This is a genomic window from Kitasatospora sp. NPDC001095 (assembly GCF_053598615.1).
In genome coordinates, this window is the sequence record NZ_JBSFKQ010000008.1 from 1 (window position 1) to 55,547 (window position 55,547).

Here is a 55,547-nt window from a genome sequence, read left to right on the forward strand (position 1 = left end):
CGCCCCCCGCCGCCGGCGCGCCCGCGGCGGCCGGGGCCGGGGGGGCGGGGCGTGCGCCGCGCAACGCCGTTGGGGAACGGCCGCCGCCCCCCCCCCCCACTCCGGTGTGCGGGGGCGTGGGTAGGATGCGGGGCTGCTTCTTGATCCACAGTTCACGGGGGAACACATGGCGCAGGGCTACCCGCCGCCGCAGTACGACCAGAATCCCTACGCACAGCAGCCGCAGCAGCCGTACCCGCCGGCGCCGTCGTACCAGCAGCCGCAGCCGTACCAGCAGCCCTACCAGCAGCCCTACCCGCAGCCTCACCAGCCGCAGCCCCACCAGCAGCCGTACCCGCCGCAGGCCTACGCGCAGCCGCAGGGCCGGGCCCTGCCGCCCTGCCCCAAGGAGGCGGGCGGCGGTCGGCGGTTCCTGGCGATCGTGCTGGACTGGCTGTTCGCGATCGGCCTCGGTTTCGTCGCCGCCAACGCCGCGAGCCGCCCGAGGACCGAGTACGTGGCCGGCCACGCCGTGCAGAGCGGCGGACCGGCGGTGCCGTACTTCGTGGCGCTGCTGGCGGTCGGCCTCGGCGCGTCCTTCCTCAACCAGGTGGTGCTCGCCCGGCTGACCGGCTTCAGCGTGGGCAAGGGGATCGCGGCGATGCGGGTGGTGCGCCGCAAGGGCGTGATGCGGCCCGACACCTGGCGGCTCACCAGGCGCTGGCTGCTCGGCTTCGTCATCCTCGCCGTCAACCTTCTCACCGAGGACTACGACAGCGACGAGGGCGACCTGGTCGGCGTGCGCTCGGTGCGCTGGAAGCACCTCCAGGAGTACCAGCAGGCCGTCGCCCGGCTCGGCTAGGCTGCGCCCGTACGGCCCCACCACACCCGACGTACCGATCCCGAGGAGAGCGCCATGGCCGGCGAGCCGCAGCCCGACTGCCTGTTCTGCAAGATCGTCGCGGGCGAGATCCCGACGACCGTGGTGCGCAAGACCGAGCGCACCCTCGCCTTCCGCGACATCGCCCCCAAGGCGCCCGTGCACGTGCTGGTGATCCCGCACGTGCACTACCCGAACGCGGCCGCGCTGGCCGCCGCCGAGCCGGAGATCGCCGGCGAACTGCTCGCCGAGGCGGGTGCGGTGGCCCGGGACGAGGGCATCGAGGACTACCGGCTGATCTTCAACACCGGTGCGGGCGCCGGACAGACCGTCTTCCACGCGCACGTCCACGTCCTCGGCGGGATGTCGATGACCGAGCGCATGGTCTGACCCACGTGTCCCAGCGCGAACTCGTCGTCCTCGGCACCGCCAGCCAGGTGCCCACCCGGCACCGCAACCACAACGGCTACCTGCTGCGCTGGGACGGCGAGGGCCTGCTGTTCGACCCCGGCGAGGGCACCCAGCGCCAGATGCTGCACGCCGGGGTCACGGCCACCCAGATCACCAGGATCGCGGTCACCCACTTCCACGGGGACCACTGCCTGGGCCTCGCCGGGGTGATCCAGCGGATCAACCTCGACCGGGTCCCGCACCCGGTCGACGTCTACTTCCCGGCCTCCGGCGAGGTCTACTTCGAGCGGCTGCGGCACTCCACCGCCTACCACGAGACGGCCGTGCTGCGGCCCCGGCCGATCGACGAGCCCGGACCGCTGCCCGCGCCCGGCGCCCGCTTCGCGCTGGACGCCGTCCGGCTGGACCACCCGGTGGAGTCCTTCGGCTACCGGCTGTCCGAGCCGGACGGCCGCCGACTGGTGCCGGAGCGGCTCGCCGCGCTCGGCCTGCGCGGCCCGGCGGTGGGCCGGCTCCAGCACGAGGGCGCGATCGAGGTGGACGGCCGCACCGTCACCCTGGCCGAGGTCAGCGAGCCGCGGCCGGGCCAGCGGTTCGCCTTCGTGATGGACACCCGGCTGTGCGAGGGCGTGCACACCCTCGCCGAGGGCGCCGACCTGCTGGTCGTCGAGGCGACCTTCACCGACGCCGACGCCCGCCTCGCCGAGGAGCACGGCCACCTCACCGCCGGGCAGGCCGCCAAGGTCGCCGCCGAGGCCGGCGTGCGCACCCTGGTGCTGACCCACTTCTCCCAGCGCTACCCGGACCTCGGCCAGCACCTCGCCGACGCCCGCAAGCACTTCGACGGGGAACTGGTCCTGGCCGCCGACCTCGACCGGGTGCCCGTTCCGGCCCGCCGCCCGTCGTGAACGGGACGGAACCGCGCGAACCCCGGAAAAGGGCTCGCGTCGGCCTGCGATCTGCCGCAGCATCGTCGGGTGCGGCCCCGCCGCCCGCCACGGCGATCATGTTCGCGGCGTACCCTGGTGCCCCGGAGACACCGAGCGGCACCCGACACCACGGATGGGATGAGGCAGGCCCCAGCGCCGACCTATGAGTGACACATCGCAGACCCGTACGAACGGACAGTCGCGCCCCGAACCCGCCGATGACGGCCGTGTCAGCGCCCGGATCGTCATCCCCGAGAAGCACCCGATGGTCACCCTGCTGGGCACCGCGGACTCGCTGCTGCGCGTGATCGAGCGGGGCTTCCCCGCCGCCGACATCCACGTCCGCGGCAACGAGGTGACGGCCACCGGGGTGCGGGCCGAGGTCGCCCTCGTACAGCGGCTCTTCAACGAGATGATGCTGGTGCTGCGCACCGGCCAGCCCCTGACGGAGGACTCCGTGGAGCGCTCCATCGCCATGCTCCGCAGCCAGGAGCAGGACCCGGACAGCCCGGCGCCCTCCCAGGTGTTCACCGCGAACATCCTGTCCAACCGGGGCCGCACGATCCGCCCGAAGACCCTCAACCAGCAGCGCTACGTCGAGGCGATCGACAAGCACACGATCGTCTTCGGCCTCGGCCCGGCCGGTACCGGCAAGACCTACCTGGCGATGGCCAAGGCCGTCCAGGCCCTCCAGGCCAAGGAGGTCAACCGGATCATCCTGACCCGCCCTGCGGTCGAGGCGGGGGAGCGGCTGGGCTTCCTGCCCGGCACGCTCTACGAGAAGATCGACCCGTACCTGCGCCCGCTGTACGACGCGCTGCACGACATGATGGACCCGGACTCCATCCCGCGCCTGATGGCGGCCGGCACCATCGAGGTCGCGCCGCTCGCGTACATGCGCGGCCGCACCCTCAACGACGCCTTCATCATCCTCGACGAGGCCCAGAACACCTCGCCCGAGCAGATGAAGATGTTCCTCACCCGCCTCGGGTTCAACTCCCGGGTGGTGGTCACGGGCGACACCAGCCAGATCGACCTCCCGGGCGGCACCCGCAGCGGGCTCAAGGTCGTCCAGGAGATCCTGGCCGACGTGCCCGACATCCACTTCTCCGTCCTCACCAGCACCGACGTGGTCCGCCACAAGCTGGTCGGCCGGATCGTGGACGCCTACGAGCGCTGGGACGCCCGCCAGGAGGTCGAGGACGCCGCCCCGGCGGCCCGCAAGCCGGCCCAGCGGCGGCCCGGCAAGGCCACCGCACCCCGCGCACCCCGCGCACCCCGACAGTCCCATCGCACCGAAAGCTGAGCACAGAGCCCGTCATGTCGATCGACATCGCCAACGAGTCCGGTTGGGAGGCCGACGAGGAAGCCATCCTCGACGTCGCCCGCTTCGCACTGGACAAGATGCGGATCCACCCGCAGTCCGAACTGTCCGTGATCCTGGTGGACGGAGCGGCGATGGAGGAGCTGCACATCCAGTGGATGGACCTGCCAGGGCCCACCGACGTGATGTCCTTCCCGATGGACGAGCTGCGTCCCGGCAAGGAGGGCGAGGAGCTGCCGCAGGGCCTGCTCGGCGACATCGTGCTCTGCCCCGAGGTCGCCGAGCAGCAGGGCAAGGCGGCTCCCTCCAAGCACTCGATGGACGAGGAGCTGCAGCTGCTCACCGTGCACGGCGTGCTGCACGTCCTCGGCTACGACCACGAGGAGCCGGAGGAAGAGGAGGAGATGTTCGCCCTCCAGAAGCGCATCCTGGACGACTGGCGGGCGGGCCGCGGCCTCGGCGGCATCTCCCCGGCTCCCACCACCCACTGAGCGCGGAGCCCGAACCCCTGTGAGTGGTGAGAGTACGAGCTTCATCCTCGGTGCCGTGCTGCTCGTCGTGCTCGGCTGGCTGGCCGCGTGCGCCGAGGCGGGCATCTCCCGGGTCTCCCGGTTCCGGGCGGAGGAGGCGGTGCGCAGCGGTCGGCGCGGTTCCGCGCGGCTGCTGACCGTCGCCTCCGACCCGATCCGCTACCTCAACCTGGCCACCCTGATCCGGGTGGCCAGCGAGATGGCGGCCGCGGTGCTGGTCACCGTGGTGTGCGTGCGCAACGTGACGCCCACCTGGCAGGCCGTGCTGCTGGCGTTCGGCGTGATGGTGCTGGTGTCGTTCGTCGCGGTGGGGGTCTCGCCGCGCACGATCGGGCGCCAGCACCCGGTCACCACCGCGGCCGCGGCCTCCTTCGTGCTGCTGCCGCTGGCCGCGGTGCTGGGGCCGATCCCGCGGTTGCTGATCCTGCTCGGCAACGCGCTGACCCCGGGCAAGGGCTACCGGGAGGGTCCGTTCGCCTCCGAGGCGGAGCTGCGGGCCCTGGTGGACCTCGCCGAGAAGGACGACCTGATCGAGGACGAGGAGCGCCGGATGGTGCACTCGGTCTTCGAGCTGGGCGACACCATCGTGCGCGAGGTGATGGTGCCGCGCACCGACCTGGTGATGATCGAGCGGCACAAGACCGTCCGGCAGGCGCTCACCCTGGCGCTGCGCTCGGGCTTCTCGCGCATCCCGGTGGTCGGCGACAGCGAGGACGACGTGGTCGGCATCGTCTACCTCAAGGACCTGGTGCGGCGCACCCACATCAACCGGGAGGCGGAGTCCGAGGAGGTCGGCGCGGTGATGCGCCCGGCCGTCTTCGTCCCGGACTCCAAGGCGGCCGGTGACCTGCTGCGCGAGATGCAGCAGCGCCGCTCGCACGTGGCGATCGTGATCGACGAGTACGGCGGCACGGCCGGGCTGGTCACCATCGAGGACATCCTGGAGGAGATCGTCGGCGAGATCACCGACGAGTACGACCGGGAGATCGCCCCGGTGGAGGACCTCGGCGACGGCTCGTACCGGATCACCGCCCGGTTGCTGGTCGAGGACCTGGGCGAGCTGTTCGGCATCGAGTTGGAGGACGAGGACGTCGAGACCGTCGGCGGCCTGCTGGCCAAGCACCTGGGCCGGGTGCCGATCCCCGGTTCCTCCTGCGAGATCCCGCTGCCCGAGCCGGTCGACGGCGGCCTGACCGGCATCCTGCTGACCGCCGAGTCCTCGGCGGGCCGCCGCAACCGGATCGGCTCCATGGTCGCCGCCCCCGTCCGCCACACCGAGGACCCGGAGGAGCCCTCGGGCGAGTAGCGGCCGGGCGGGCGCCGAGCGACCATGGAGGGCATGACGCACAAACTTCGCGCGGAGTACGGCCCGCAGGGGGCGGCCGGCGGAGTCAAGTCCTGGCACGTGGTGCGGGACGAGGACCTGTCGGTGGCGCTCTGCGGCCGGACCATGCCGGACGACGCCGAGACGCGGCCCGAGGAGGAGTGGGGCACCGGGCTGCGCTGCTGCCAGCAGTGCGGCTCGCTCTACATGCACGAGACGCCGCACATGGAGAAGCTCCATCCCTACAGCTAGACCATGGCCGAGCTCTGGAGGTCGCCATGAAGCTGCAAGACACGCTGAAGCCCGTCGACCGGCGGCTCGCCATGGTGTGGCGGATCGGGGCGGGGGGCGGGGGGATCTTCCTGATCGTGTTCGGGAGCCTGGGGCTGGCCGACCATCCCGGCTTCCTGGCCACCCACGGCGACCGGATCGCCGGGCTGTCGACCAACGGGGCGCTGAGCATCCTGTCCGTCGTGGCGGGCGCGGTCCTGATGGTGGGGGCGGTGATCGGCGGGAACTTCGCGTCCAATCTCAACATGGCGGTGGGCGTGCTGTTCGTCCTGTCCGGCTTCTACGGTCTGACGGTGCTGGAGCGGCCGGAAGCGAACATCCTCAACTTCCGGTTGTCGAACGTGCTGTTCGCGTTCGTCTTCGGGATCGTCCTGACGACCTTCGGGATGTACGGCCGGGTGAGCAGCCACCTGCCGCACGACAACCCGTACTGGCGCAAGCGCACCGAGCGCGAGGAGGACCTGCCGTCCGGTGCGGCGAAGACCTTCGTCAAGGTCATCCATCCGAACCGGGGGCGGACCCACCCGGTCGGCCACTGACCGGCGCCGGGTGCCTATGCTCGGCGGCATGAGTGACATCGTCGAGCTCGACCCCGAAGACAAGAAGATCATCACCCTGGCCCGCTCGGCCCGCGCCCGCAACGGCGTCGCCGAGGGGGCCGCGGTGCGTGACGAGACCGGGCGCACCTACGTGGCCGGGACGGTCGCGCTGGAGTCGCTGCGGCTGAGCGCCCTCCAGACGGCGGTGGCGATGGCGGTGGCCAGCGGCGCCAGGTCGCTGGAGGCGGCGGCCGTGGTGAGCGAGGCGGAGCAGCCGGCCGAGGCGGACCTGGCGGCCGTGCGGGACCTGGGCGGGGCCGGGACGCCGGTGCTGCTGGCCGGGCCGGACGGGGCGCTGCGGGTGGCCGCCGAGGCCCGCTGAGGAGCCGTACGGGCTTGTGTGCCGGGCCTGCGTGCGGGCCCGTGCCGGGTCTCTTCCGGGCCGTCGGGGGGCCTTGGGTTCGGGCCTTCGGCGGCCTCGCCGGAGGGCATGGTCTCGGCCCAGGCCCGGCAGATAATCTCACCGGGGGAGTGGACTCGGTGAGGGGGACTGGGGCATGGGGGCGGTGGCGTTCTTCGCCGGGCTGCTGCTGTTCGTGATGGGGCTCGGCAAGTGGCAGGAGACCGGCTCGGACCTCTGGCTGTTCGGCTCGCTCGGTTTCCTGCTGGTGCTGGTGGTGGTCTCGCTTGTCCCCACCGACGGCCAGGGCGGCAAGAGCGGCAACAAGAGCGCCAAGAAGGGCTGAACGCGCCCCCGGGACACCCCCGGACGCCCCCGGAGGCGGGCCCGGACCGCGGGGCTCCGGTGATCAGGGAGAATGGAGCCCATGAATGCCCCTTCCTCCTCGTACCGCTCCGGGTTCGCGTGCTTCGTCGGCCGGCCCAACGCGGGCAAGTCGACCCTGACCAACGCCCTGGTGGGGACGAAGGTCGCGATCACCTCCGACCGCCCGCAGACCACCCGGCACACCGTGCGCGGCATCGTGCACCGCCCCGACGCCCAGCTCGTGCTGGTCGACACCCCCGGTCTGCACAAGCCGCGCACCCTGCTCGGCGAACGCCTCAACGACCTGGTCCGCACCACCTGGGCCGAGGTCGACGTGATCGGCTTCTGCCTGCCCGCCGACCAGAAGATCGGCCCCGGCGACAAGTTCATCGCCAAGGAGATCGCCGGGATCAAGAAGACCCCGAAGGTCGCCATCGTCACCAAGACCGACCTGGTCGACTCCAAGCGCCTGGCCGAGCAGCTGATCGCCATCCAGCAGCTCGGCGTCGAGCTGGGCTTCGAGTGGGCCGAGATCATCCCGGTCTCGGCGGTGGGCGACAAGCAGGTGGAGCTGGTCGCCGACCTGCTCACCAAGCTGCTGCCGGAGGGCGACCAGCTCTACCCGGACGGCGACCTCACCGACGAGCCCGAGCAGATCATGGTCGCCGAGCTGATCCGCGAGGCCGCGCTGGAGGGCGTGCGCGACGAGCTGCCGCACTCGCTGGCCGTGGTGGTCGAGGAGATGCTCCCGCGCGAGGGCCGCCCGGCGGACCGCCCGCTGCTGGACATCCACGCCAACGTCTACATCGAGCGGCAGAGCCAGAAGGCCATCGTGATCGGCGCCAAGGGCTCGCGGCTCAAGCACGTCGGCACCACCGCCCGCAAGCACATCGAGGCGCTGCTCGGCACGCCGGTCTACCTGGACCTGCACGTCAAGGTCGCCAAGGACTGGCAGCGCGACCCCAAGCAGCTGCGCAAGCTGGGGTTCTGAACCGGCGCTCCCGACAGGGGAGTTCGATCCGCCGGAAGGCCCGGGCCCGTTCGGACGCGAAGGCGTCCGGGCGGGCCCTCGTCGACTCCGGGGCCCGGCCCAGGTGCTACGCGCCCTCGCGCAGCACCAAGGAGACCAGTTCGCGCTGGGAGTCGGTGAGCTTCGGGTCGGCGCAGTACACCGACCGGCCGTCGACGGTGATCTCGTAGTGGAAACCGTCCGGCACCCCGTACGAGGGCGCGCGCAGCCCGCCCGCGACGGCCTCGCGGGCGAGTGCGTGCACGTGCGGGGCGTCCGTGCGGTCGGCGGTGTCGATCTCCGCCTGGCGGACGATCCCGGCGAAGCCGCCGGTCCGGGTCACCTGGATGCGCATGGTGTCCATGGTGCTACCCGGGGAGGGGGTTTGCCGGGTTTTTCCCGGACCGTGACCTCAAGCCCGCCTCAACCCGGCCTCAACCCGGCCTCAACCCGGCCTCAACCGTCCTCCGGGCGCGCTCCGGTGGCCCCGGCCGGCGCTCACCCCGGGCTGATCCCGACCTGCGCCCAGGAGGCCGTGACGGTGTCCACGACCGACCGGTCGTCGGGGTAGCGGGCCTTGGCGGCGGCCACGGTGGCCCGGGCGAAGGCGGTGAAGTCGGCGTCGGCGGGCAGCGTGCGCCCGGTCAGCGCGTCGTACCAGATCCGCCCCGCGCGCTCCCAGGCCGAGCCGCCGAGCGCGGTGGCCAGCAGGTAGAACGCGTGGTTGGGGATGCCGGAGTTGACGTGCACCCCGCCGTAGTCCTGGGAGGTGTGCACGTAGTCCCGCATGTGCGCGGGCTGCGGGTCCTTGCCGAGCTGCGGGTCGTCGTAGGCGGTGCCGGGCGCCTTCATCGAGCGCAGCGCCACGCCCTGGACGCCCGGGGCGAGCAGCCCGGCGCCGATCAGCCAGTCCGCGTCGGCGGCGTCCTGGTGCAGCGCGTACTGCTTGACCAGCGAGCCGAAGACGTCGGAGACCGACTCGTTGAGCGCGCCGGGCTGGTCCTGGTAGTCCAGCCCGGCGGTGAACTGGGTGACGCCGTGGGTGAGTTCGTGGCCGATGACGTCGATGCAGGCGGTGAAGTCGCCGAACACCACGTTGTCGCCGTCGCCGAACACCATCTGGTGGCCGTTCCAGAAGGCGTTGTCGTAGTTGCGGCCGTAGTGGACGGTGGCGTCCAGCCGCAGGTTCCGGTCGTCGATCGAGTGCCGGCCGAAGACGTCGGCGTAGAGCGCGAAGGTGGCGCCGAGGCCGTCGTAGGCGTGGTTGACGGAGCTGTCGGAGGACGCGGCCCGGCCCTCGGTGCGCACGCTGCGCCCGGGCAGCCGCTGGCCGTGGTCGGCGTCGTACACCACCCGGTTCAGGCCGGGGACGGAGGCGGCGACGGACGGGGGCGGGTCGAGGCGGGCCGCGCGGTGCGCCGCGTCGAGGGCCAGGGAGTGGACGGCGGGCTCGTGACCGGCCTCGGCGAGGCGGTCCAGGACGTACGGCGGGACGATCGTGCAGATCGGTACTGCTGCAGTCATGTGACCCAGGGTGGCGCCTTCATGACCGGTTGTCACCACCTCCGGCGTGATCAGCCGCGTCTCAAGGAGTGGAACGGAAGCCCGGATCACTTCGGGGGCGCGCGGCGCTGGGTTACGCTGGGGCCATCATGCGCAACGGGCTGCTTCTTCTTAGCTGCCGCGTCGAGGGCCTGTAGTCCACCGGGCCGGCACCCTCGCCGCGGGGAACGAGCTGTGCGCGCAATCGGCGATCCGACGGTGTATCGCGAGCGACAGCCGAGGCCGGCCAGTCGGTACCGACCACGTGTCGACCACCCCGACCCGCCCGCACCACGCATCACAGGAAGCCGAGTCACCTCCATGACCGAGCAGAACTCCGCCGCGTCCGTTCCCGCCGGCCGTCCCTTCGTCGACCGCCCCACCCCGATCACCGCCGCCTCGGTGCGCCAGCGGCCCTCGGGCATGCGGCACGGGCGCTACCTGCCGTTCGGCACCGTCGACCTGCCGGACCGCGCCTGGCCGAACGCGGTGATCACCAAGGCCCCGCGCTGGCTGTCCACCGACCTGCGGGACGGCAACCAGGCGCTGATCGACCCGATGTCGCCGGCCCGCAAGCGGATGATGTTCGACCTGCTGGTGAAGATGGGCTACAAGGAGATCGAGGTCGGCTTCCCCTCCTCCGGTGCCACCGACCACGCCTTCGTACGGTCGCTGATCGAGGAGGGGGCGATCCCCGAGGACGTCACCATCTCGGTGCTGACGCAGGCCCGCGAGGAGCTGATCGAGAAGACCGTGGAGTCGCTGGTCGGCGCCCCGCGCGCGACCGTCCACCTGTACAACGCGACCGCGCCGCTGTTCCGCCGGGTGGTGTTCCGCAACGACAGGGCGGCCACCAAGGCGATCGCCACCGACGGCACCCGGCTGGTGATGGAGTACGCGGAGAAGCTGCTGGGCGACGACACCGTCTTCGGCTACCAGTACTCGCCGGAGATCTTCGTCGACACCGAGCTGGACTTCGCGCTGGAGGTCTGCGAGGCGGTCATGGACGTCTGGCAGCCGGGCGAGGGCCGCGAGATCATCCTGAACCTGCCCGCCACCGTCGAGCGGGCCACCCCGAACGTCCAGGCCGACCAGTTCGAGTGGATGTCGCGGCACCTGTCGCGCCGCGAGCACGTCTGCCTGTCGGTGCACCCGCACAACGACCGCGGCACCGCCGTCGCCTCCGCCGAGCTGTCCTACATGGCGGGCGCCGACCGCATCGAGGGCTGCCTGTTCGGGCAGGGCGAGCGGACCGGCAACGTCGACCTGGTGACGCTGGGGATGAACCTGTTCTCGCAGGGCATCGACCCGCAGATCGACTTCTCCGACATCGACGAGGTGCGCCGCACCGCCGAGTACTGCAACCAGATGGAGGTGCACCCGCGCCACCCGTACGCCGGCGACCTGGTGTACACCTCCTTCTCCGGCTCGCACCAGGACGCCATCAAGAAGGGCTTCGACGTCCTGGAGGCGGACGCCGCGGCCGCGGGCGTGCCGGTGGAGGAGCACACCTGGGGCGTGCCGTACCTGCCGATCGACCCGAAGGACGTCGGCCGCACCTACGAGGCGGTCATCCGGGTCAACAGCCAGTCCGGCAAGGGCGGCGTGGCGTACGTGCTGAAGAACGACCACAAGCTGGACCTGCCGCGCCGGATGCAGATCGAGTTCTCCCGGATCATCCAGGCCAAGACCGACGCCGAGGGCGGCGAGGTCAGCCCGGCCGAGATCTGGCGGGTCTTCGAGGACGAGTACCTGCCGACCACCGACAACCCGTGGGGCCGGATCTCGCTGTGCGGCTCGCGCACCCTGACCACCGAGGACGGCCGGGACGCGCTGACCGCCGAGGCCCTGGTGGACGGTGCCCCGGTGACCCTGACCGGGACCGGAAACGGCCCGGTCTCGGCCTTCGCCGACGCGCTGGCCCGGATCGGCGTGGACGTGCGCGTCCTGGACTACGCCGAGCACGCGCTGAGCGAGGGCGGCGACGCCCAGGCCGCCGCGTACGTGGAGTGCGCGGTGGACGGCAGGGTGATGTGGGGCGTGGGCATCGACGGCAACACCGTGCTGGCCTCGCTGAAGGCCATGATCAGCGCCGTCAACCGCTCGCAGCGCGGCTAATTCGAACGGGTGGTATGCGAAGGGCCGTCCTGCGGGGCGGCCCTTCGTCGCCCCAACCTGGCACTGTGGCCTGCGCCACATTTTTTCGAATCGGAAGCCGTTCGAGGTACTGACACGTGCCGGTAACCGTGGCAACATCGATCCACCGGAAAGCCGGGTCGGTGGGACGGCCTCGGTGTCCGGTCGCGTGACCTGCCCATTGTCGAGCAGGCCGCCTGCCATGTCTGGGGAGTGGCGCCGTGACCAGGTTGTGGGGTGTTCGCCCGCGGTGGCGGACTGACGTTCTCGGTGACTTCTTCTGCCCGGGCTGCGGCGGGGACCGCAACTACCGCCGGCAGCACGGCCGGCGGTGGCTGCGGTTGCTGGGGACCCCGGTGGTCCCGCTCGGTCCGGTCATCGGCAGCGTGCAGTGCACCGGCTGCCACGGCCGGTACGGCGTCGAGAGCCTGGAGCAGCCCACCAGCGTGCGCCTCGGCGCGATGCTGCGGGACGCCCAGTACACCATCGCGCTGGCCCTGCTCGCGGCCGGCGGCACCGCCCACCGGGCGGCCCGCGAGGCGGCCTGCACGGCGGTGCGCGAGGCCGGGTTCGAGGACTGCGGCGAGGCCCAGGTGCTGGCCGCGCTCGCCGCGCTCTCCGGGCTCGGCGGAGAACTCCACGACGCCCGCGGGATGTCCGGCGGCCTGGCCGTCGAACTGCACGCGGTGCTCGAACCGCTCACCCCGCACCTGGCCCACCACGGCCGCGAGCGGCTACTGCTGCAGGGCGCGGCGATCGCGCTGGCGGACGGGCGCTACCTGCCGCAGGAGCGCGACGCGCTGGCCGCGGTCGGGGGCTGCCTGGACCTGCCGAAGGCCCGGGTCGGGGCGCTGCTGGAGGCGGCGGCCAGGGCGCCGTACAAGTAGCACCGTCCGTCGAGTACGCCGGCCGTCGATCACCGCGCACCGCGGTCCGCGACTCCGGAATCCGAAGACCACCTCCGAATCCCCCACAACGGGCCCCGGACTCCCCACCCCGGGCCCGCCGTGACCCGCACCGCAGGCCTCCCCCACGGCCCCCGGTGCGGGCAACACGGCTGTCCGGCGCGGGGCGGGGGTGGGGGACAATGGTCCCCATGAGTCTTTTCCGGGACGACGGCGTCGTGCTGCGGGCGCAGAAGCTCGGCGAGGCCGATCGGATCATCACCCTGCTGACCCGCCAGCACGGCAAGGTGCGGGCGGTGGCTCGCGGGGTGCGGAAGACCAAGTCCAAGTTCGGCGCCCGCCTGGAGCCGTTCTCGCACGTGGACGTGCAGTTCTTCAGCCGGGGGAGTGAGCTGGTCGGCCGCGGATTGCCGCTCTGCACCCAGGTGGAGACCATCGCCCCGTACGGGGGCCCGATCGTCGCCGACTACGGCCGCTACACGGCCGGCACCGCGATGCTGGAGACCGCCGAGCGGTTCGCCGAGAACGAGGGCGAGCCGGCCGTCCAGCAGTACCTGCTGCTGGTCGGCGGACTGCGCACGCTGGCGGCCGGGCTGCACGAGTCGCACCTGGTGCTGGACGCCTTCCTGCTGCGCTCGCTCGCGGTGAACGGGTACGGCGCGAGCTTCACCGACTGCGCCAAATGCGGCCTGGAGGGGCCGAACCGTTTCTTCTCCCTTCCCGCGGGCGGGGTGCTCTGCGGCGACTGCCGAGTGCCCGGATGTGCCGTACCCTCCCCTGAGACACTGGTACTGCTCGGGGCGCTGCTGTCAGGGGACTGGCAGACGGCCGACGCCTGCGAGCCGCGGTACTGGCGGGAGGGCAGCGGCCTGGTCGCGGCCTATCTGCAGTGGCACCTGGAGCGGGGCATCCGCTCGATGAGATACGTGGAGAAGTGAGCACATGGCAGCGCGACGGCTCTTCGGCGGCGGCAAGCAGCGGGCGTACGTCCCCCCGACCCCGCACCCCAGCGGCGCACAGCCCCCGAAGCTCCCCGGCGAGCTGATCCCCCAGCACGTCGCGATCGTCATGGACGGCAACGGCCGCTGGGCCAAGGAGCGCGGACTGCCGCGCACCGAGGGCCACAAGGTCGGCGAGTCCGTGGTGCTGGACGTCCTCAAGGGCGCCATCGAGCTCGGGGTCAAGAACATCTCGCTGTACGCGTTCTCCACCGAGAACTGGAAGCGCTCGCCCGACGAGGTGAAGTTCCTGATGAACTTCAACCGGGACGTCATCGCCCGCCGCCGCGACGAGATGGACGCCATGGGCGTGCGGATCCGCTGGGCGGGCCGGATGCCCAAGCTGTGGAAGAGCGTCGTCCAGGAGCTGCAGGTCGCCGAGGAGCAGACCAAGGGCAACGACGCCGTCACGCTCTACATGTGCGTCAACTACGGCGGCCGGGCCGAACTCGCCGACGCGGCGCACGCGATCGCCATGGACGTCGCGGCCGGGAAGCTCGACCCGAAGAAGGTCAACGAGAAGACCCTGGCCAAGTACATGTACCACCCGGACATGCCGGACGTGGACCTGTTCCTGCGCCCCAGCGGCGAGCAGCGCACCTCCAACTTCCTGCTCTGGCAGTCGGCTTACGCCGAGTTCGTGTTCCAGGACGTGCTCTGGCCGGACTTCGACCGCCGCGACCTGTGGCGCGCCTGCGAGCAGTACGCGATGCGTGACCGGCGCTTCGGCGGGGCGATCCCCAACGAGGTCGGCGCGCCGGTGCCGTCCCAGCGCTGAGGAGCCCCTCGGAGCTGGGTAGCCCCTCGGCGCTGGGGAGCCCCTCGCTCCCGCGTCACCCGGACGACGGAGAGGACCCACCGGGATCATCCCGATGGGTCCTCTCCGTCGTGTACGGGCCGTCGCGCACGGGCCGTCGCGTACGGGGCTCAGATCCGCTTGGCGCACTCCGCGCAGGTCCCGAAGATCTCCAGGGTGTGCGCGATGTCGCTGAAGCCGTGCTCGGCGGCGACCGAGTTGGCCCAGCGCTCCACCGCGGGGCCCTCCACCTCGACGGTCGCGCCGCAGTGCCGGCAGACCAGGTGGTGGTGGTGCCCGCTGCTGCACCGGCGGTAGACCGCCTCGCCGTCGGCGGTGCGCAGCACGTCCACCTCACCGGCGTCCGCGAGCGACTGGAGCGTGCGGTAGACCGTGGTCAGACCGACGGAGTCGCCGCGGTGCTTGAGCAGGTCGTGGAGCTCCTGGGCACTGCGGAAGTCCGCGATCTCGTCCAGGGCCGCCGAGACGGCGGCACGCTGCCGGGTCGATCGGGCGCGCGGCGACGGGCCTGCGGTGGTCACCGTGGGTCCTCCTGGGGTCGTGGGCGTCTCGCACATCATTGTGCCAGCCCCGCCCGTCCCTCAGGGGTGCTCGTGCCGGAGGGCCCGTAGGTGGCCTGTCCCGGCAGTTCGACGTCGCAGACCTTCGGCCCCTGCTCGCCCGCGCCGCGGTGGCGCCGCCGGGCCAGTGGCGCGGCGAGCAGGCTGAACACCGCGAAGACCGCGATGGCGAGCAGCACGATGGCCGGGCCGGAGGGCACGTCGAGGTGGTACGAGCCGGTGACGCCGGCCAGCGAGACGACCACGCCGAGCGCGATCGAGGCGGCCTGAGTGGCGGCGAAGGAGCGGGTGAGCTGCTGGGCGGCCACCACGGGGACCACCATCAGCGCGCTGACCAGCAGCAGCCCGACCACCCGCATGGCGACCGTGACGGTGACCGCGGCCATCACCGCGAGCAGCAGGTTGAGGGTGCGCACCGGCACCCCGGTGACCCGGGCGAAGTCCTCGTCCTGGCAGATCGCGAAGAGCTGGCGGCGCAGGCCGACGGTGACCGCGATGACCACCGCGCCGAGCACCGCGATGGTGGCCAGGTCGGCGGGGGCGACGGTGAGGATCGAGCCCCACAGGTAGCTCTCCAGCGAGCCGGCCCCGGCCTGGGCGGACATCGAGACCAGCAGCTTGCCGCAGGCCATGCCGCCGTAGAAGAGCATCGCGAGGGCGATGTCGCCGCGCTGGTTGCCGCGCGAGCGGACCAGCTCCATGGTGACGGCGCCGAGCACGCAGACCAGCACGGCCATCCAGACCGGGCTGGTCTGGAAGACGAAACCGAGGCCGACGCCGGTCATCGCGACGTGGCCCATGCCGTCGCCCATCAGCGCCTGGCGGCGCTGCACCAGGTAGATGCCGACGGCCGGGGCGGTGATCCCGACCAGGACGGCGGCGAGCAGGGCGCGCTGCATGAAGTCGTAGGAGAGCATCTCGATCATGCGAGCAGCCTCGGCGGGGTCAGGTCGGCGTGCGGGTGGACATGGTCGTGGCCGGGCAGCGCGTGCAGGCCGGTGTTGGGCACCGGCGGGCCGTCGTGGGCGACGCAGCCGTCCCGCAGCACCACGGCGCGGTCGATCAGCGGCTCCAGCGGCCCGAGTTCGTGCAGCACGAGGAGGACGGAGGCGCCGCGGCCGACCTCGGCGCGCAGGGTGTCGGCGAGCACCTGCTGGCTGGCGGCGTCCACGCCGGCCATCGGCTCGTCCATGATCAGCAGGTCGGGGGAGCCGACCAGGGCGCGGGCGATCAGCACCCGCTGCTGCTGGCCGCCGGAGAGGTCGGCCACGCCGTCCGAGGCCCGCTCCAGCATGCCGACGGCGGCCAGCGCGCGGTCGACCGCCTCGCGGTCCCTGCGGCGGAAGGGCAGCAGCCGGTGCTGCGGCAGCCGTCCGGTGGAGACCACCTCGCGGACGGTGGCGGGGACGCCGGAGGCGGCGGTGGTGCGCTGCGGGACGTACCCGATCCGGTGCCAGGCGCGGAAGGAGCCGAACGGCGTGCCGAACAGCTCCAGGGTGCCCTGCTCCAGCGGGACGGAGCCGATCACGGCCTTGACGGTGGTGGACTTGCCGGAGCCGTTGGCGCCCAGCAGGGCGACGACCTCGCCGGGGTGGACGGTGAGGTCGACGCCGCGCAGCACCGGCCGGCCGCCGCGCGAGGCGACGGCGTCACGGAGGCGGACGGCCGGGGGTATCGGGTCGGTCATGGTGCTGGTCCCGTCAGCTGGTGGCGGCAGGGGTGGCGGCGTCGGTCGCGGGGGCGGTTCCGGCGGGGGTGGCCGGGGTGCCGAGGGCGGCCCGGAGGTTGGCCAGGTTCTGCTTCATCACCGTCAGGTAGTCGTCCTTGGAGGGGTCCTTGACGCCCTCCAGCGGGTCCAGGACGGCGGTCTTGAGGCCGAGATCCTTGGCGACGGTGTCGGCGAGCCTGGGGCTGACGAGGGTCTCGAAGAAGACGGTGGTGACGCCGTTGTCCCTGGCGGCCTTCTGCACCGCGGCGAGGCGGGCCGGGGTGGGCTCGGACTCCGGGTCGACGCCGTTGATGGCGACCTGGGTGAGGCCGTAGTGGTCGGCGAGGTAGCCGAAGGCGGCGTGGCTGGTGACGAAGGTCCTGGTCGTGGCGTCCTTCAGCCCGGTCCGGAACTCCTGGTCGAGCGCGGTGAGCTTGGTGACCAGCTCGTCGGTGTTCTTCCGGTAGTCCTCGGCGTGCGCCGGGTCGGCCTTGGCGAACTCGTCGCCGACGCTCTTGGCGATCGCCGCGTAGCGGGTCGGGTCGAGCCAGATGTGCGGGTCGCCGGCCGGGCCCTCGTGCCCGTGGCCGTCGCTCCCGTGGGCCTCGCTCCCGTGGGCGTTGTCCTCGGTGCCCTCGTCGAGGTGGTGGTCGACCAGCGGGCTGGCGGCGGTGGCGTCGATCTTGTGCTTGCTGGACGACTGCGCGACGGCCTGGTCGACGGTGGGCTGCAGGCCCTTGAGGTAGATGATCGCGTCGGCCTTCTGGACCGTGCCGACCTGCTTGGCGGTGAGCTCCAGGTCGTGCGGCTCGACGCCGGCGGCGGTCAGATCGGTGACCGCGACGTGCTCCTTGCCGATCTGCTGGGCCAGGAACTCCATCGGGTAGAAGGACGCGACGACCTTCAGCCGACCGGTGCCGCTGTCGGCGCTGCTGCTGCCTCCGCAGGCCGTGAGGGCGAGGGAGGCGGCCAGGGCGGTGGCGCCGAAGGCCAGGGAGCGACGGGTCCGGCGAGTCAGTCCGAGGTGAGGCAGTCCGATCATCATGACAATCATTCTCATCTCACATGGAAATGATTGTCAAATCACTCGGGCGGGTGAACGGAGGGTGGCCGAGGGCGGGGGCGGCCGGACGATACCGATTTGAATCACGTACCCGTATGGCCGGTAACCTGAGGTATTCGGGTACGCGCAACCAGCCGTGCCCTGACCGTGCCGTACGTACTGAAGAGAGCACTGTGGCCGCCGACAAGATCGACACGATCGTCAGCCTGAGCAAGCGCCGTGGCTTCGTCTACCCCTGCAGCGAAATCTACGGCGGCACGCGTGCCGCCTGGGACTACGGGCCGCTGGGTGTCGAGCTCAAGGAGAACATCAAGCGCCAGTGGTGGCGCACGATGGTCCAGGCCCGTGAGGACGTCGTCGGACTCGACTCGTCGGTGATCCTCGCGCGCGAGGTGTGGGAGGCCTCCGGCCACGTCGCCACCTTCAACGACCCGCTGACCGAGTGCCTCTCCTGCCACAAGCGCCACCGGGCCGACCACCTGGAGGAGAAGTACGAGGCCAAGCACGGCTTCCCGCCGCCGAACGGCCTCAAGGACGTCAACTGCCCCGACTGCGGCACCAAGGGCCAGTTCACCGAGCCCAAGGACTTCTCGGGCATGCTGAAGACCCACCTCGGTGTCACCGAGGAGGCGAGCGGCCTGGCGTTCCTGCGCCCGGAGACCGCCCAGGGCATCTTCACCAACTTCAGCGCCGTCCAGACCACTTCGCGCAAGAAGCCGCCGTTCGGCATCGCCCAGACCGGCAAGAGCTTCCGCAACGAGATCACCCCCGGCAACTTCATCTTCCGGACCCGCGAGTTCGAGCAGATGGAGATGGAGTTCTTCGTCAAGCCGGGCGAGGACGACCAGTGGCACGAGTACTGGCTCCAGCAGCGCTGGGACTGGTACGTCGACCTCGGCATGCGCACCGAGAACATGCGCTTCTTCGAGCACCCGAAGGAGAAGCTCTCCCACTACGCCAAGCGCACGGTGGACATCGAGTACCGCTTCAACTTCGGCGGCAGCGAGTTCTCCGAGCTGGAGGGCGTCGCCAACCGCACCGACTACGACCTGCGGGTGCACAGCGAGGCCTCCGGCAAGGACCTCCGGTACTTCGACCAGGAGTCCGGCGAGCGCTACTTCCCGTACGTCATCGAGCCGGCGGCCGGCCTCAACCGCGCCATGCTGGCCTTCCTGATCGACGCCTACTTCGAGGACGAGGCGCCGAACGCCAAGGGCGTCATGGAGAAGCGCGTCGGCATGCGGCTGGACCCGCGCCTGGCTCCGGTCAAGGTCGCCGTCCTGCCGCTGTCGCGCAACGCCGAGCTCTCCCCGAAGGCCCGCGGCCTGGCCGCCGACCTGCGCACCGCGTGGAACGTCGAGTTCGACGACGCCGGCGCCATCGGCAAGCGCTACCGCCGCCAGGACGAGATCGGCACGCCGTTCTGCGTCACGGTCGACTTCGACACCCTCGAGGACAACGCGGTGACCGTCCGCGACCGCGACACCATGTCGCAGGAGCGCGTCTCGCTGGACCAGGTCAAGGCGTACCTCGGCGCGCGGCTGATCGGCTGCTAGCGGGGGCCTGATCGGCTCGGGAGCCCTCGTCCGCCCTGGTGGGGCGGGCGGGGGCTCCTCGCTGTCCGGGAGCGGAGCGGTCGGGGTGGGCCCGGCGGCGGGCCGCTAGCGCCGTCCCCAGCGGGAGCGCGGGGCCGTGGGCGGGCGGGTCGGCAGGCCGGCGGTGCGCAGGGCGGCGAGGGTGGTGCGGTGGCGGGCCTCGTCGGCGAGCAGTGCGGCCAGCAGCTGCGCGTACAGCTCGGAGGTGCCGGCGCCGTTCAGGGCGGTGGCCAGCCGGACCACCTCGACGGGCGGGCGCAGCACGGCCAGTTCGTTCAGCAGCAGGGTGGCGAGCGCGGGCGGCAGCCCGGCCGCGAGGTCGGCGAGGTCGGCGGTGGAGCGGCCGGCGGCCTGGCGCAGCAGGGTCCGGACGTCGGCGGCCCGGCCGTGCTGCTGGAGGCAGGCGGCCAGGGAGGTCAGCTCGGTCATCGGCGCCGACCCCCACTCCCAGAGCAGCGTCGCGCTGTCGGCGGCCAGCCCGGCCCGGTCCAGCGCGGAGAGCAGGCCGGGGACGGAGGCGGCCGGGTAGCTCCAGAAGGCGTGGAACACCTCCGCCGCCTCCTCGGCCAGGCCCAGTTCGCGCAGCTCGGCGAGCACGGCGACGGAGTGGTCCGGAGCGGACCGGGAGATGCTGCGGGCGAGGTGGAGCGAGCTGCCGTTCGGGCCGTACCGGGTCAGCATGCCGACCAGCAGCGAGGCGTCGGCGGGGGCGAGGCGGGCGGCGGCCGTGTCGATCACCTCGGCGACCTCGGTGAGGGAGCCGGCCCGGTGGAGGGCGATGATCCGCTCGGTGAGGGCGCCGAGGTCGGGGCGGGCGGGTGGCGGCGGGGCCTGCTGCGGTGAGGGTTGTTGTGAGGGCTGCTGTCGCTGTTCTCGTTGCTGTTGCTGTTGCTGTTGCGGGAAGTGGGGGTGCTGGGGCTGCGGTGGTGGCGGAGGCTGCTGCCGGTGTCTGATCCGGCTCTCCAACGCCTCCAGCTGGTCGCTGAGTTGGAGGCAGCGGGCGCCCAGCCCCTCACGGAGGGTGCGGGCCTGGGCGAGTTGGCGCAGCAGCTCCCCGTCCGGCCGCTGTCGACCGGGGGTTGCGCGGATCGCCTCGTTGAGGCGCCGTTCCCGCTGACTCGCGTAGCGGCTCGCACGGAGTAACTCGTCCAGTTCTGCGCGGAGTTCGGCGGCTTGCTGCTCGCCTTCCCGCTGCTGGCCTGCGGGTTGTGCCGTCGGCCGCATGCGCATGATCGCCCCAACCTGTCCATTCGGACCCTGACTGTGTGACATCCTCGCGTCAGTATGTGGCGTAGGAGTTAAGAGCGCACGACCAGTCGTGTCCGAGTGGTGTCAAGGAGCGCGCAGACGGCGGTCGTTGTGAGAAGTGCGCCGGTCGCGCTCCGCAGCCGGTCGCCTCGTAGTACGTGGCGACGAGCACCGCCAACGCGGCCGCGGCGGACGGGAGATGGTCGCGACCACCGCCAGCACCGGCTCCGGCCCGGGCCGGCGGGTGCCGACGCGCCGCCCCTCCGGGGCCCTGCGTCGCAGAACTCCCGGCACCAGGAGCAGGGCGGCCGCGGCCGAGGCCACCACCGTTCCGTCCAGGAGTGGAGCGATCGTGCTCACGCGCCCAGCCGCGTCCGCGCTTCCATCAGCGCGAAGCCGAGCAGGTTCAACCCGCGCCACTCGGCTGGCTGCTGGGCCCGGATGTCGTCGGCGGCCAGCCCGATGCCCCAGATCCGGTCCAGCGGGCTGGCCTCGACCAGCACCCGGTCGCCCGTGCCCAGCAGGTAGTCGCGCAGCGCCTCGTCCTGCCCGAACTTCGCGACGTTGCCCGCCACCACCAGCTCGAAGCGGCCGGCCGTCCAGGTCTCGTGGTCGAAGTCCCTGACCAGTCGACCCAGCTTCTTCGCCTCGCCGGGCGTCCGGGCCTCCAGCACCCGCTGAGCGATCTCCTCGTCGCCGAACATCCGGGCCTTGCCGGCCATCATCCAGTGCTCGGCGGAGGCGTAGCCGACCCCGTCGACGGTGAACTCGCCGGGCCACCACTGGCTCAGGCACTCCTGGCGCGTCCCGCCGCCCTTGCGCTCGGTGTGCCCCCAGAACATCACCCACTTCGGCCGCACCCCCTCGGCCATCAGCGCGACCAACTCCTCGCGGCTGCGGACGGCGGCCAGGTCCCCCACGTGCATCTCGCTCATATCGTCAGTCTGACATAAAGGGTGATTCGCCGCGAACCGTTTCGCGGTGAATCACTCCTCGGAGTGGAGGTCCGGATTCCGGGAACTCCGCAGGGGTGCCGGTCGGCGAGGCCGGAAGGGCCGGGTTCCGGCTGACGGGAGGTCAGTCCGGGCCCGGTGCCTCGGGAGGTCCCTTCCGTCAGGACTTGGCGGCCAGCTCCAGGAAGCGCAGTCCGACCTCCCGCACCTGCGCCGCCGTCCATGCCAGCGCCGCCTCGCCGAGGCTGACTTCGGCCATGGCGAGGCCGGGGGCGGCGTCCTGCCAGGACGAGACGAACCAGATGTCCTCCTTCTCCGCGAGCGCCAGGTGGGCGGCGTTCAGGGCCTTGGCCGGGTGCGGCAGCCAGAGCTGGAACTCGTGGGTGGGCGGGACCTCCGGGTGGAGCCGGGCGCCCGGCAGCGCGGCCAGGGCCGGTACGAGGGTGGCCGCGTGGCGGGTGCAGTCGGCCAGGCGGGGCAGCGCCGTGTCCAGGCCGTGGAGGGCGGCGAGAGCGGCGGGCCACTGCTGGAAGAGCTGGCCGCCGTAGCGGTGGCGCCAGGTGCGGGCGTGGGCGGTGAGGGCGGCGTCGCCGGCGAGGGCGGCTCCGCTGAGTCCGCCGAGGTCCTTGTAGTACGACACGTAGACGCTGTCGGCGAGGGCGGCGATCTCGTCGAGCCGCTTGTCGAAGTGGACCGTGGTGTTCCAGAGGCGTGCGCCGTCGAAGTGCACCCGGGCGCCGGCCTCGCGGGCGGCGGCGACCAGGGCGGTCAGCTCGTCCCAGTCGGGGAGGAGGTAGCCGGGGTCGCGCAGCGGGAGTTCGACCGCCAGGGTGCCGAACGGTTCGCCCAGCGCGGCGAGTTCCTCGGGCGTCGGCTGGCGTTGCGCGGTGGTGGGCCAGAGGCCGCGCAGGCCGGTGAGCTGGGTGTAGGCGTGGCGCTCGTGCCGCTCGATGTGGCTGAGCGGGTGCAGGGCGACGGCCGTGTTGCCGGTGTGCTCGGCGTGGTGGCGGAGGGCGACCTGCTGGGCCATCGTCCCGGTGGGGAAGAAGACCGCGTCCTCCTTGCCGAGCAGTGCGGCGGTCCTTTCCTCCAACTGCCGCACCGGGCCGTCGTTGCCGTAGAAGTCGGGACAGGTGTCCAGGCCGTCCAAGGCGGAGAGCTGGGCGAGGCGCTCGCGGATGCTGAGGACGCGGTCGGCGGAGAGGAAGCGCTTGCAGGTCATGCGGGCTGCGCGGCGCCGCTGGAACTCGCTCTGGTCGTCGGTCATCCGGCGATTGTCGGACTCCTCGTTTGTTCGGACCAACTGCTTTTCCCGGCGAGGGTGGAAGGCGTTCCAGAGCGGGCGACGGCACCGCCCGCCCGGGCGGTGCCGTCGGTGGGGAACAGAGGGAACGCGGCCGCCCGCCGACGCGGTGCCGCAGCCGGAACACGGCCGACGGGCCCGGAACACGGCCGACGGGCCCGGAGGGCTCAGCCTCGGGGCTCAGGGCGTTCGGGCGCAGGGTGTTCGACCGGTCGCGGAGCCGGAGCGTCCGGGTGCTCCTCGGCGGGCCAGCGGCCCTCGACGTACAGCCGGATGAGCGCGGCGTGGGACAGGGGGCTGGAGGGGTCGGCGACGTCGCCGTTGGTGGTGTAGTCGAGGAGCACGACCTCGTCCATCCCCCGGAGCCGCTCGACCAGGTCGGCGGTGCGGTGTTCGAGGACCCACCGGTAGGCGGGCAGGTAGATGCGGCGGCGGGCCGTCTCGTACGACAGGAGCCGGTCGCCGTGCGGGCCGGTTCGGTGGCCCTCGACGGGGCCGAACCGGCGCACCGTCCGCTTGAGGCCCTTCATCGAGGTGATGCGCAGCTTCGCGGGGTCGACGTCGGCGTCCCGGAAGACCTTGAGGGCCTGCCAGATCCCCTCCACCGACTCGCTGGTCAGGCCGTCACCGTACGGGACGGGGATGCCGCCGTGCGGGAAGAACGGGCTCAGCCGGACCCACGGGTCCGGTGCCTTGGAGGTGACGTCGACGATCTCCGCACCGGGGAACGCGGCGTTCAGTGCGGCTGTCGTGCGGCGGCGGCCGGCGATGTGGATCGGCATCCGTGGGTTGCCCTTCTCGGTGGCGCGGACCACCGAGTGTGCCCGGTGCCACCGACATCGGCGCCGAAACCGGAACCGAGAGCGACACCGACACCGGCGCCGACGGCAGGGCCGGGAACCGGGACCGGGCCGGTCGATGTCCACACCGGTGGATCGTGACACGGGTTCCCGGGGCGGGAGGGGAGAAGCATGGCGTCGGTTCCGGCGAGTGCCCGGGGGTTCGTCGGGGTGGCGATCGCGGTGGTCGCCTTTCCGATGCTGCTCGTCACGGCGAGGTTCGGCCTCCGCCTCTCGATCGCGGCCGTGGTCGTGACGGTCTGCGTCCTCCTGTGCGCCGTGCCGCTCGGCTGCGCCCGTCCGGACGGCTTCCGGGCCGCCACCGTCGTCGCCGGGTGCGCGGTCGGGCTCGCGACGGTGGTCGCGGGAGTCTTCCTGCTCCTGGGCGGAGTCGGGTTCGGTCGCCCGGACTGCCTGTTGCTCGGGATCGTGCTGCCGATCGCGGGGATCGCCCCGCTGGTCGCAGCCTTCCAACGGGTCCGGGGCGCCGAGCACGGCCGCCGACCGGCCGTACTCGGCGGGTCGGCGGCCGTACTCTCGGCCGTCGGCTGGCTCCTGACGGTCTTCGTCTAGGGAGCGGCCTCTGCGGCCCGACCGGGCCGGTAGTAGGCCGAGATCGGGGCACCGGCTTCGGCGGGCAGGGCCGGGCCGTCCGTCGTCACCGGCGGCCAGGCGCCCGAGTCGGGGTTGAGGGCGACGAGTTGCTCCGTGGAGAGCGCGTGGACGACCCGGCCGATGCCGGAGCGGAGGACGGCCCCTTCGCACATGCCGCAGGGCTGGCAGCTGGTGTACATCGTGGTGCGCGCGGCGGTGTCCGGGTCGAGTTCGCGGGCGGCCCAGCGGGCGAGCTTCAGTTCCGGGTGGGCCGTGATGTCGTCGTCGCGCCGCACGGTGTTGTGGGCCTCGGCGAGGATCTCGCCGTTCGGGCCGGCCAGCAGGGAGCCGTACGGGGCGTCGCCCCGGGCGACCGCCCGTACGGCGATGGCGATGGCGCGGCGCAGGAGGGTTTCGTCGGCTTCGGTGATCACGCGGTCCTCCAGTGGGTGGCGACGGTGGCGAGGGCCTGCCAGGCCCGTTCCGGTCGACGGGTCTCCTCCGGGTCCCCGTGGTAGGGGTCCAACACCACGGTCTCGGCGCCGAGTTCGCGCAGCCGGCGGAGGTCGTCGAGGATCTGTTCGACGGTGCCGACGCCGGCGGGCCGCTCGGGGTCGTCGACCGGCGTGGCGGTCGGCCGCAGGGCGATGCGGGGTGCGAAGCCCGGCATCGGGTGCTCGGCCAGGACGGACCGCATCCGGTCGACGGGGAGCCGCAGCGGGTGCCAGGCGTCGCCGAACCGGACCGCCCGGCGCAGCGCCGCCTCGCTGTGGCCGCCGACCCAGACCGGCACCTTCCGGTGTCCGGACGTGTTTGCCCAGGTGTCCCGCAGGGTCTCCAGGTGCTCGTCGGTCAGTCTGCCGCGCGCGTCGAACGGCACGCCGAGGGCGTCGAACTCCCGGCGCGCCCAGCCGACTCCGACGCCCAGGACGAACCGGCCGCCGCTGAGCCGGTCGAGGGTGGTCGCCATCCGTGCCACCAGCAGCGGGTTCCGGTACGGCAGGACGAGCACGGTCGTGCCCAGCCGCAGGCCGGGGGCGACCGCGGCGAGCCAGGACAGCGTGGTGAACGGCTCGTGGAACGGCTCCGGGTACCGCTCGGCCACGTCCGCGGTCACCGCCACGTGGTCCGACACCATGAGGAGGTCGAAGCCGAGACCCTCCGCGGTCCGGGCCCACTCGCGCAGCACGCCGGGGTCCGTCCCGGGGCCGAAGTTCGGTACGTTGACGCCAAGTTGCATGCTCCGAGGCTATCCCCGCGATCATGGCGGACGGAACGGACTCTTCCCGGTTCCGACCGTCGTCGGCCGCGGTTCTCCCGGTAGATTGCCGGAATGGCCGTGAATCTTGACGACACCGACTGGGCGATCATCGAGCAGCTGCAGCGGGAGGCCCGCATCTCCCTCAGCGAGCTGGGGCGCCGGGTGTCCCTCAGCCCGTCGGCGACCACGGAACGGGTGCGGAACCTGGAGTCGCTGGGCGTCATCACCGGCTACCACGCGACGGTGGACCTCTCGAAGGTCGGCTATCCGGTGCTCGCCGTCGTCCGGCTGAAGTACCCCGGCAACCGGCACGAGCCGCTGCGGCGACTGCTCGCCGAACGGCGGGAGATCCTGGAGTGCCTGCGCACCACCGGCGACGACTGCTACACGCTGAAGGTGGCCGCGACCTCCATGGAGCACCTGGAGACCCTGGTGGACGAGCTGGCCGGCTTCGGCAGCACCACCACGAACGTCGTCTACAGCCGGACGCTGCCGCTGCGCGGGCCCGGTCGGCCCTGAGGTCGGGGCGGGCGGTGCTCCCTCGATCGGGGGAGGCCGGCCGCATGCCGCGCGAGCAGACTGGCGATCGTGCCCCGGGGGTCTTCGACTCCCCACGATTCCAAAGGAGTCGACTCGTGCGTCGTTCGCGTATCCGCCGCCTGGCAGTCGCCCTCACGCTCTCGACCGCCGTTTCCGTCGCGTCCGGATGGTCGGTGGGGTCAGCCGGTTCGGCCGCGGCCCCGACGGACGTCGTCCAGCGGGGGCTGGACGCGCTGGTGCGAACGGACGGGATGCCCGCCGCGCTCGCGACCGTCCGGGACGGGCGTGGCCGAAGCCGTGACCACACCGCGGGGGTGGGGGACCTGGCCACCGGCGCCAAGGTCCCCGTCGACGGGCAGGTGCGGATCGGCAGCACCACCAAGACCTTCACCGCCGTCGTGGTGCTCCAGCTGGTGGGGGAGGGGAGGATCGACCTCGACGCCCCCGTCGACGCCTACCTGCCCGGGGTGGCCCGGGGCGAGGGCGTCGACGGGCGCGGCGTCACCGTCCGGCAGCTCCTCCGGCACACCAGCGGCCTGCCCGACTACGAGGGGCTGCTGGACGAAGCCTCCCTCCGCTCCCGGTACTTCGAGCCCCGGGAGCTGCTGGACCTCGCGCTCCGACAGAAGCCCGCCTCCGCACCGGGGGAGAAGTTCGGCTACAGCAGCACCAACTACGTGCTGGCGGGTCTGATCGTCCAGCGGGTGACCGGACGGCCGCTGGCCGAGGAGATCGACCGGCGGATCGTCCGGCGCATCGGGCTGCGGCACACCTACTTCCCGGCCGTGGGCGACCGCACCATCCGGGAGCCCCACCCCGAGGGCTACCGCAGGGAATCCGCCGACGGGCCGCTGACCGACTTCACGGAGCTGGACCCGTCGGCGGCCTGGGCGGCCGGGCAGATGGTCTCCACCAACTCGGACCTCAACCGGTTCTTCACCGAACTGCTCGTTCCGGACCGCCTGCTGCCCGCGGCCCAGCTCGCCCAGATGCGCACCACGGTGCCGATCGGAGACGGGGTCGGCGCCGGACTGGGCGTCTTCAGCCGGCCGCTCTCCTGCGGCGGGGTCTACTGGGGGCACGGCGGCGACATCCCGGGCTACGAGACCCGCGGTGGCGTCACCGACGAGGGGCGCGCCGTGAACATCGCGGTGACCACCGTCCCGACCGACCGCGCCGTCACCCGGCACCTCGAGGACGTCGTCGACGCCGCCCTGTGCCGCTGACGCGGGCCGGGCCGGGGGGCAGGAGCGGTGGCGGTTCCCCTCGTCGTCGATCACACCGTTGCCGTGGTGGACGGACATCGCGGACGAGCGGTCCTGGGCGGGGGAGCCGCCCGCGCGCCGCGTAGTGGGCATGGGTTGGCGCCCCGGGCATGACTTTCGACAGATCCGCATCGACGGCGGCGCTCATAGGGTCGTGGGCATGCGGATGAGTGGGGTGGCGCTGCCCGTGGTGGCGTCGGTGTGTATCGGGCTCGGTGTCACCAGCCTCTGGTGGGCGCTGCCCGCGATCGGGTTCTCCTTCCTGGCCGGGCTGCGGATGGAGCGGGTACGGCCGGCGGTGGTGGTGTTCGCCGTCCTGGTGGCGGCCGGGGTGCTCATGGTCGGGTCGATGCCCTCCTGGATCGTTCTGGGCCTGCGGTTCATCGCGCTCGCCGTGAGCACCGGGATGGGGCCGTGGTTGCTGGGCCGGTTCTGGCGGCAGTCGCAGGAGCTGGTGCGCGCCGGCTGGGAGCGGGCCGAGCGGTTGGAACGCGAGCAGCAACTCGTCGCCGAGCAGGCCCGCCTACGTGAACGTGCCCGCATCGCCCAGGACATGCACGACGCCCTCGGGCACGACCTCAGTCTGATCGCTCTGCGCGCGGGGGCCCTCAAGCTCGCTCCCGGCCTGGCCCAGCCCCACCGGGAGGCCGTCCAGGAGATCCGGGCGGGCGCGGCCGCCGCCGTCGACCGGCTCGGCGAGGTGATCGGCATCCTGCGCGCCGGGGACGAGAACGGCGAGGGCACCTCCGTGGCCCACGGGCCCGCGGACTCGGACATCCCGCAGCTCGTTGCCGAGGCGGCCGCCGCCGGCCTGGACGTCCGCTCGGAGATCACCGGGGAGCCGGACGGGCTCCCGCGCGCCACCGAGCACGCCGCTTTCCGGGTGGTGCAGGAGGCGCTGACCAACGCCGCCAAGCACGCACCGCGGGCGGCCGTCACCGTGGAGGTGGCCTACGCGGCGGACGGCGCCCGCCTCCGGGTGGTCAACGGGCCCGTGCCCGTGTCCGCCGGCGCCCGTGCCGGCGCGGCGTCGTCGGCCCCCCGGTCAACCCCTCGCAGCGCAACGCCCACCGCGACGTTCGTCGAGACGTTCGCCGGTACCTCCATCTCCACCGCAGCGCAGACCGCGGTGCCCGCCGTGCCGTCCACCGGCGGCCGCGGCCTGGTCGGCCTGACCGAGCGCGTCCGGCTCGCGGGCGGCACCTTCGCCCACCGGGCCCGCCCGGACGGCGGGTTCGAGGTCGTGGCCGAGCTGCCGCGCCGTGCCGCGGGGCCCGTCCCGCCGGTGCCCGCGGCCCCGCCCTCGCCGGTGCGCGAGCTGCGGCAGGCTCGGCGCAGGGTGGGGCGAACACTGGCCGCCGTGGTGCTCGTCCCGCTGGTGACGGCCGTGCTGCTGACCGTGGCCCTGCGAGTATGGACGCTCTACGTGGTCAGCCTGTCGGTGCTGGACCCGGAGGTCTACGCCTCCCTCCAGGTGGGGCAGGAGCAGGCCTCGGTCGAGCGCCTGCTGCCGGGCCACCGGCTGCCGTACCGCCCGCCGGCCGGGTCGTCGACACCGGCGCCGCCGTCGGGGGAGGGGGTCTCGTGCACCTACTACGCCATCACCGCCCAACTGTTCGTGGACCGGGCCGGCGACGCCTACCGGCTCTGCTTCCGGGACTCCCGGCTCGTCTCCCGCGACGTGCTCGTCTCCTGACCTCCCGTCGCACCTCTCTTCCCGCACCACATCCGTCCCGAGCGACCGACAGGAGCCGCCGATGACCACCGCACCGATCCGGGTGCTGCTCGCCGACGACGAGCCCATGATCCGTGCCGGACTGCGCGCCGTGCTCGCCACCGACCCGGGCATCGAGGTCGTCGCCGAGACCGGGGACGGCCGGGAGGCCGTCGAACTCGTCCGGCGCCACCGGCCGGACGTCGCCGTGCTGGACATCCGGATGCCCGGGACGGACGGCATCACGGCCGCCGCCGAGATCCGCCGCAACGGTCTGGCGACCGGAGTGCTCATGCTGACCACCTTCGGTGAGGACGACTACATCCTGCGCGCGCTCAGCGGCGGCGCGAACGGCTTCCTGATCAAGTCCGGAGAGCCCGAGGAACTGCTCGCCGGGGTGCACGCGGTGGCGGGCGGTGCGGCCTACCTCTCACCCAAGGTGGCCGCCCGGGTGGTCGCCCACCTGGCCGCCACCGGAGCCGGCGGCCCCGCCGACCGGCGCGCCGGAGCCCGGGAACAGGTGGCCGCCCTGACCACCCGGGAACGGGACGTACTGACGCTGATCTCCGCCGGGCTGTCCAACGGTCAGATCGCCCGCCGGCTGGGGGTGGTGGAGGGCACCGTGAAGGCCCATGTGAGCTCCATCCTGGCGCGGCTGGGCGTGGCCAACCGGGCGGCCGCCGCCGTCCTCGCGCACGAGGCCGGGCTGACCCTCGGCGCCACCTGCGGGGGCGGCCCGCGGGACTGAGACCGTCACGCCCGAGCCCGAGTTCGCGCCCGGGGCCGACGGTAGCGCCGGCGCCGACAGCAGCCGCCCGAGGACGGGCACCTCGGTCAGCGCCGTCACCACGGTGGTGGCCGCAGGCCGCAGGGCGAGGACGACCGCCGCCGTGACCGTGCCGCCGAGCGCGGCACCGGCGAGCACGTCGTGCGGATAGTGCACCCCGGCCGCCACCCGCAGCGCGGCCGTGGCAGCGCCGACAGGTACGGCCGACAGTGCCCAGCGCGGGCGCAGCAGCACCAGTCCCGTCGCCAGCGCGACCGCCAGGGTGGCGTGGTTGCTGGGGAACGACCAGTCACCCGGCGGCGGACACTCGGCCGCCGCCGGGTCCGGCAGCCCGGCCAGAGCCCGGCAGGGCCGCTCCTCGTCGAGGACTACCTTCAGCACCTCGCTCGCCCCGTAGGCCAGCACCGTGCCCAGCCCGACCAGTGCCACCCCCGCGACCGCCCCGGCGGCCCGCCGGGCCCGGGCCGTCCACCAGCAGAACGCCAGCAGCAGCCCCAGCACCAGCAACCCCACCTCGGTGGCCGGCTCCAGCAGCGAGGCCACCGCACGCGGGGCATCGGCGACGGCCTCCGCCACCCGCCGGTAGCCGGCCGCCGACCACCCGGCCGACACCCGCACCGGCCCCGCCCCACCACCCCGCTCCGGCGCCAGCCACGCCACCACCCCGGCCCCCGCGCAGAGCAGGGCCGCGGCCGGGACGGGCCTGCCCGCCCCCGCGGTCCGGACCCTTCGGCCGGCCGCGGACCTCCTGGATTTCCTGTCCGTGTACGTCATGGTCCGGACGGTAGAAGCCGAGGAGCCCTTTCCACCCGACCCGAAAGTCAGGCAACGACCATGACGATGGTCAGGGTTGACACCGCTGGTCGAGCCGGGCGGAGGGGCCGGGCGGGCGAACAGCGGCTGCCAGGACGAGCGGTGCGATCCTGCCGGGGCCGTCGAAGCGGGTGGGGCAGGGCGGCGGACGCGGAGCGGACGATCGGCAGGTCGGCCGACCTGCCGATGACTCCTGCGGTGCACCGGCCCGGAGCGGCGCCCACGGCACCTCGACCTGGTCCGGCGCGGCCGTCGCTGTTCTCAGGTGCCAGGAGCTTGAGGATCACGGGAGTCGAGGCAGGTCAACGATCCTCCTCCCGCAGGGCGAGCAGGGCCCCGGAGGCCGACACGAGCCCGGTGCTGCCCCGGGCTGCGCCCAGTCGGCCGGGCCGGGTGCGGTGGCGGCGTTCTCCGGGCCGATGGTGCCGTCGCGAACGAGGTCCGCCCGTACCCGCCGCTCGGGGCCGGCCGACGGGACGGCGGGACGGCGGCGATCAGCCGCCCGTCGCGGGCGGTCCCCGTGCCTTCGCCGGCCGCGACTCCGTCGATCAACTCGCAGTCCATGGCGCGGAGTCGGCGATCGGAGGCGTTGGCTTTCATGCGGCCGACAGTGCGCGGGCCGTGCGGCGGCCACGAGGAACGTGCGTCGATTTCACACGGAAGAGTGCTCACCCCGCGTCGGGAAGGCGTGGCGCCGTCCGCCGAGGGTGACGGTCAGTGCGGCGGCCAGCAGGACGAGGGCGGACCAGGGCAGAGCCGTCGGCCCGGCGTGGTCGAGGAGGAGGCCGCCGGCCAGGCCGCCGACCGCGATGCCGAGGTTCCAGCAGGTGACGAGCAGCGACTGGGCGATGTCCCCGGCCGGCCCGGCCGCGTCGGCGACGGCGGTCTGGAGGAGGGTGGCGGCGCCGCCGAAGCCGAGGCCCCAGAGCGCGGCGGCCGCGTAGACGGGCCGGCCGTCCGCGCCGAGCAGGGCGGCGGCGATGAGCAGTGCGGCGGCGGCGAGGAGGACGGAGGCGGCGATGGTCAGCGGCCGCAGGTGCCGGTCGATCAGGGCGCCCGTGCCGAGGATGCTCGCCAGCGAGGACAGCCCGATGACGAGCAGGACGGTGTCCGTCCGGCCGGCGAGCCCCAGTGGTGCGAGCAGCGCTGCGACGTACGTGTAGAGGACGTTGTGGGCGAGCACGAAGGTCGCCGTGACGGCCAGTACGGCGGCGACGCCCGGCGTCCGCAGCACCCGCCGGACCGGAGTCCGGGCCCGGTCGGCCCGGCCGGGCGGTTCCGGCAGCACGAGCAGCATCCAGCCGGTCAGCGCCAGGGCGATCGCGCTCATCAGCCCGAAGGTGGCCCGCCAGCCCACCAGGCTTGCCAGCAGGGTGCCGGCGGGAACGCCCACCGACAGGGCGACCGTCGAGCCGGTCATGGCGACGGCCGTCGCCCGCCCGCGCTGCTCCGGGGCGACGATGCCCCGGGCGTACCCGGCCAGCAGCGCCCAGAGCAGCCCGGCGACCAGGCCGGCCGCGAACCGGGCGGCCATGGTGAGCGGATAGCTCGGCGAGACGGCGGTGACGGCGTTGGCCGCGGCGAAGCCTCCGACGGCGACCAGCAGCAGGGGCTTGCGTGGCAGGCGGCCGGTGACGGCGGTCAGCGGGACGGCGGCCGCGATGGAGCCGACCGCGTAGAGCGTGACGGACTGCCCGGTGGCGGACTGGCCGACGCCGAGGTCGGCACTCATCGCGGGCAGCACCCCGGCGGGCAGGGCCTCGGTCATGATCGTGACGAACCCGCCGGCGCTCATGGCCAGCAGCGCGGGCCAGGGCAGCCTCGGTGCCGCGGCCACCGGCCGCGCGGGGGTGTGGAGTTCAGGAGTGGGCATGGGCCCGATCGTTTATCGTTGACATCCGTGTCAAGGTCCAGCCGGGAGGGCGCCGGCCCGGGGGTGAGGATGGTCACACATGCGCATCGGCGAACTCGCCCGGCGGGCGGAGACCACTCCGCGCCTGCTGCGCTACTACGAGCAGCAGGGGCTGATCACGCCGCGCCGCGAGGCGAACGGCTACCGCGCGTACGACGAGTACCTCGTGGACCGGGTGCTGCAGATCCGCGGGCTGTTGGACGCGGGGCTGCCGACCCGGATCATCAAGCAGATCCTGCCCTGCCTGGACACCCCGCGGACGATCCACTTCGCCGACGCCACACCGGAGATGCTCACCGCCCTGGAGACCGAGACGGACCGGATGACCCGCCGGATCCTGTGCCTGACGCGCAACCGGGACGCCATCCGGGAGTACCTGGACGTGGTCAAGAGCCTCTCCTGAACTCTCCTGGACCGGCTGTCGGAACCGCCGCTTGACCTTGCCACCGGTGTCAGCGTTGGACGCTGTCGTCATGACCGACACGAACGACACGAACGACACCAACGACACCAACGACACGAACCACGCGACTGACGCGACCGGTGCGACTGACGCGGCCGACGCGACCGGCTCCGCGATCCGCCACACCGCCTTCGGCGACGGCACCCCGATCGTCCTGATCCACGGCTACACCGTCGACCACCGCGTCCTGCTGCCGCTCGAACCCGCCTTCGCCGACCGCCCCGGCTGGCGCCGCCTCTACCTCGACCTCCCCGGCCACGGCAGCAGCCCCCGGCTGCCGGGCCCGGCCTCGGCGAGTGCCCTGGCCGAGGCCGTCTCCGGGTGGATCGAGGAGCAGGTCGGCCGTCGCCCCTTCGCCGTGGTCGGCCAGTCCTTCGGCGGCCAGCTGGCCCGGGCGGTGACCGCGCGGTTCGGCGAACAGGTGCTGGGCTCGGCGCTGTTGGTGCCGGTGGTGCGCTGGGGCGCCGACCGGGTGCTGCCCGAGGAGTCCGTGGTCGAACGCGACGAGGACCTCCTCGCCCGTCTCCCGGCCGCCGGCCGCGAGCTGTTCCGGTACGTCATGGCCCGCCACACCGAGGCGAGTCGGGAGCTCTTCGAGCGCTACGTCCGGCCCGGCTGGGAGGCGCACGACCGGGAGGCCGCCGCCGAACTCGAAGCCGACTTCCTGCTGCCGCACTGGCCCGAACACCGGGCCCCGCAGCACCGCGGCCACCACCTGCTGGTCACCACCCGGCAGGACGCCCTGGTCGGCTGGCGCGACCAGCTCGCCCTGCTCGACCACTACCCCCGGATGGCCGCCGCCGTCCTCGACGGCGTCGGCCACAACCCCCAGGTCGAGGCCGCCGGAGCCGTCCGCACCCTGTTCGGCCACTGGCTCGACCGGCTCGGCCCCCACCGAAGCCCGCGCCACTGAGACCCGCGCCACTGAGACCCGCGCCGCCAGGAAAGCCACCGGGAAAGCCACCGGGAAAGCCACCGGGAAGCCGAGGGAACGCCGACGGCCCCGCGACCGGTCGTCCCGGTCACGAGGCCGTTCGCCGAGCCGTCGCCGTCGCCGACGCCGCCCCGCCGCAGCCCGGACCCCGGATGCCCGGGGTCACCCGATGGAGCGGGGAAGCCGGGTGGTCAGGTACAGGATGGTGAAGGAGCCGAGGAGCTGGATGCCCAGGCACAGCGCGAGGGCCCGGTCCATGCCCAGGACGGGGGAGAGCGAGAGGTAGAGGGTGCCGAGGGTGGCGACGCCCAGGGCGAGGCTGGACTGCTGGCCGGTGGCGAGGACACCGCTGCCGACGCCGGCCCGGGCGGCCGGCACCTTGGCGAGGACGACCCGGAACAGCGGGGTGCCGATCAGACCCTGCCCGATGCCGGCGAGGGCGACGCCCGGGGCCATCCGGAGCGGGGAGAAGTGCGCCCAGTCGGCCAGGACGGTCAGGGCGAGGGTGCCGAGGCCGGTGGCCTGGACGACGGCGCCCGCGCTGAGCACCCGGCTGCCCCAGCGGCCGATCAGCCGCGGCCCGGCGAGCGAGGCGGAGAAGTAGCCGACCGCCATCGGGACGAGCGCCCAGCCCGCCGCGACCGGGCCGAGCCGGAGGCCCTGCTGGAGCGCGACCGCGATGACGAACATGAAGCCGCCGAAGCCGGCGAAGTAGGGCAGTGCGATGCCGAGGCCGCGCCGCATCTCCGGGATGCGCAGCAGGGACGGCGGCACCAGCGGGGTGTCCCCGCGCCGCTCGGCGCGGCGCTCGACGACGCCGAAGGCGACGGCGAGGACGGGGAACAGCGCCAGCAGCACCCAGGACCAGAGCGGCCAGCCGGCGGCCCGGCCCTCCATCAGCGGGATGAGCAGGGAGAGCAGGGTGGCGGTGAGCAGGACGGTGCCGGGGACGTCGACCCGGGCGGCCGTGGCGGCCCTGTTCTCCGGGACGTAGCGGACCGCGAGCACCACGGCGAGCAGCGCGAACGGCACGTTCAGCAGGAACACCGAGCGCCAGCCGGTGCCGAACAGGTCGGCGGCGACCAGCATTCCGCCGAGCACCTGCCCGATCACCACCGAGATCCCGCCGACGGCGCCGTAGACGCTGAGCGCGCGGCCGCGCCGGGCGCCCTCGGTGGCGGCGGTGATGGTGCCGAGCACCTGCGGGATCAGCAGCGCGGCCGAGGCGCCCTGGGCGGCCCGGGCGGCGACCAGGGACCACGCGCCGGGGGCGAGGCCGCAGGCCAGCGAGGTGAGGGCGAAGGCGACGGCTCCGACGACGAAGAGCCGGCGGCGGCCGTAGTTGTCGCCGAGGCGCCCGCCGAGGACGAGCAGCACGGCGAAGGCGATGCCGTAGCCGGCGGCGACCAGTTCGAGGACGGCGGGCCCGGCGGCCAGGTCGTGGTCGATGGTGGGCAGGGCGACGTTGACGATGAAGAAGTCGAGCATCGGCAGGAAGGCGCCGAGCAGCACGGTGACCAGGCCGGCGGTGCCGAGGGTGGCGGCGGGTCCGGCGGGTCCGGCGGAGCCGGGCGAGGTGGTACGGGCGGCCGCGGTGCCCGGAGTGGTGGCGGTGCGGGCCGATGCGGGGGCGACGGCGAGTTGTTGGGTCACGGGTCATACGATCCGTCGCTCCGTACCCTGGTACCAGAGTGTGGTTATCCAGGTATAAGAAGTACCTGGCAACAGGCTGACGGCTGCCGCATGCTGGGGAGCATGAGTCTCGCCACGCCTCCCGCGCAAGCCCGCACCGGTCCGGCCGGCCCCGCGCGAGCCCGCACCGGTTCGACCGGTTCAGCCGGTCCGACCGGTCCGGGCCCGGCCACCCCCGACGACGCCCGCCGCCACGAGCTGGCCGGGTTCCTGCGCAGCCGCCGCGAGCGCCTGGCGCCCGAGCAGGTGGGCCTGCCGATGACCGGCCGCCGCCGGACGCCGGGGCTGCGCCGGGAGGAGGTCGCGCAGCTCGCCGCGGTCGGGGTGACCTGGTACACGTGGCTGGAACAGGGACGGGACATCCAGGTGTCCACCCAGGTGCTGGACTCGGTGGCCCGGGCGCTGCTGTTGGATCCGAGCGAGCGCGCCCACCTGTTCACCCTGGCCGGCGCGGAGGACCCGGCGCCGGTGCGGGACTGCCCCTCGGTGACCCCGGGCGTACGGCTGCTGCTGGAGCAGCTGGCGCCGTTCCCCGCCATGGTGGTCAACTCCCGCTACGACGTGCTGGCGTACAACGCCCAGTACACCGCGATCGTCGGCGATCTCGACGAACTGGCCCCCGCGGACCGGAACCTGATGTGGATGGCGTTCACGCCCTCGCAGTTCCGCGAGGTGCTGGTGGACTACCGCACCGAGCGCCTCGGCATCGTGGCCCGGTTCCGCTCGGCGATGGCCGACCACGGCTCGGAGCCGGCCTGGAAGGCGCTGCTGGCCCGGATGCTCAAGGCCTCGCCGGAGTTCGCGGAGCTCTGGCAGCGGCACGACGTGATGCGGCCGGGCAACGGGATCAAGCGCTTCCAGGTGCCGGGCGTCGGCCTGTTGCGCTGTGAGTACACCAACTTCTGGCTCAGCCCGCAGCTGGGGACGCGGATGATCACGTACACCCCGCTGGACGACGAGACCCGCGCGCTGATGGACCTGCTGCCCACCCGCGCCTGACCGGCCCACCCGTGCCTAGGCCCGCAGCGCCGCGTCCCGCCCGAGCCACAGGCACACCGCGGCCAGCGGCAGTTCGATGCAGGTGGCCATGGCCAGCGCGGCGAGCACCGCGTGGCCCGGCCCGGCGCAGGCGATGTCGGCCAGCGCGTCCCCGGTGAGCAGCAGGGCCACCGCCGCGCCCGCCCAGAGCGCGGCGGGGCTGCGCCGGCGCAGCAGCGCGTCCAGCGAGAGCAGGGCGGCGAACTCGGTGAGGTCGAGCACGACCCACGGGGTCTCGTGGCAGACGGCGAGGACCGCCAGCCAGGGCAGCAGCGCGACGGCCGCCAGGGCCGGAAGCCGGGCGAAGCGCGCGGGCAGGACGTACGAGGGGGCGGGGCGGGCGGCGAGGACGGCGGTGGTCACGCGGCACCCCGGCCCAGGCTCCGCACCCGCTCCAGCGGCAGCCGCTCGGCGGCCCCGCCCGCCGGGTGTTCGACCCGTACCGCGTCGAACGGCCCCTCGGCCCAGGCGATCCAGAACCGCCCGGCCACCGTGACCACCTCGGCCGTCGACCGCACCCGGCGGAACGGCCGCCGCCCGGTGAACTCCACCGCGGGCGCCGCACCGTCGGCGGCCAGCCGACCCCAGGCCAGTACGTGCCGGCTCCGCCCGGCGGACGGGCAGTGCCGGGCACCGCGCAGCAGCTGTGCGGTGAGCCGGGCGGCGACCAGGACGTCGGTCAACTCCCCGTGCTGGTAAAGCTCCAGCGCGGCCCGGCCGCGTCCTGACCGCACGCTGCGGACCGACCAGGGCCCGGCCCCGGCCGGCAGCGTGCCGTCCGCCGCCGACACCGACTCCACGTCAGGCGGCGCCCCCTCCGGCTGCGCCCCCTCCGGCAGCGCCACGTCCGCCGCCGGCGTTCCGGAAGCACCCCCGGGGCCGGGCCGCCCGTGCGGCGGAGTGGCGGAGTGCGATGCAGTGCTCGTCATGCCCTCAAGCCTTCCGCCGGGACCCCCGTCCTGTCGGTAGTGCCCCACACCTAATCGGGGGTGTACCTGGCTACACCCCCACCCGGAACCCCCCTTCATGGCGGCCCGTGATCACGGAGCCCTACGCTGTCCGGCATGCCCTCCACCACGTTGCGCCGAGCGCTCGTCAGGAGCCTCCGGCGCCCACCGTGGTCGCCCGAGGCCTGGCGGGACGTCCGCTTCACCGCCGCCGGAATACCCATGGCGCTGCCGGTCTGGCTGGCCGTCACCGAGTCGAGCCTGCTCTTCCCGCTGCTCGCCGCCGTCCTGCTCTGCGCCCGCCCGTTGACCGCCCTCCAGCGCGGCCGGCTGCGCGCCCTGAGGGGGGTGGAGGTGCCGCCGCTGCGCCCGCCGACGGGGCGTCAGGTCTGGCTGCTGGGGATGACCTGGCGCCAGGCCCTGCACCACCTGGTGGCCGGGCCGCTGCTCGCGGCGGGCGCGCTGGCGGTGCTGTACGCCTGGGCGGCCGCCGTGGTGCTGGCCACCGTGTACGGCTGGATCTGGCTGCTGCCCGCCGGCACCGCGCTGCGCGCCGGCCTGGCCGGGGAGGACGTCCTGCTCACCCTCGGCGGGGTGGTGCTGCTGGCGGTGCTGCCCCCGGTGGGGACGCGACTGGCCTGGCTGGAGGTGTGGGTGGCCCGGCGGCTGCTCGGTCCGGACCGGGCGGAGGCGCTGGAGCGGCGGGTCGAGGAGATCGCCGAGAGCCGGGCCGGGCTGGTCGACGCGGTGGACGCCGAGCGCCGCCGGATCGAGCGCGACCTGCACGACGGCGCCCAGCAGCGGCTCACCTCCCTCGCGATGAACCTGGGCCTGGCCCGGCGCACCCTCAAGGACGTGCCGCCCGAGGTGATGCAGGTGATCGTCGACGCGCACGAGGAGGCCCAGGCGGCCATCGACGAGCTGCGCGACCTGGTCCGCGGCCTGCACCCCGCCGTCCTGGAGGACCGCGGCCTGGACGCGGCGCTGTCCGGCGTCGCCGCCCGTGCTCCGTTGCCGGTGCGCCTGGACGTCGACCTCTCCGAGCAGGTCGCCCCCACCGTCGAGGCGGTCGCCTACTTCACCGTCTCCGAGGCGCTCACCAACGTGGCCAAGCACGCCAGGGCGAACCGCGTCGACCTCTCGGTGCGGACGGCCGACGGCCGGCTGCGCCTGGTCATCAGCGACGACGGCGTGGGCGGCGCGGACCCCTCGCGCGGCACCGGGCTCACCGGTCTGCGCAAGCGCGCCGCCTCGGTCGACGGCACGCTGTCCGTTCTCAGCCCCCTCGGGGGCCCCACCACCATCACCGTGGAGTTGCCGTGCGCGCTGTGATCGCCGAGGACTCGGTCCTGCTGAGGGTCGGCCTGGTCAAGGTCCTGGAGGCGGTGGGCTTCGAGGTCGTGGCCGCCGTCGGGGACGCCGTGGAACTGCTGGCCGCCGTCGAGGAGCACCGCCCGAAGGTGGTGGTGGCCGACGTCCGGATGCCCCCGGGGTTCCACGACGAGGGGGTGAAGGCGGCGATGGTGATCCGCCGGCAGTGGCCGGACACCGCCGTCCTGCTGCTCTCCCAGTTCGTGGAGGAGCGCTACGCCGCGGACCTGCTGGCGACCAACACCAGCGGTGTCGGCTACCTGCTCAAGCAGCGGGTGGCCAATGTGGACGACTTCGTGGACGCGCTCCAGCGCGTCGCCGAGGGCGGCACCGCGCTGGACCCGGAGGTGGTCGCCCAGCTGCTGGTGCGCCGCCACCGGGACCCGCTGGAGAAGCTGACCCCGCGCGAGCGCGACGTGCTCGCCCTGATGGCGGAGGGCCGTTCCAACGCCGCGATCGCGGGCTCGCTGGTGGTCAGCGACAGTGCGGTGGCCAAGCACATCAACTCGATCTTCACCAAGCTCGACCTGCCGCCGGCCGAGGACAGCCACCGCCGGGTGATGGCGGTGCTGCGCTTCCTGGAGGTCGGGTAGCCGTGAAGGGGGTGAGGGCCTGGCGGGCCGCCGGGACGGTCGTGGTCGTCCTGGCCATGATCGGTGCCGGACTGCAGACCTGGTCGATGGTGGTGCAGCAGCGCACCAGCACCAGCCGGCCGTACGACATGGCGATCCACCGGCTCCAGCTGGAGACCGGCAACGCGGCGGTCCGGGTGCGGGCCGGGCAGGAGGGCCACGTGGTGGTCCGGCAGAGCCTGGACTGGCTGGTGCGCAAGCCGGTGGTGTCCACCGTCTTCGACGACGGCGTGCTCACGGTCGGGCTGCGCTGCCGGCAGGTCCTGCCGTTCGCGGACTTCGGCTGCGGCGCCGAGATCGAGCTGGAGGTGCCGGCCGCGACCGAGGTGACCGGCTCGGTGGGCTCGGGCACCGTCCAGGTGGAGGGCCTGAGCGGGGACGTGCGGATGGAGCTGACCTCCGGCCAGCTGCTGCTCGCCGACACCTCCGGGAACGTGTCCGTGCACGCCACCTCCGGTCTGGTGCAGGGCTCGAACCTGAGCGTCCGGCGGGTGACGGCACGGGTCACCACGGGCTCGGTGCAGCTGGGCTTCGCGCAGGCCCCCCAGGAGGTGGACACCACGGCGACCTCCGGTTCGGTGGAGCTGGCGCTGCCGAAGGACAGCCGGTACGCCGTCTCCAGCGAGATCGGCAGCGGCAACGGCCGGATCGATCCGGTGCTGGCGGACTCCGCGAGCCCGAGCCGGGTGCACGTCGCGGTCACCTCCGGGGCGATCACCATCGTCCCGGCGCCGTCGCGCTCGGAGCACCCGGGGCCGCCGGAGCCGTCGGAACCGGCCGAGCACTCCTCGGCGCCGGAGCCCACCTCCACGCCGAAGCCCACCTCGGCACCGGAGGCCGCCACGGCGCCGTCGGTCCTGTAGCGGGGGCGCCCCGGAGCGGGCGGGGGCCGCTCACCCGGGTGGGGGACAATGAAGAGTCCCGTCCCCATCACCCGAGGTCAGCCGCGCATGACAGCCACGCCCGCACCCACCGCGCCCGACACCGAGTTCGCGCCGCTCGACATCGGCCCGATCCGGGTGTGGCCGCCCGTCGTGCTGGCGCCGATGGCCGGCATCACCAACGCGCCGTTCCGCACCCTGTGCCGGGAGCAGAGCGGCGGCCGGGGCCTGTACGTCTCGGAGATGATCACCACCCGGGCGCTGGTCGAGCGCAACGCCAAGACCATGCAGCTGATCAAGTTCGACCCGAGCGAGAAGCCCCGCTCGATCCAGCTGTACGGGGTGGACCCGGTGACCGTCGGCAAGGCCGCCCGGATGATCTCCGAGGAGGGCCTGGCCGACCACATCGACCTCAACTTCGGCTGCCCCGTCCCCAAGGTCACCCGCAAGGGCGGCGGCTCGGCGCTGCCGTACAAGCGCAACCTGCTGCGCGAGATCCTGCGCGAGGCCGTCGCGAACGCGGGCGACCTGCCGGTGACGATGAAGATGCGCAAGGGCATCGACGACGACCACCTCACCTACCTGGACGCCGGCCGGATCGGCGCCGAGGAGGGCGTGGCCGCGATCGCCCTGCACGGGCGCACCGCCGCCCAGCACTACGGCGGGACGGCCGACTGGTCGGCGATCGCCCGGCTGCGCGAGTCCGTCCCGGCACACATCCCGGTGCTGGGCAACGGGGACATCTGGTCGGCCGACGACGCGGTGCGGATGATGCGCGAGACGGGCTGCGACGGCGTGGTGGTGGGCCGTGGCTGCCTGGGGCGGCCGTGGCTGTTCAAGGACCTGGTCGCGATCTTCGAGGGCGACGTGGACTACGCCCGCCCCGACTTCGGCTACGTGGCCGCGGCGATGGTGCGGCACGCGCAGCTGCTCGGCGAGTGGCTGGGCGACGAGGCGCGCGGCGTGATCGACTTCCGCAAGCACGTCGCCTGGTACACCAAGGGCTTCTCGGTCGGCTCCGAGTTGCGGGTGCGGCTCGCCGGCTCCTCCTCGTTGGCCGAACTGGCCGAAACCCTCTCCCAGGTGGAGCAGTCCCAGGGCTGGCCGGAGGGCGCGGACGGCCCGCGCGGGCGGACCAGCGGGAACAACCGGGTGGTCCTGCCCGAGGGCTGGTTGGACGATCCGTACGACTGTGCCCGACCGGGCGTCGACGCCGAATCGGACACATCCGGCGGCTGATCTATACGGACCGGCGAAATCGACCCCTCGGGGCCGATGGCCATCAGGTCCCAGCTCTCTTGTCCATCCTGGACAAGGGGGCTCCTTTTCGGCGCTAGGTCATCACGGAGAGAGCACGTTTCTGGACGCGGTGCGACGATCGGCGCAGGGGTTCTACGTTCGACCCGTGAGATGCGCTGGTGACGCTTGCCACATACGGTGGGGACTGACGGCCGGTCACTGGACGAAGTGGACAGGTCGGCTGTGAATCGCTTCCCGAAGTCGGTCGGCCGGTGATCCGCCGATCCGGGTGCAGGAAATCAAGCCGGGACAACGCGATGGCTCCGCAGTCGCTACGGTGCGTCCGGATCGTGCGATCTGAGAGTCTGCTTGTCTTCAAGAATTGAACACTTGCTCGCGTCAGGCGGACGATTTCACCAACAGAGGTGAACGCCTTTATGTGCATTCGATCTAGCGGGTTACCGCTCGGTACCGGCCTCGTGTGGCCTATTCAGGGCAGAGAAGTGCCTTCGAAATGGGTATGTTCTCCGGCGTCAGGGCAACCGCGTACGAGGAGACCGACCCGTGCCGTCCCAGCAGAAGTTTGTTTACTCCTTCACCGAAGGAAACAAGGACCTCAAGGATCTTCTTGGCGGCAAGGGCGCGAACCTGGCCGAGATGACCAACCTGGGCCTCCCCGTCCCTCCGGGGTTCACCATCACCACCGAGGCCTGCAAGGTCTTCCTGGAGACCGGCAGTGAGCCGTCCTCGCTGCACGAGGAGATCAGCGCCCACCTGGACGCCCTCGAGCAGGAGATGGGCAAGAAGCTCGGCCAGGCCGACAACCCCCTCCTGGTCTCGGTGCGCTCCGGAGCGAAGTTCTCCATGCCCGGCATGATGGACACCGTCCTCAACATCGGTCTCTCCGACGTCTCGGTGGCCGGCCTCGTCGCCCAGTCCGGCAACGAGCGCTTCGCCTGGGACTCCTACCGCCGCCTGGTCCAGATGTTCGGCAAGACCGTGCTGGGCGTCGACGGCGAGCTCTTCGAGGAGGCCCTGGACGAGGCCAAGCACGCCAAGGGCACCGTCAACGACCTCGACCTGGACGCCGCCGACCTCAAGGCGCTCGTCGAGGTATTCAAGGGCATCGTCGAGCGCGAGACCGGCCGGGCCTTCCCGCAGGACCCGCGCGAGCAGATGGACCTCGCGATCCACGCCGTCTTCCACTCCTGGAACGGCGACCGCGCCCGGCTGTACCGCCGCCAGGAGCGCATCCCGAACGACCTGGGCACCGCGGTCAACGTCTGCACCATGGTCTTCGGCAACCTCGGCGAGGACTCCGGCACCGGCGTCGCCTTCACCCGCGACCCCTCCACCGGCACCCAGGGCGTCTACGGCGACTACCTGTCCAACGCCCAGGGCGAGGACGTCGTCGCCGGCATCCGCAACACCCTGCCGCTGGCCGAGCTGGAGAAGCTCGACAAGAAGTCGTACGACGAGCTGATGGCGATCATGCAGAAGCTCGAGAACCACTACCGCGACCTCTGCGACATCGAGTTCACCATCGAGCGCGGCAAGCTCTGGATGCTCCAGACCCGCGTCGGCAAGCGCACCGCCGCGGCCGCCTTCCGGATCGCCGTCCAGCTGGTCGACCAGGGCCTGATCGACCTGGACGAGGCCCTGATGCGGGTCACCGGCGGCCAGCTCTCGCAGCTGATGTTCCCCCGCTTCGCCCCCAACGCCGAGTCGCAGCAGATCGCCTGGGGCCTGGCCGCCTCGCCGGGCGCCGCGATCGGCAAGGTCGTCTTCGACTCGTACACCGCCGTCAAGTGGTCCCGCTCCGGCGAGAAGGTCATCCTGGTCCGCCGCGAGACCAACCCGGACGACCTGGACGGCATGATCGCCGCCGAGGGCATCCTGACCTCGCGCGGCGGCAAGACCTCACACGCGGCCGTGGTCGCCCGCGGCATGGGCAAGACCTGTGTCTGCGGCGCCGAGGAGCTGGAGGTCGACACCAAGGCCCGCCGCTTCACCACCGCCGACGGCCAGGTGGTCCACGAGGGCGACGTCGTCTCGATCGACGGCGCCACCGGCAAGGTCTACCTCGGCGAGGTGCCCGTCCTGCCGTCCCCCGTGGTCGAGTACTTCGAGGGCACCCTGCACGCCGGCGCCGACGTCCAGGGCGGACTGGTCCAGGCCGTGCACCGGCTGATGTCGCACGCCGACGGCCGCCGCCGGCTGGCCGTGCGCGCCAACGCCGACAACGCCGAGGACGGCTCGCGCGCCCGCCGCTACGGCGCCCAGGGCATCGGCCTGTGCCGCACCGAGCACATGTTCCTCGGCGAGGAGCGCCGCAAGGAGGTCGAGCACCTGATCCTGGCGGACAACGACAAGGACCGCGAGCTCGCCCTCTCCACCCTGCTGCCGCTGCAGAAGGGCGACTTCCTGGAGCTCTTCCAGGCGATGGACGGCCTGCCGGTCACCGTCCGTCTGCTCGACCCGCCGCTGCACGAGTTCCTGCCGGACATCACCGAGCTGTCGGTGCGCGTCGCCCTGGCCGAGGCCCGCAAGGACCCGAACGAGAACGACCTGCGCCTGCTCCAGGCGGTGCACAAGCTGCACGAGCAGAACCCGATGCTCGGCCTGCGCGGCGTCCGCCTCGGCCTGGTCATCCCCGGCCTGTTCGGCATGCAGGTCCGGGCCATCGCCGAGGCCGCCGCCGAGCGCAAGCTGGCCGGCGGGGACCCGCGTCCCGAGGTGATGATCCCGCTGGTCGGCACCGTCCAGGAGCTGGAGCTGGTCCGCGACGAGTGCGAGCGGGTGCTCGCCGAGGTCGCCCGGACCACCGGCGTCCAGCTGGACATCAAGCTCGGCACCATGATCGAGCTGCCGCGCGCCGCGGTGACCGCCGGGCAGATCGCCGAGGCCGCCGAGTTCTTCTCCTTCGGCACCAACGACCTGACCCAGACGGTCTGGGGCTTCTCCCGGGACGACGTGGAGGCCTCGTTCTTCACCGCCTACCTGGAGAAGGGCATCTTCGGGGTCTCCCCGTTCGAGACCATCGACCGCGACGGCGTCGGCTCGCTGGTCAGGCACGCCGTCGAGGCCGGCCGGGCCACCCGTCCCGACCTCAAGCTCGGCGTCTGCGGCGAGCACGGCGGCGACCCGGACTCGGTCCACTTCTTCCACGAGGTGGGGCTGGACTACGTCTCCTGCTCCCCCTTCCGGATCCCGGTGGCGCGCCTGGAGGCCGGCCGCGCCGCCATCGAGTCGGCGGGCAGCGACTCGCGCTGAGGAGGGTAGGCATCCCCTCCGCACGCGCGGGTACGACTGACCGCTCCCCCTCCCGTCGGGAGGGCGTACACCGGAGCTCGGCGCAGGAGAACCGGCGTACGTGACACGGCCGGGCGGGAACGGACAACGGCGTCCGTTCCCGCCCGGCCGTACGTCTGCCCCGCCCGGCCGTGCTTCCGCGCACGGGCCGGGGCGCGGACCGGCCCCGGGCACGGCACGGCCGACGCACCGTCCGGTGTGGCGGCGGCCACGTGTGTAGCTGTGCCGGCGCGGCCCGGCCGCCTGCCAAGCTGGAACGCATGACCAACCGCAGAAACCCGCTCGTCGTCGTGGCCGTGCTGATCCTGGCGGTCCTGGCCGGGGTCGGGTACCTCCTCACCGACAAGGGGAGCGGCCACCCCAGGGCCGCCGCGAGCTCCACCGCGGCCGCCACCGCCGGTCCTTCGACGTCCGGGTCCTCGGCGCCCAAGCCCTCGGCCCCCAAGCCGACCCCGCCCCCCGGAGGCGCCTCGGCCCCCGCCCCGGCCGGCACCTGGGTGCCCACCGACGCGGCCCTGGCCGACGTCTGCCGCAGCAAGCTCCCCAGCCAGGCCGTGGACACCCTCACCCTGATCGCCAAGGGCGGGCCCTACCCGTACAACCGGGACGGCATCGTCTTCGAGAACCGGGAGAGCCGCCTCCCCAAGAAGGCCGGCGGCTACTACCACGAGTACACCGTGGTCACCCCGGGCTCCGACGACCGCGGCACCCGCCGCGTGGTGACCGGCGACGCCGGCGAGCAGTACTGGTCCGCCGACCACTACGCCACCTTCCTGGAGATCGACTCCCGCTGCTGAGCGCGGCCGCACAGGGCCCCACCGCGCGCCGAGGTCCGCCGCTCACCGCGCCCGCCGCCAGGTGATCCGGGGGTGCGGCGGGTGCGGGCCGGTGGTGACCAGGGCGGTCAGTTCGTGGAGCACCGGGGACGGGTCGCGGCGGAGCTGGGCCGGGGTGGTGCGGACCACCGGGAGACCGGCCGCGGTGAGGCGGTTGGCGCGGGCCGGGCCCCGTTCGTGCTCGGCCGGACGCAGGTGCCAGGCACGGGAGTCGATCTCCAAGGCCACGCAGGCGTGCGGCCAGTAGGCGTCCGGGACGGCGAGGAAGCGGCCGTCCAGGAACAGCACCGGGTTCCACAGCGGCTCCGGGAGACCCGCGTGCGCCAGCACCTCGCGGGCCTCGCCCTCCACCACCGACCGCACCCCGACCGTCAGGTCCTCCACCACCTGGGCCACCTGGGGCAGCCCGAGCGCGCCCGGTCGGGACAGCAACTGGTCGAGCAGTTCGCCGAGTTCGCAGTGTCGGCGCTGGACCGCCTCCGCGCACAGCGCCCGGAACCGGCGCTGCCCGGTCTCCTTCGGCGCGAGGTCCGCCAGCGCCCGGGCGACCGTGGTGCTCCACAGTCCGTCGCTCCGCTCGAAGCCGCCCGGCATGGCTCCGGAGGCACGGTGGATCCGGACGAACTCCCTGTCTCCGACCCGTCGTTGAGCCGGGATCAGGATGTCGACGGAGTTCAGGTCGGCCGGGTGCCCGGCGCTCGGCAGTCCGGCCTCGGCCAGCACCGTGAAGCCGGTCAGCAGCACCTCGCCGGTCCGCGGTTCGCGCCCCTTCGGCGTCGCGTACGCCAGTGCCGCCCGCATCTTCTGATGGAACGTCAGTCGCCCGCTCTGGAGGCAGATCACCCGGGGCAGCACCTGTTGCCAGGGCCCGCCCGGCCGCAGCCGGTGGGCGATGGTGCCGGAGGGCACCCCGAGCCGGCGCAGCTGTGCCCGGGTGGCGATGTGCTGCTGGTCGGCGCCCAGCAGGGCGACCGGGTCGAGGGGGTGTGCGCGGGTCATGCCCCGGTGCCTGCCCGCCCGGATCGGAGGTATGCGAAACATCCCCCGTCGGTGGGGGCTGCGGTCACGGGTGTTGACGGACCGGCAGCTCAACCGCTGAGCTGGAGTCCATATGACCATTCCATCGACGCACGCCGGCCCCGCGCTGGACGCGCTCCTCGGCCTCGCCGTCGGCGACGCCCTCGGTGCCCAGTTCTTCGTCCCGGAGACCGCCCGGGCCCACCTCGCCGACCGCACCGAACCCCCCGGCCCCTGGCCCTGGACCGACGACACCGAGATGGCCTGCTCGGTCCACGCCGCCCACACCGAGCGCGGCGCGATCGACACCTTCGACCTCACCCACGCCTTCGCCCTGCGCCACGACTTCGACCGCGGCTACGGCCCGGCCGCCAACCGCCTGCTGCGGCTGATCCGCGAGGGCGGCGACGCCGAACGGCTGGCCGCCGCACTCTTCGACGGCCAGGGCTCCTACGGCAACGGCGCCGCGATGCGGGTCGCCCCGCTCGGAGCCGCGTACGCCGAGGACCCGAGGGCCGTGGTGGGCCCCGCCGCCCGCACCGCCCTGATCACCCACACCCACCCGCAGGCCGTGGACGGCGCGATCGCGGTCGCGGTGGCGGCCGCGTACGCCGCGCGGACCCGCACCCGGCCGATGACGCCGGCCCGCTTCCTGGAGGCGGTGGCCGCCCTCACCCCGAACGGCGCCGTCAAGGACGGACTCCGGGAGGCCCGCGGACTGCTCGCCGGGGCGGACTTCCGGCTCGCCGCACGGGTGCTCGGCAACGGCAGCCGCACGTCCGCGGCCGACACCGTCCCGTACGCGCTGTGGTGCGCGGCCCGGAACCCGGCCGACTACCGCGCCGCCGTCCGGGACGCGATCGCGGCCGGGGGCGACATGGACACCGTCGCCGCGATCACCGGCGGGGTGGTGGCCGCGCACACCGGCACAGCGGGCATCCCGCGCGGCTGGCTGGACGCCTGCGAACCACTGCCGGACTGGGCGTTCCCCGAGCCGGGCAGCGTCCGGGCGGCCGGTGAACCGCACCTGACGCCGATCAGCCTTCCCCGCCCGCACCCGGTGCCCGACCTGCTCTGGTCGGACGCCGACTGGGAGCGGATCAGGCGCGGCCTGCGGGCCCGGGACGCGGACGAGCGCTGGGTCGCGTTCACCTCCGAGGGCGTCCTGCACCTGCACCGCGGCGTGGGCGGCGCGGAGATCTACCGGGTCCGGGTGGCCCGGGTGCGGGGCGGCTGGCGGCCGACCGAGGTGCTGGTGGAGGCCGACCCCGGCCGCCACCGCGGCTGGGACAACCACACCGTCCTGCCGGTCGTCCTGGACCTGGTGCGGTCCGGCTACGGGCTGCCCGGCCTCAGGCCGTGATCATCAGCTGCCCGGTGCCGCTGCCGCCCTGTCTAAGGCACTCCTGGTTGATCGCCGGATCCGGGGCGCTCGGCGAGGTGGCGGCGGCGATCCGCAGCTCGATGATGTCCCGCACGGCCGGCCACTCGTCGTCGAGGATCGAGTAGAACGCGGTGGAGCGCACCACGCCGTCCAGCCCGCGCGAGTGCGCCCGGCGGACGCCCTCGGAGGTCGCGCCGAGCCGCTCGATGGCGGTGCGCGAGCGCAGGTTGCGGGCGTCCGCGCGCAGCGAGATCCGCTGCACGCCCCAGGTCTCGAAGGCGTGGCGCAGCATCAGCAGCTTGGCCTCGGTGTTGATGCCGGTGCCCTGGGCGCGCGGCGAGAGCCAGGTGTTGCCGATCTCGGCCGCGTCCGGGACGGCCGTGTCCGGGTCGCCGAACGGGACACCGGGCGTGGGCGGCCACACCAGCGGCCCGCGCCAGTAGTCGAGTTCCAGGAACCGGGTGGAACCGACGACCCGGCCGTCGGCGACGCTCACCGTCGCGAACGGCAGCGACCGGCCCGCGGCCTGGTCGGCGAGCGCCCGCGCGACGTAGTCGCGGGCGGCTTCCAGACCGTGCGGGACGGGGGTGAAGGCGTAGGTCGTACGGTCCTCGGCGCCGGCCTCGGCGATGGCCTCGGCATGGTGCGCGGCAAGGGGCTCCAGCCGCACGGTGCGGCCGGTGAGGATGACAGGTACGGGCACGGAACCTTGGTCCTTCATCGGTCGGAGGGTTGCCTCCCGTGCCGGGGTGCGGCGCGGGGTGCTCTGGGCTGGGTACGCCTGGGCCCGGGCCCGCCGGCCGGGTGCCCGCGCACGCCGGAGGTCCGGTCGAACGGGGTGGGGGCGGCGGCCCGGAACGGGCGGCGCGGGTGCCGGAACGGGCACGGGTCCTCGGACCGGTCCGGCGGGAAGAGCGAGGGGACAGTGTGCGTCCGCGAAATGGCCGAGAAGGGTACGAGAGCGCGAAGGGAAGCAGGCGGCCAGGTGAAGGCAAGATGCGTCGTGGGTGGCTGGCCGAGCACCGGACCGGGACGTGGCCGACGGCGTTACGGACGACGTGACGACGACGCGACGATGCGAGGCAGCGAGAGGACGATACCCGCCAGAAGGCGGTGCGTCACTTCGCGGCACGCGAATGGCCGCGCGGGCCGTTTCCGGACCCCGCGGACGGGCCCGTTCCGGGGGCGTGACCAGGGGCTCTTCCTTCGGGTGCGATCATGGTCCGGAACGGTCGCCGGAGGCGGTCGGACGAGCCCTCCGAAGGGCCGTCGGACGGGCTCGGCAGCGGTCCTGCGGCCGGATCCGTCCACTGGACCGGGCCAGGGCCGGGCCGGGTCCAGGACCGGGCGGAAACAGGACGGACCGGGGGCGGAACCGGTCCGGTGGCCGGGGACGGGAATTCCGGCGGCGCCCGGCACGCTGAAAAGACGAGAAGCCGGTCGACCGGGACGAGCAGAGAACGGGGTTGGGTGCGCGGTGCGGGACTTCCAGGCGCTGTACGAGCTGGACCAGCAGGGCGTGGCCGCCGTCGCCGCGGCCAACGAGCGGTTGCGCGACACCGGTGCCGGCCTCGTGCTGCTCCAGCACTACGAGGGCTTCATGGACGCCGGGGAGGCCGGCGGCCAGGTGGTGGCCCACCTGCTGGAGACGGGCTCGCCGCTGGTGGTGGCCCGCTTCGACCACGACCGTCTGGTGGACTACCGGGCCCGCCGCCCCGCGATGGTCTTCGACCAGGACAGCTGGACGTCCTACGACCCGCCGGAGATCCTGCTCCAGCTCGTCCACGACGCCGCCGGCGCACCGTTCCTGCTGCTCACCGGCCCCGAACCGGACGTCGAGTGGGAGCGCTTCGCGCGCGCCGTCCGCGAGCTGGTGGAGCGGTTCGAGGTCCGGCTCTCGATCGACTTCCACGGCATCCCGATGGGCGTGCCGCACACCCGCCCGGTCGGCATGACGCCGCACGGCAACCGGCTGGACCTCGCCCCGGGCTACCCGCAGTGGTTCGAGCAGGCGCAGGTCCCGGGCAGCGCCCAGGCGCTGGTGGAGTACCGGCTGGCCGAGGCCGGGCACGACGTCCTCGGCTTCGCCGTGCACGTCCCGCACTACGTGGCCCGCTCCGCCTACCCGGCGGCGGCCGTGCAGATCCTGGAGGCGGCGCAGTCCGCCACCGGCCTGGTGCTGCCCGGCACCCAGCTGCGCGAGCGGGTCGCCGAGGTCTACGCCGACATCGAGGAGCAGCTGTCCCAGGGCGACGGCGAGCTGCGCTCGGCGATCCGCGGCATGGAGGGCCAGTACGACGCGGTGGCGGGCGCGGAGGGCCGGGAGAGCCTGCTGGCCGAGCCGGTGGACCTGCCCTCGGCGGACGAACTGGGGCGGCGCTTCGAGCAGTTCCTGGCCGAGCACGAGCGCGGCGCGGAGTAGCGCGGCAGCCGTACCGGCGGCCGCGCGCCGCCGCCACGACCGCGCGGGGGGCCGGAGTCGGACGGGCCCGGGGGGCCGGAGTCGGACGGGCCCGGGGGGCCGGAGTCGGACGGGCCCGGGGGTCGGATTCCGGCCGGTTCGGGCCCGCCGGGAGACGAATCGCCCGGGGCGGGAGTCATCGGCCTGGATCGTTCGTTGGCCCCTGGTGTGCCCGGGGGACGGGCCGCCGTGAGGAGCCGACCGTGACCCGCATCCCCGGGGGGAGAGCATGCCGAGGACCGCACGCCCGACCATCGCCCTGACCGTCGGACTGGCCGCAGCGCTGCTGGCCGGCTGCACCGACGACGCCGGCTCGGACAGCCGGAACAACGGCGCCGCGGGCGCGACGCCCGCCCGCGCGCAGGCCGGCGCGGCCTCGTCGCCGACCACCGCCCCGCCGCCCACCGGCCCGTACGTCGCGCTCGGCGACTCGTACACCGCCGGGATGAAGATCCCGCCGCAGGTCGGCGAGCCGGGCGGCTGCTCCCGCTCCGGGGCCAACTACCCGTCCCTGGTGGCGAAGGCGCTCTCGCTCGGCGCCGGGCAGTTCAAGGACGTCAGCTGCAGCGGCGCCCGCACCGGGGACCTGACCGGCCCGCAGAAGGTCGCCGACGGCACCAACCCGGCCCAGCTGGACGCGCTGACCGCGGACACCCGGCTGGTCACCCTGGGGATCGGCGGCAACGACGCGGGCTTCATGGAGGTCGTGACGGAGTGCGCCAAGGACAACCTGGTGGACATCCTCAAGGGTGTGATCACCGACAGCGCGGAGCGGATCAGCGACTCGCCCTGCCGGGACCACTACGCGGCCGGCAACGGCACCGACGAGGTCCAGCGCAAGGTGGACGCGGCCGGCGACCGGCTCGGCCAGGTGCTCCAGGACGTCAGGAAGCGCTCACCGAAGGCCAGGGTCTACGTGATCGGGTACCCGGGGCTGCTCCCGGCAGACCCGGCGAGCTGCGTGCCGGTGCTCGGCAACGCCGTGTCCGCCGCCGACCTCCGCTTCCTGGTGGAGAAGCAGCAGCAGCTCAACGGCATGCTCAGGAAGCGTGCCGAGGCGGCCGGCGCGGTCTTCGTGGACCTCGCCGGGCCCTCGTCCGGGCACGACATGTGCGCGGGGGAGGACCAGCGCTGGGTGGAGCCGCCGCTCCCGGCCCGGGGGCTGGCGCCGATCCACCCCAACGCCAAGGGCCAGGAGGCGGTGTCCGGGGTCGTCCTGAAGGCGATCAGGGGCTGAGGACGCCGACGGCCGCCGCGGCCCCGGCACGACCGGGGCCGCGGCGAGGGCCCGCAGCGCCCGTCAGGGGTTCGTGGGCGAGGATTCACGCTCCCGTCCGCGCTCCTTCGTGCGCGGCACACCCGGCGTGTCGGGGGCCGGGCGTACCGTGAGAGCCATATGGACGACACCACGCACCGCCTCGCCGCCCCGATCCCGTACGACCGCTCCGCCGAGGCCCGCTGGGTCCCCGAACCCGACAAGCGCCCGGGCCGCACGGCCTTCCAGCGCGACCGCGCCCGGGTACTGCACTCGGCCGCGCTGCGCCGGCTGGCCGGCACCACCCAGGTGGTCGCCCCGATGCAGAGCGACTTCCCGCGCACCAGGCTCACCCACTCCCTCGAATGCGCCCAGGTAGGGCGGGAGTTGGGTGCCGCCCTGGGCTGCGACCCGGACCTCGTGGAGACGGCCTGCCTGGCCCACGACATCGGCCACCCGCCGTTCGGCCACACCGGCGAGGAGGCCCTCGACCAGGCCGCCGAGGCCTGCGGCGGCTTCGAGGGCAACGCCCAGTCGCTGCGCATCCTGACCAGGCTCGAACCCAAGCGCTTCGCGCCCCGGGAGGAGCAGCCCACCGCCCGGCTCGCCCCCTGGCCGGGCCGCAGCGTCGGCCTCAACCTGAGCCGGGCCGCCCTCGACGCCGCCACCAAGTACCCGTGGACCAAGGGCGCCCACCCCACCGACCCGGCCTCGCCCAAGTACGGCGTCTACGCCGACGACCTGCCGGTCTTCCGCTGGCTGCGGGCCGGCGCCCCGGCCGGCCGCAAGTGCTTCGAGGCCACCGTGATGGACTGGTCCGACGACGTGGCCTACTCCACCCACGACGTCGAGGACGGCCTCCAGGCCGGCCACATCGACCCGGCCGCCCTGCGCGCCCCGAGCGAGCGCGCCGAGCTCTTCAAGGTCGCCGAGCGCTACGCCGGGGACGCCGAGCCGGAGGAGCTGACCGCCGCCCTGGACCGGCTGCTCGCCCAGGAGTGGTGGCCCAGCTCCTACGACGGCACCGCCCGTGCCCGGGCCGGGCTCAAGGACCTCACCAGCCAGCTGATCGGCCGCTTCTGCCTGGCCGCCGAGCAGGCCACCCGCGCCCGCTACGGCCCCGGCCGGCTCACCCGCCACGGCGCCGAGCTGGTGGTGCCGAGGGACGTCCGGCTGGAGTGCGCGGTGCTCAAGGCGGTGGCCGTCCGCTACGTGATGCAGCGCGACGAGCAGGCCCAGCTGCGGGCCCGCCAGCGGATCGTGATCGCCGAGCTGGCGTACGTCCTCACCCAGCGCGCCCCCGAGGGGCTGGACCCGGTGTTCGCCGCCATGTACCGCGAGGCCGAGGACGACCGCGCCGCCCTGCGCACGGTCATCGACCAGATCGCCACCCTGACCGACGCCTCGGCCCTGGCCCTGCACGCCAGGCTCGTCGGCGCCGCCTGGGCGTAGCCGCCCGGCCCCGCCGGCGCGGCCGGGAGGCTCCGCTCGCCCTCTCTCCCCACTCCCCGCCGGGAGGCGCCCCCGGCCCCACCGGGCGTGCCCCCGGCGCAGCCGGAAAGCCCGGCCGTCCCAGTAGACTTCCGGGGTGGCCGGGCGGATCAGGGACGAAGACGTACAGGCGGTGCGCAGCGCACTGCCGATCGACGCGGTGGTCGGCGACTACGTACAGCTGACCAACGGTGGCGGCGGCGAGTACAAGGGCGTCTGCCCCTTCCACGACGAGAAGTCCGCCTCCTTCTACGTGAACCCCGCCAAGGGCGTCTTCCACTGCTTCGGCTGCCAGGAGAACGGCGACACCATCGCCTTCCTGATGAAGATCGAACACTTCACCTTCGCCGAGGCCGTCGAGCGGATGGCCGCCCAGGCCGGCATCACCCTGCGCTACGAGGAGGGCGGCTACAGCCCGCGCCACCAGCAGGGCGAGCGGACCCGGCTGGTCGAGGCGCACAAGGTGGCCGCCGCCTACTACCGGGAGCAGCTGGCCTCGCCGGAGGCGGAGATCGGCCGCCGCTTCCTGGCCGAGCGGGGCTTCGACGAGGAGGCCGCGACGGCCTTCGGCGTCGGCTACGCACCCGCGGGGTGGGAGCACCTGGTCCGCTACCTGCGCGGCAAGGGCTTCACCGACAAGGAGATCCTGCTGGGCGGCCTCGCCTCGCAGGGCCAGCGCGGCGGCCTGATCGACCGCTTCCGGGGCCGGCTGGTCTGGCCGATCCGGGACATCGCGGGCGAGGTGGTCGGCTTCGGCGCCCGCCGCCTGCGCGAGGACGACAACGGTCCCAAGTACCTCAACACCCCCGAGACGCCGATCTACAAGAAGTCCCACGTGCTGTACGGCCTCGACCTGGCGAAGAAGGAGATCGCCAAGTCGGGCCGCGCGGTGGTGGTCGAGGGCTACACCGACGTGATGGCGTGCCACCTGGCCGGGGTCACCTCGGCGGTGGCCACCTGCGGCACCGCCTTCGCCGAGGACCACATCAAGATCATCCGCCGGCTGCTGATGGACACCTCGCACAGTGCCAGTGGTTTGGGGCGGGGCGAGACCGTCTTCACCTTCGACGGCGACGCGGCCGGCCAGAAGGCCGCCCTGCGCGCCTTCGAGGACGACCAGAAGTTCGCCGCCAAGACCTCCATCGCGGTCAGCCCGGGCGGCATGGACCCGTGCGAGCTGCGCCTGGCCCAGGGCGACGAGGCGGTCAAGCACCTGATCGACAACCCGGTCCCGCTGTTCGAGTTCGCGCTGACCTCGGTGGTGGCCCGGCACCGGGTGGACACCCCGGAGGGGCGTTCGGCGGCGCTGGAGGAGGCGGCCCCGATCGTCGCCAAGATCAAGGACCGCTCGATCCAGCACGAGTACGCCGTCCGGCTGGCCGGCATGCTCGGCATCCTGGACGAGCAGTTCGTCGTCCGCCGGATCTCCCAGCTGGCCCGCTGGGACCGCGAGCGCCAGCAGAACCCGCGCGGCGCGGCCGCCCAGCGCCGCCCCGAGCCGGCCCAGCCGCAGCGCCCCGCGCAGCCCGTCTTCCGGCTCAATCCGCGCGACCCGGCCCAGTTCGTCGAGCGGGAGCTGCTCAAGCTGGCGCTCCAGCACCCGGACCTGGTCAGCCCGGCCTTCGACCACTACGGCGACGACGAGTTCCCGACCCCGCCGTACACCGCCGTCCGGCAGGCCATCGCCAAGGCCGGCGGCGCCGCGTACGGGGCGACCCTGCCCGACTTCACCAGCGCGGTGCGCGAGGCGTCCCCGGACGACCGGGTGCGCTCGCTGGTCACCGAGCTGACCGTCGAGCCGGTGCGCTCGCGCCGCAAGGCGGACGCGATCTACGCGGGGGAGTTCCTCGTCAAGCTGCGCCTGCTGGCGGTGGACCGGCGGATCACCGAGGTCCGCGGCTACCTCCAGCGGCTCGGCCCCCGGGCCGAGGCCGAGCAGCTGCACGCGGTGCAGACCGAGCTGTGGCAGCTCCAGCAGTACGGGCAGCAGCTGCGCAGCCGGGGTGCGGCGGCGCTGTAGCGCCTCCCGCGGACCACCACGGGAACCGCACGCAGAAAG

The 55,547-nt window shown here is 73.2% G+C and carries 54 protein-coding genes and 1 pseudogene; 36 read left to right on the plus strand and 19 right to left on the minus strand.

Annotated elements, in window-relative coordinates:
- The first annotated feature begins 166 nt into the window (after positions 1-166).
- The 11 genes from ACWDBB_RS09855 (at position 167) to era (ending at position 7,964) form a co-directional block, all read left to right on the plus strand.
- A complete protein-coding gene (locus ACWDBB_RS09855) occupies positions 167-841 on the plus strand; it encodes an RDD family protein (protein WP_449789094.1) in 675 nt (224 codons plus the stop codon).
- A 54-nt stretch (positions 842-895) separates the two neighbouring features.
- Positions 896-1,249, plus strand: a complete 354-nt coding sequence (locus ACWDBB_RS09860) for a histidine triad nucleotide-binding protein (RefSeq protein ID WP_449789095.1) — start codon at positions 896-898, stop codon at positions 1,247-1,249.
- Positions 1,250-1,254: 5 nt separating this feature from the next.
- Positions 1,255-2,178, plus strand: coding sequence for a ribonuclease Z (locus tag ACWDBB_RS09865; RefSeq protein WP_449789096.1), 924 nt, complete (start codon positions 1,255-1,257; stop codon positions 2,176-2,178).
- A 184-nt stretch (positions 2,179-2,362) separates the two neighbouring features.
- A complete protein-coding gene (locus tag ACWDBB_RS09870) occupies positions 2,363-3,505 on the plus strand; it encodes a PhoH family protein (protein ID WP_449789097.1) in 1,143 nt (380 codons plus the stop codon).
- A 14-nt stretch (positions 3,506-3,519) separates the two neighbouring features.
- Positions 3,520-4,014, plus strand: a complete 495-nt coding sequence (ybeY, locus tag ACWDBB_RS09875; protein WP_207816018.1) for an rRNA maturation RNase YbeY — start codon at positions 3,520-3,522, stop codon at positions 4,012-4,014.
- A gap of 19 nt (positions 4,015-4,033) precedes the next feature.
- On the plus strand, positions 4,034-5,359 hold the full coding sequence (locus tag ACWDBB_RS09880; RefSeq protein WP_449789098.1) for a hemolysin family protein: 1,326 nt from the start codon (positions 4,034-4,036) through the stop codon (positions 5,357-5,359).
- Positions 5,360-5,392: 33 nt separating this feature from the next.
- Positions 5,393-5,629 carry a hypothetical protein gene (locus tag ACWDBB_RS09885; protein WP_392869851.1) on the plus strand — a complete coding sequence of 79 codons (237 nt, stop codon included), beginning with the start codon at positions 5,393-5,395 and terminating at the stop codon, positions 5,627-5,629.
- A gap of 26 nt (positions 5,630-5,655) precedes the next feature.
- Positions 5,656-6,207, plus strand: coding sequence for a DUF4383 domain-containing protein (locus ACWDBB_RS09890; protein WP_449789099.1), 552 nt, complete (start codon positions 5,656-5,658; stop codon positions 6,205-6,207).
- A 28-nt stretch (positions 6,208-6,235) separates the two neighbouring features.
- Entirely contained in the window at positions 6,236-6,589 is a 354-nt protein-coding gene (locus tag ACWDBB_RS09895) for a cytidine deaminase (RefSeq protein ID WP_189917993.1), read from the plus strand.
- Between the two features lie 175 nt (positions 6,590-6,764).
- On the plus strand, positions 6,765-6,953 hold the full coding sequence (locus ACWDBB_RS09900; RefSeq protein ID WP_449789100.1) for a hypothetical protein: 189 nt from the start codon (positions 6,765-6,767) through the stop codon (positions 6,951-6,953).
- An 81-nt stretch (positions 6,954-7,034) separates the two neighbouring features.
- On the plus strand, positions 7,035-7,964 hold the full coding sequence (era, locus tag ACWDBB_RS09905) for a GTPase Era (RefSeq protein ID WP_270147040.1): 930 nt from the start codon (positions 7,035-7,037) through the stop codon (positions 7,962-7,964).
- Between the two features lie 106 nt (positions 7,965-8,070).
- On the opposite strand, the gene ACWDBB_RS09910 is transcribed toward era, so the two are convergent.
- Together ACWDBB_RS09910 and ACWDBB_RS09915 are read right to left on the minus strand one after the other, a co-directional pair.
- Positions 8,071-8,337 (minus strand): protealysin inhibitor emfourin, encoded by a 267-nt coding sequence (locus tag ACWDBB_RS09910; RefSeq protein ID WP_049651101.1) that lies wholly within the window; start codon positions 8,335-8,337, stop codon positions 8,071-8,073.
- A 143-nt stretch (positions 8,338-8,480) separates the two neighbouring features.
- Positions 8,481-9,506 carry a M4 family metallopeptidase gene (locus ACWDBB_RS09915; protein ID WP_449789101.1) on the minus strand — a complete coding sequence of 342 codons (1,026 nt, stop codon included), beginning with the start codon at positions 9,504-9,506 and terminating at the stop codon, positions 8,481-8,483.
- Positions 9,507-9,845: 339 nt separating this feature from the next.
- Between ACWDBB_RS09915 and leuA the strand changes: the two genes are divergently transcribed.
- The 4 genes from leuA to ACWDBB_RS09935 all read left to right on the plus strand — a co-directional run bounded on the left by leuA (position 9,846) and on the right by ACWDBB_RS09935 (position 14,341).
- Positions 9,846-11,642 (plus strand): 2-isopropylmalate synthase, encoded by a 1,797-nt coding sequence (gene leuA, locus ACWDBB_RS09920; protein ID WP_449789102.1) that lies wholly within the window; start codon positions 9,846-9,848, stop codon positions 11,640-11,642.
- 239 nt (positions 11,643-11,881) lie between these two features.
- Positions 11,882-12,547 carry a TerB family tellurite resistance protein gene (locus ACWDBB_RS09925; RefSeq protein WP_392869837.1) on the plus strand — a complete coding sequence of 222 codons (666 nt, stop codon included), beginning with the start codon at positions 11,882-11,884 and terminating at the stop codon, positions 12,545-12,547.
- Positions 12,548-12,756: 209 nt separating this feature from the next.
- Entirely contained in the window at positions 12,757-13,503 is a 747-nt protein-coding gene (gene recO, locus ACWDBB_RS09930) for a DNA repair protein RecO (protein ID WP_380542322.1), read from the plus strand.
- 4 nt (positions 13,504-13,507) lie between these two features.
- Complete coding sequence (locus ACWDBB_RS09935) at positions 13,508-14,341, plus strand: isoprenyl transferase (RefSeq protein ID WP_449789103.1); 834 nt, start codon at positions 13,508-13,510, stop codon at positions 14,339-14,341.
- A gap of 149 nt (positions 14,342-14,490) precedes the next feature.
- Here ACWDBB_RS09935 and ACWDBB_RS09940 read toward each other — a convergent pair whose 3' ends face one another.
- Genes ACWDBB_RS09940 through ACWDBB_RS09955 form a run of 4 tightly spaced genes read right to left on the minus strand, consistent with a single transcriptional unit; the run spans position 14,491 to position 17,690 of the window.
- A complete protein-coding gene (locus ACWDBB_RS09940) occupies positions 14,491-14,901 on the minus strand; it encodes a Fur family transcriptional regulator (protein ID WP_188298282.1) in 411 nt (136 codons plus the stop codon).
- A gap of 35 nt (positions 14,902-14,936) precedes the next feature.
- A complete protein-coding gene (locus tag ACWDBB_RS09945; protein WP_449789260.1) occupies positions 14,937-15,863 on the minus strand; it encodes a metal ABC transporter permease in 927 nt (308 codons plus the stop codon).
- Positions 15,863-16,627 (minus strand): metal ABC transporter ATP-binding protein, encoded by a 765-nt coding sequence (locus tag ACWDBB_RS09950; protein WP_449789104.1) that lies wholly within the window; start codon positions 16,625-16,627, stop codon positions 15,863-15,865. Before ACWDBB_RS09950 ends, ACWDBB_RS09945 begins: the two co-directional genes overlap by 1 nt.
- A gap of 13 nt (positions 16,628-16,640) precedes the next feature.
- The gene (locus ACWDBB_RS09955; protein ID WP_449789261.1) at positions 16,641-17,690 is read right to left on the minus strand and encodes a metal ABC transporter substrate-binding protein; all 1,050 of its coding nucleotides are present in this window, start codon (positions 17,688-17,690) and stop codon (positions 16,641-16,643) included.
- Positions 17,691-17,884: 194 nt separating this feature from the next.
- On the opposite strand from ACWDBB_RS09955, the gene ACWDBB_RS09960 reads away from it, so the two are divergent.
- A complete protein-coding gene (locus ACWDBB_RS09960; protein WP_449789105.1) occupies positions 17,885-19,267 on the plus strand; it encodes a glycine--tRNA ligase in 1,383 nt (460 codons plus the stop codon).
- Between the two features lie 105 nt (positions 19,268-19,372).
- On the opposite strand, the gene ACWDBB_RS09965 is transcribed toward ACWDBB_RS09960, so the two are convergent.
- From ACWDBB_RS09965 to ACWDBB_RS09980, 4 genes are all read right to left on the minus strand, one after another.
- The gene (locus tag ACWDBB_RS09965; RefSeq protein ID WP_449789106.1) at positions 19,373-20,536 is read right to left on the minus strand and encodes a hypothetical protein; all 1,164 of its coding nucleotides are present in this window, start codon (positions 20,534-20,536) and stop codon (positions 19,373-19,375) included.
- A gap of 374 nt (positions 20,537-20,910) precedes the next feature.
- Positions 20,911-21,489: an NADAR family protein gene (locus tag ACWDBB_RS09970; protein ID WP_449789107.1), complete on the minus strand. Its 579-nt coding sequence runs from the start codon at positions 21,487-21,489 to the stop codon at positions 20,911-20,913.
- Between the two features lie 178 nt (positions 21,490-21,667).
- Positions 21,668-22,774: a threonine aldolase family protein gene (locus ACWDBB_RS09975; protein WP_449789108.1), complete on the minus strand. Its 1,107-nt coding sequence runs from the start codon at positions 22,772-22,774 to the stop codon at positions 21,668-21,670.
- A 203-nt stretch (positions 22,775-22,977) separates the two neighbouring features.
- On the minus strand, positions 22,978-23,592 hold the full coding sequence (locus ACWDBB_RS09980) for a DUF6939 family protein (RefSeq protein WP_449789109.1): 615 nt from the start codon (positions 23,590-23,592) through the stop codon (positions 22,978-22,980).
- Positions 23,593-23,781: 189 nt separating this feature from the next.
- Here ACWDBB_RS09980 and ACWDBB_RS09985 point away from each other — a divergent pair, with 189 nt between their 5' ends.
- On the plus strand, positions 23,782-24,222 hold the full coding sequence (locus ACWDBB_RS09985) for a hypothetical protein (protein ID WP_449789110.1): 441 nt from the start codon (positions 23,782-23,784) through the stop codon (positions 24,220-24,222).
- On the opposite strand, the gene ACWDBB_RS09990 is transcribed toward ACWDBB_RS09985, so the two are convergent.
- Positions 24,219-24,677, minus strand: coding sequence for a nucleoside deaminase (locus tag ACWDBB_RS09990; protein WP_449789111.1), 459 nt, complete (start codon positions 24,675-24,677; stop codon positions 24,219-24,221). The two genes, ACWDBB_RS09985 and ACWDBB_RS09990, sit on opposite strands and share 4 nt — an antisense overlap.
- Positions 24,674-25,483, minus strand: a complete 810-nt coding sequence (locus ACWDBB_RS09995; protein WP_449789112.1) for an LLM class flavin-dependent oxidoreductase — start codon at positions 25,481-25,483, stop codon at positions 24,674-24,676. Before ACWDBB_RS09995 ends, ACWDBB_RS09990 begins: the two co-directional genes overlap by 4 nt.
- Before the next feature lie 93 nt (positions 25,484-25,576).
- Here ACWDBB_RS09995 and ACWDBB_RS10000 point away from each other — a divergent pair, with 93 nt between their 5' ends.
- From ACWDBB_RS10000 to ACWDBB_RS10015, 4 genes are all read left to right on the plus strand, one after another.
- Positions 25,577-26,023 (plus strand): Lrp/AsnC family transcriptional regulator, encoded by a 447-nt coding sequence (locus ACWDBB_RS10000; RefSeq protein ID WP_449789113.1) that lies wholly within the window; start codon positions 25,577-25,579, stop codon positions 26,021-26,023.
- 116 nt (positions 26,024-26,139) lie between these two features.
- Entirely contained in the window at positions 26,140-27,270 is a 1,131-nt protein-coding gene (locus ACWDBB_RS10005; protein WP_449789114.1) for a serine hydrolase domain-containing protein, read from the plus strand.
- A gap of 199 nt (positions 27,271-27,469) precedes the next feature.
- Positions 27,470-29,005 (plus strand): sensor histidine kinase, encoded by a 1,536-nt coding sequence (locus tag ACWDBB_RS10010; protein ID WP_449789115.1) that lies wholly within the window; start codon positions 27,470-27,472, stop codon positions 29,003-29,005.
- Between the two features lie 61 nt (positions 29,006-29,066).
- Positions 29,067-29,771 (plus strand): response regulator, encoded by a 705-nt coding sequence (locus ACWDBB_RS10015; protein ID WP_449789116.1) that lies wholly within the window; start codon positions 29,067-29,069, stop codon positions 29,769-29,771.
- Between the two features lie 183 nt (positions 29,772-29,954).
- Here ACWDBB_RS10015 and ACWDBB_RS10020 read toward each other — a convergent pair.
- Positions 29,955-30,239: pseudogene (locus tag ACWDBB_RS10020) on the minus strand (phosphatase PAP2 family protein); the annotation flags it as partial.
- On the opposite strand from ACWDBB_RS10020, the gene ACWDBB_RS10025 reads away from it, so the two are divergent.
- The gene (locus ACWDBB_RS10025) at positions 30,217-30,396 is read left to right on the plus strand and encodes a hypothetical protein (RefSeq protein WP_392920249.1); all 180 of its coding nucleotides are present in this window, start codon (positions 30,217-30,219) and stop codon (positions 30,394-30,396) included. The pseudogene ACWDBB_RS10020 and the gene ACWDBB_RS10025 sit on opposite strands and share 23 nt — an antisense overlap.
- A gap of 879 nt (positions 30,397-31,275) precedes the next feature.
- On the opposite strand, the gene ACWDBB_RS10030 is transcribed toward ACWDBB_RS10025, so the two are convergent.
- Positions 31,276-32,496, minus strand: coding sequence for an MFS transporter (locus ACWDBB_RS10030; RefSeq protein ID WP_449789117.1), 1,221 nt, complete (start codon positions 32,494-32,496; stop codon positions 31,276-31,278).
- A 79-nt stretch (positions 32,497-32,575) separates the two neighbouring features.
- Between ACWDBB_RS10030 and ACWDBB_RS10035 the strand changes: the two genes are divergently transcribed.
- The gene (locus ACWDBB_RS10035; protein WP_449789118.1) at positions 32,576-32,938 is read left to right on the plus strand and encodes a MerR family transcriptional regulator; all 363 of its coding nucleotides are present in this window, start codon (positions 32,576-32,578) and stop codon (positions 32,936-32,938) included.
- A gap of 70 nt (positions 32,939-33,008) precedes the next feature.
- Positions 33,009-33,911 (plus strand): alpha/beta fold hydrolase, encoded by a 903-nt coding sequence (locus tag ACWDBB_RS10040; RefSeq protein ID WP_449789119.1) that lies wholly within the window; start codon positions 33,009-33,011, stop codon positions 33,909-33,911.
- A gap of 183 nt (positions 33,912-34,094) precedes the next feature.
- Here ACWDBB_RS10040 and ACWDBB_RS10045 read toward each other — a convergent pair whose 3' ends face one another.
- Positions 34,095-35,585, minus strand: coding sequence for an MFS transporter (locus ACWDBB_RS10045; RefSeq protein WP_449789120.1), 1,491 nt, complete (start codon positions 35,583-35,585; stop codon positions 34,095-34,097).
- Positions 35,586-35,687: 102 nt separating this feature from the next.
- On the opposite strand from ACWDBB_RS10045, the gene ACWDBB_RS10050 reads away from it, so the two are divergent.
- Positions 35,688-36,623 (plus strand): helix-turn-helix transcriptional regulator, encoded by a 936-nt coding sequence (locus ACWDBB_RS10050; RefSeq protein ID WP_449789121.1) that lies wholly within the window; start codon positions 35,688-35,690, stop codon positions 36,621-36,623.
- Between the two features lie 15 nt (positions 36,624-36,638).
- On the opposite strand, the gene ACWDBB_RS10055 is transcribed toward ACWDBB_RS10050, so the two are convergent.
- Positions 36,639-37,025 carry a hypothetical protein gene (locus tag ACWDBB_RS10055; RefSeq protein WP_449789122.1) on the minus strand — a complete coding sequence of 129 codons (387 nt, stop codon included), beginning with the start codon at positions 37,023-37,025 and terminating at the stop codon, positions 36,639-36,641.
- Complete coding sequence (locus ACWDBB_RS10060) at positions 37,022-37,591, minus strand: hypothetical protein (RefSeq protein WP_449789123.1); 570 nt, start codon at positions 37,589-37,591, stop codon at positions 37,022-37,024. The genes ACWDBB_RS10055 and ACWDBB_RS10060 overlap by 4 nt, the downstream gene beginning before the upstream one ends.
- A gap of 135 nt (positions 37,592-37,726) precedes the next feature.
- On the opposite strand from ACWDBB_RS10060, the gene ACWDBB_RS10065 reads away from it, so the two are divergent.
- The 6 genes from ACWDBB_RS10065 to ACWDBB_RS10090 all read left to right on the plus strand — a co-directional run bounded on the left by ACWDBB_RS10065 (position 37,727) and on the right by ACWDBB_RS10090 (position 45,841).
- A complete protein-coding gene (locus ACWDBB_RS10065; protein WP_449789124.1) occupies positions 37,727-38,941 on the plus strand; it encodes a histidine kinase in 1,215 nt (404 codons plus the stop codon).
- A complete protein-coding gene (locus ACWDBB_RS10070) occupies positions 38,929-39,573 on the plus strand; it encodes a response regulator (protein ID WP_449789125.1) in 645 nt (214 codons plus the stop codon). Before ACWDBB_RS10065 ends, ACWDBB_RS10070 begins: the two co-directional genes overlap by 13 nt.
- A 2-nt stretch (positions 39,574-39,575) precedes the next feature.
- Positions 39,576-40,475, plus strand: a complete 900-nt coding sequence (locus ACWDBB_RS10075) for a DUF4097 family beta strand repeat-containing protein (protein WP_449789126.1) — start codon at positions 39,576-39,578, stop codon at positions 40,473-40,475.
- An 87-nt stretch (positions 40,476-40,562) separates the two neighbouring features.
- Positions 40,563-41,732 (plus strand): tRNA dihydrouridine synthase DusB, encoded by a 1,170-nt coding sequence (gene dusB / locus ACWDBB_RS10080; protein ID WP_449789127.1) that lies wholly within the window; start codon positions 40,563-40,565, stop codon positions 41,730-41,732.
- Between the two features lie 564 nt (positions 41,733-42,296).
- Positions 42,297-45,005, plus strand: a complete 2,709-nt coding sequence (gene ppdK / locus ACWDBB_RS10085; protein WP_449789128.1) for a pyruvate, phosphate dikinase — start codon at positions 42,297-42,299, stop codon at positions 45,003-45,005.
- Between the two features lie 299 nt (positions 45,006-45,304).
- Entirely contained in the window at positions 45,305-45,841 is a 537-nt protein-coding gene (locus ACWDBB_RS10090; protein ID WP_449789129.1) for a ribonuclease, read from the plus strand.
- Between the two features lie 42 nt (positions 45,842-45,883).
- Here ACWDBB_RS10090 and ACWDBB_RS10095 read toward each other — a convergent pair whose 3' ends face one another.
- Positions 45,884-46,879 carry a hypothetical protein gene (locus tag ACWDBB_RS10095; protein WP_449789130.1) on the minus strand — a complete coding sequence of 332 codons (996 nt, stop codon included), beginning with the start codon at positions 46,877-46,879 and terminating at the stop codon, positions 45,884-45,886.
- A 112-nt stretch (positions 46,880-46,991) separates the two neighbouring features.
- On the opposite strand from ACWDBB_RS10095, the gene ACWDBB_RS10100 reads away from it, so the two are divergent.
- Positions 46,992-48,260 (plus strand): ADP-ribosylglycohydrolase family protein, encoded by a 1,269-nt coding sequence (locus ACWDBB_RS10100; RefSeq protein ID WP_449789131.1) that lies wholly within the window; start codon positions 46,992-46,994, stop codon positions 48,258-48,260.
- Here the strand turns inward: ACWDBB_RS10100 and ACWDBB_RS10105 are convergent.
- Entirely contained in the window at positions 48,250-48,984 is a 735-nt protein-coding gene (locus tag ACWDBB_RS10105) for a GNAT family N-acetyltransferase (protein ID WP_392869775.1), read from the minus strand. The genes ACWDBB_RS10100 and ACWDBB_RS10105 overlap by 11 nt on opposite strands.
- A 774-nt stretch (positions 48,985-49,758) precedes the next feature.
- On the opposite strand from ACWDBB_RS10105, the gene ACWDBB_RS10110 reads away from it, so the two are divergent.
- The 4 genes from ACWDBB_RS10110 (at position 49,759) to dnaG (ending at position 55,508) form a co-directional block, all read left to right on the plus strand.
- Positions 49,759-50,703, plus strand: coding sequence for a PAC2 family protein (locus ACWDBB_RS10110; RefSeq protein WP_449789132.1), 945 nt, complete (start codon positions 49,759-49,761; stop codon positions 50,701-50,703).
- A gap of 268 nt (positions 50,704-50,971) precedes the next feature.
- Positions 50,972-51,979 carry an SGNH/GDSL hydrolase family protein gene (locus ACWDBB_RS10115; RefSeq protein ID WP_449789133.1) on the plus strand — a complete coding sequence of 336 codons (1,008 nt, stop codon included), beginning with the start codon at positions 50,972-50,974 and terminating at the stop codon, positions 51,977-51,979.
- Between the two features lie 159 nt (positions 51,980-52,138).
- Positions 52,139-53,449, plus strand: a complete 1,311-nt coding sequence (locus tag ACWDBB_RS10120; protein ID WP_449789134.1) for a deoxyguanosinetriphosphate triphosphohydrolase — start codon at positions 52,139-52,141, stop codon at positions 53,447-53,449.
- 136 nt (positions 53,450-53,585) lie between these two features.
- Complete coding sequence (gene dnaG, locus ACWDBB_RS10125; protein ID WP_449789135.1) at positions 53,586-55,508, plus strand: DNA primase; 1,923 nt, start codon at positions 53,586-53,588, stop codon at positions 55,506-55,508.
- Positions 55,509-55,547: the final 39 nt, after the last annotated feature.

Excerpts from the sequence above, each read along its gene's own strand:
- ACWDBB_RS09870 (WP_449789097.1), top strand. The coding sequence starts at position 2,363 with ATGAGTGACACATCGCAGACCCGTACGAACGGACAGTCGCGCCCCGAA.
- ACWDBB_RS10095 (WP_449789130.1), bottom strand. The coding sequence starts at position 46,879 with ATGACCCGCGCACACCCCCTCGACCCGGTCGCCCTGCTGGGCGCCGAC.
- ACWDBB_RS09935 (WP_449789103.1), top strand. The coding sequence starts at position 13,508 with ATGGCAGCGCGACGGCTCTTCGGCGGCGGCAAGCAGCGGGCGTACGTC.
- ACWDBB_RS09995 (WP_449789112.1), bottom strand. The coding sequence starts at position 25,483 with ATGCAACTTGGCGTCAACGTACCGAACTTCGGCCCCGGGACGGACCCC.
- ACWDBB_RS10060 (WP_449789123.1), bottom strand. The coding sequence starts at position 37,591 with ATGACGAGCACTGCATCGCACTCCGCCACTCCGCCGCACGGGCGGCCC.
- ACWDBB_RS10040 (WP_449789119.1), top strand. The coding sequence starts at position 33,009 with ATGACCGACACGAACGACACGAACGACACCAACGACACCAACGACACG.
- ACWDBB_RS10010 (WP_449789115.1), top strand. The coding sequence starts at position 27,470 with ATGCGGATGAGTGGGGTGGCGCTGCCCGTGGTGGCGTCGGTGTGTATC.
- ACWDBB_RS09975 (WP_449789108.1), bottom strand. The coding sequence starts at position 22,774 with ATGACCGACGACCAGAGCGAGTTCCAGCGGCGCCGCGCAGCCCGCATG.
- ACWDBB_RS09955 (WP_449789261.1), bottom strand. The coding sequence starts at position 17,690 with ATGATCGGACTGCCTCACCTCGGACTGACTCGCCGGACCCGTCGCTCC.
- era (WP_270147040.1), top strand. The coding sequence starts at position 7,035 with ATGAATGCCCCTTCCTCCTCGTACCGCTCCGGGTTCGCGTGCTTCGTC.
- ACWDBB_RS10000 (WP_449789113.1), top strand. The coding sequence starts at position 25,577 with ATGGCCGTGAATCTTGACGACACCGACTGGGCGATCATCGAGCAGCTG.
- ACWDBB_RS10120 (WP_449789134.1), top strand. The coding sequence starts at position 52,139 with ATGGACGACACCACGCACCGCCTCGCCGCCCCGATCCCGTACGACCGC.
- ACWDBB_RS10090 (WP_449789129.1), top strand. The coding sequence starts at position 45,305 with ATGACCAACCGCAGAAACCCGCTCGTCGTCGTGGCCGTGCTGATCCTG.
- ACWDBB_RS09965 (WP_449789106.1), bottom strand. The coding sequence starts at position 20,536 with ATGCGCATGCGGCCGACGGCACAACCCGCAGGCCAGCAGCGGGAAGGC.
- ACWDBB_RS10050 (WP_449789121.1), top strand. The coding sequence starts at position 35,688 with ATGAGTCTCGCCACGCCTCCCGCGCAAGCCCGCACCGGTCCGGCCGGC.
- ACWDBB_RS10035 (WP_449789118.1), top strand. The coding sequence starts at position 32,576 with ATGCGCATCGGCGAACTCGCCCGGCGGGCGGAGACCACTCCGCGCCTG.
- ACWDBB_RS09890 (WP_449789099.1), top strand. The coding sequence starts at position 5,656 with ATGAAGCTGCAAGACACGCTGAAGCCCGTCGACCGGCGGCTCGCCATG.
- ACWDBB_RS09970 (WP_449789107.1), bottom strand. The coding sequence starts at position 21,489 with ATGAGCGAGATGCACGTGGGGGACCTGGCCGCCGTCCGCAGCCGCGAG.
- ACWDBB_RS10030 (WP_449789117.1), bottom strand. The coding sequence starts at position 32,496 with ATGCCCACTCCTGAACTCCACACCCCCGCGCGGCCGGTGGCCGCGGCA.
- ACWDBB_RS10115 (WP_449789133.1), top strand. The coding sequence starts at position 50,972 with ATGCCGAGGACCGCACGCCCGACCATCGCCCTGACCGTCGGACTGGCC.
- ACWDBB_RS09980 (WP_449789109.1), bottom strand. The coding sequence starts at position 23,592 with ATGCCGATCCACATCGCCGGCCGCCGCCGCACGACAGCCGCACTGAAC.
- ACWDBB_RS09885 (WP_392869851.1), top strand. The coding sequence starts at position 5,393 with ATGACGCACAAACTTCGCGCGGAGTACGGCCCGCAGGGGGCGGCCGGC.
- dusB (WP_449789127.1), top strand. The coding sequence starts at position 40,563 with ATGACAGCCACGCCCGCACCCACCGCGCCCGACACCGAGTTCGCGCCG.
- recO (WP_380542322.1), top strand. The coding sequence starts at position 12,757 with ATGAGTCTTTTCCGGGACGACGGCGTCGTGCTGCGGGCGCAGAAGCTC.
- ACWDBB_RS09985 (WP_449789110.1), top strand. The coding sequence starts at position 23,782 with ATGGCGTCGGTTCCGGCGAGTGCCCGGGGGTTCGTCGGGGTGGCGATC.
- ybeY (WP_207816018.1), top strand. The coding sequence starts at position 3,520 with ATGTCGATCGACATCGCCAACGAGTCCGGTTGGGAGGCCGACGAGGAA.
- ACWDBB_RS09900 (WP_449789100.1), top strand. The coding sequence starts at position 6,765 with ATGGGGGCGGTGGCGTTCTTCGCCGGGCTGCTGCTGTTCGTGATGGGG.
- ACWDBB_RS10100 (WP_449789131.1), top strand. The coding sequence starts at position 46,992 with ATGACCATTCCATCGACGCACGCCGGCCCCGCGCTGGACGCGCTCCTC.
- ACWDBB_RS09910 (WP_049651101.1), bottom strand. The coding sequence starts at position 8,337 with ATGCGCATCCAGGTGACCCGGACCGGCGGCTTCGCCGGGATCGTCCGC.
- ACWDBB_RS09855 (WP_449789094.1), top strand. The coding sequence starts at position 167 with ATGGCGCAGGGCTACCCGCCGCCGCAGTACGACCAGAATCCCTACGCA.
- ACWDBB_RS09895 (WP_189917993.1), top strand. The coding sequence starts at position 6,236 with ATGAGTGACATCGTCGAGCTCGACCCCGAAGACAAGAAGATCATCACC.
- leuA (WP_449789102.1), top strand. The coding sequence starts at position 9,846 with ATGACCGAGCAGAACTCCGCCGCGTCCGTTCCCGCCGGCCGTCCCTTC.
- ACWDBB_RS10065 (WP_449789124.1), top strand. The coding sequence starts at position 37,727 with ATGCCCTCCACCACGTTGCGCCGAGCGCTCGTCAGGAGCCTCCGGCGC.
- ACWDBB_RS10015 (WP_449789116.1), top strand. The coding sequence starts at position 29,067 with ATGACCACCGCACCGATCCGGGTGCTGCTCGCCGACGACGAGCCCATG.
- ACWDBB_RS09950 (WP_449789104.1), bottom strand. The coding sequence starts at position 16,627 with ATGACCGACCCGATACCCCCGGCCGTCCGCCTCCGTGACGCCGTCGCC.
- ACWDBB_RS09915 (WP_449789101.1), bottom strand. The coding sequence starts at position 9,506 with ATGACTGCAGCAGTACCGATCTGCACGATCGTCCCGCCGTACGTCCTG.
- ACWDBB_RS09860 (WP_449789095.1), top strand. The coding sequence starts at position 896 with ATGGCCGGCGAGCCGCAGCCCGACTGCCTGTTCTGCAAGATCGTCGCG.